This is a genomic window from Nocardioides ganghwensis (assembly GCF_014779655.1).
Taxonomy (GTDB): domain Bacteria; phylum Actinomycetota; class Actinomycetes; order Propionibacteriales; family Nocardioidaceae; genus Nocardioides; species Nocardioides ganghwensis.
Map to the genome: position 1 here is coordinate 56,113 of NZ_JACXYX010000004.1, position 57,281 is coordinate 113,393.

At 73.0% G+C, this 57,281-nt stretch carries 50 protein-coding genes (2 of these 50 only partly in view); 26 read left to right on the plus strand and 24 right to left on the minus strand.

Features of this window, described 5'->3' with window-relative positions:
• The 3 genes in view from IEZ24_RS05875 to IEZ24_RS05885 are tightly spaced (at most 16 nt apart) and all read right to left on the minus strand, a layout consistent with a single transcriptional unit that may run on beyond the window.
• A protein-coding gene (locus tag IEZ24_RS05875) for an error-prone DNA polymerase (protein ID WP_129456513.1) crosses the window boundary here: on the minus strand, window positions 1-29 show its start. 3,367 nt of this gene lie to the left of the window's left edge; the window shows 29 of its 3,396 coding nt (coding positions 1-29); its start codon is at window positions 27-29; its stop codon lies off the left edge, out of view.
• Window positions 29-1,612 (minus strand): DNA polymerase Y family protein, encoded by a 1,584-nt coding sequence (locus tag IEZ24_RS05880; protein ID WP_224744948.1) that lies wholly within the window; start codon window positions 1,610-1,612, stop codon window positions 29-31. The genes IEZ24_RS05875 and IEZ24_RS05880 overlap by 1 nt, the downstream gene beginning before the upstream one ends.
• A gap of 16 nt (window positions 1,613-1,628) precedes the next feature.
• Window positions 1,629-2,300, minus strand: coding sequence for a hypothetical protein (locus IEZ24_RS05885; protein ID WP_129456515.1), 672 nt, complete (start codon window positions 2,298-2,300; stop codon window positions 1,629-1,631).
• 134 nt (window positions 2,301-2,434) lie between these two features.
• On the opposite strand from IEZ24_RS05885, the gene IEZ24_RS05890 reads away from it, so the two are divergent.
• Complete coding sequence (locus IEZ24_RS05890; RefSeq protein WP_165356178.1) at window positions 2,435-3,877, plus strand: phospholipase D-like domain-containing protein; 1,443 nt, start codon at window positions 2,435-2,437, stop codon at window positions 3,875-3,877.
• Window positions 3,878-3,894: 17 nt separating this feature from the next.
• Here IEZ24_RS05890 and IEZ24_RS05895 read toward each other — a convergent pair whose 3' ends face one another.
• Together IEZ24_RS05895 and IEZ24_RS05900 are read right to left on the minus strand one after the other, a co-directional pair.
• Window positions 3,895-5,061 carry an endonuclease/exonuclease/phosphatase family protein gene (locus tag IEZ24_RS05895; protein WP_129456517.1) on the minus strand — a complete coding sequence of 389 codons (1,167 nt, stop codon included), beginning with the start codon at window positions 5,059-5,061 and terminating at the stop codon, window positions 3,895-3,897.
• A gap of 72 nt (window positions 5,062-5,133) precedes the next feature.
• Window positions 5,134-5,931, minus strand: coding sequence for a SigB/SigF/SigG family RNA polymerase sigma factor (locus tag IEZ24_RS05900; RefSeq protein WP_165356179.1), 798 nt, complete (start codon window positions 5,929-5,931; stop codon window positions 5,134-5,136).
• A gap of 235 nt (window positions 5,932-6,166) precedes the next feature.
• Between IEZ24_RS05900 and IEZ24_RS05905 the strand changes: the two genes are divergently transcribed.
• From IEZ24_RS05905 to IEZ24_RS05940, 8 genes are all read left to right on the plus strand, one after another.
• Window positions 6,167-6,367, plus strand: coding sequence for a hypothetical protein (locus IEZ24_RS05905; RefSeq protein WP_129456519.1), 201 nt, complete (start codon window positions 6,167-6,169; stop codon window positions 6,365-6,367).
• 90 nt (window positions 6,368-6,457) lie between these two features.
• Window positions 6,458-7,996 (plus strand): DUF3375 domain-containing protein, encoded by a 1,539-nt coding sequence (locus IEZ24_RS05910; RefSeq protein WP_129456520.1) that lies wholly within the window; start codon window positions 6,458-6,460, stop codon window positions 7,994-7,996.
• Entirely contained in the window at window positions 7,993-8,826 is an 834-nt protein-coding gene (locus tag IEZ24_RS05915; RefSeq protein ID WP_129456521.1) for a DUF4194 domain-containing protein, read from the plus strand. The genes IEZ24_RS05910 and IEZ24_RS05915 overlap by 4 nt, the downstream gene beginning before the upstream one ends.
• A 2-nt stretch (window positions 8,827-8,828) precedes the next feature.
• Complete coding sequence (locus IEZ24_RS05920; protein WP_129456522.1) at window positions 8,829-12,311, plus strand: ATP-binding protein; 3,483 nt, start codon at window positions 8,829-8,831, stop codon at window positions 12,309-12,311.
• Window positions 12,312-12,588: 277 nt separating this feature from the next.
• Entirely contained in the window at window positions 12,589-12,744 is a 156-nt protein-coding gene (locus IEZ24_RS05925; RefSeq protein ID WP_165356180.1) for a hypothetical protein, read from the plus strand.
• Between the two features lie 132 nt (window positions 12,745-12,876).
• Entirely contained in the window at window positions 12,877-18,432 is a 5,556-nt protein-coding gene (locus IEZ24_RS22255) for an ATP-binding protein (protein ID WP_129456523.1), read from the plus strand.
• Window positions 18,433-18,525: 93 nt separating this feature from the next.
• Complete coding sequence (locus tag IEZ24_RS05935) at window positions 18,526-18,906, plus strand: response regulator transcription factor (RefSeq protein WP_129456524.1); 381 nt, start codon at window positions 18,526-18,528, stop codon at window positions 18,904-18,906.
• Between the two features lie 76 nt (window positions 18,907-18,982).
• The gene (locus tag IEZ24_RS05940) at window positions 18,983-19,288 is read left to right on the plus strand and encodes a helix-turn-helix transcriptional regulator (RefSeq protein ID WP_129456525.1); all 306 of its coding nucleotides are present in this window, start codon (window positions 18,983-18,985) and stop codon (window positions 19,286-19,288) included.
• 301 nt (window positions 19,289-19,589) lie between these two features.
• Here IEZ24_RS05940 and IEZ24_RS05945 read toward each other — a convergent pair whose 3' ends face one another.
• A complete protein-coding gene (locus IEZ24_RS05945; protein WP_129456526.1) occupies window positions 19,590-21,233 on the minus strand; it encodes an ABC-F family ATP-binding cassette domain-containing protein in 1,644 nt (547 codons plus the stop codon).
• A gap of 57 nt (window positions 21,234-21,290) precedes the next feature.
• Window positions 21,291-22,595 carry a wax ester/triacylglycerol synthase family O-acyltransferase gene (locus tag IEZ24_RS05950; protein WP_129456527.1) on the minus strand — a complete coding sequence of 435 codons (1,305 nt, stop codon included), beginning with the start codon at window positions 22,593-22,595 and terminating at the stop codon, window positions 21,291-21,293.
• 124 nt (window positions 22,596-22,719) lie between these two features.
• Between IEZ24_RS05950 and IEZ24_RS05955 the strand changes: the two genes are divergently transcribed.
• From IEZ24_RS05955 to IEZ24_RS05965, 3 genes are read left to right on the plus strand one after another with little or no spacing between them, the layout of a single operon-like run.
• Entirely contained in the window at window positions 22,720-24,066 is a 1,347-nt protein-coding gene (locus IEZ24_RS05955; RefSeq protein ID WP_129456528.1) for a wax ester/triacylglycerol synthase family O-acyltransferase, read from the plus strand.
• Between the two features lie 52 nt (window positions 24,067-24,118).
• Window positions 24,119-24,820 (plus strand): hypothetical protein, encoded by a 702-nt coding sequence (locus tag IEZ24_RS05960; RefSeq protein ID WP_129456529.1) that lies wholly within the window; start codon window positions 24,119-24,121, stop codon window positions 24,818-24,820.
• Window positions 24,817-25,356 (plus strand): flavodoxin domain-containing protein, encoded by a 540-nt coding sequence (locus IEZ24_RS05965; RefSeq protein WP_129456530.1) that lies wholly within the window; start codon window positions 24,817-24,819, stop codon window positions 25,354-25,356. The genes IEZ24_RS05960 and IEZ24_RS05965 overlap by 4 nt, the downstream gene beginning before the upstream one ends.
• A gap of 52 nt (window positions 25,357-25,408) precedes the next feature.
• On the opposite strand, the gene IEZ24_RS05970 is transcribed toward IEZ24_RS05965, so the two are convergent.
• The 4 genes from IEZ24_RS05970 to IEZ24_RS05985 all read right to left on the minus strand — a co-directional run bounded on the left by IEZ24_RS05970 (window position 25,409) and on the right by IEZ24_RS05985 (window position 28,935).
• Window positions 25,409-26,512 (minus strand): alcohol dehydrogenase catalytic domain-containing protein, encoded by a 1,104-nt coding sequence (locus IEZ24_RS05970; protein WP_129456531.1) that lies wholly within the window; start codon window positions 26,510-26,512, stop codon window positions 25,409-25,411.
• 125 nt (window positions 26,513-26,637) lie between these two features.
• Window positions 26,638-27,231, minus strand: coding sequence for a hypothetical protein (locus tag IEZ24_RS05975; RefSeq protein WP_191192823.1), 594 nt, complete (start codon window positions 27,229-27,231; stop codon window positions 26,638-26,640).
• Between the two features lie 112 nt (window positions 27,232-27,343).
• Window positions 27,344-28,189, minus strand: a complete 846-nt coding sequence (locus tag IEZ24_RS05980) for an alpha/beta fold hydrolase (protein ID WP_165355974.1) — start codon at window positions 28,187-28,189, stop codon at window positions 27,344-27,346.
• 47 nt (window positions 28,190-28,236) lie between these two features.
• Window positions 28,237-28,935 (minus strand): DUF4386 family protein, encoded by a 699-nt coding sequence (locus IEZ24_RS05985; protein WP_129453695.1) that lies wholly within the window; start codon window positions 28,933-28,935, stop codon window positions 28,237-28,239.
• Window positions 28,936-29,075: 140 nt separating this feature from the next.
• Between IEZ24_RS05985 and IEZ24_RS22260 the strand changes: the two genes are divergently transcribed.
• The 4 genes from IEZ24_RS22260 to IEZ24_RS06005 all read left to right on the plus strand — a co-directional run bounded on the left by IEZ24_RS22260 (window position 29,076) and on the right by IEZ24_RS06005 (window position 33,334).
• Window positions 29,076-31,106: a sensor histidine kinase gene (locus IEZ24_RS22260; RefSeq protein ID WP_129453696.1), complete on the plus strand. Its 2,031-nt coding sequence runs from the start codon at window positions 29,076-29,078 to the stop codon at window positions 31,104-31,106.
• Entirely contained in the window at window positions 31,103-31,762 is a 660-nt protein-coding gene (locus IEZ24_RS05995) for a response regulator (protein ID WP_129453697.1), read from the plus strand. Before IEZ24_RS22260 ends, IEZ24_RS05995 begins: the two co-directional genes overlap by 4 nt.
• A gap of 142 nt (window positions 31,763-31,904) precedes the next feature.
• A complete protein-coding gene (locus IEZ24_RS06000) occupies window positions 31,905-32,387 on the plus strand; it encodes a hypothetical protein (RefSeq protein ID WP_129453698.1) in 483 nt (160 codons plus the stop codon).
• Window positions 32,384-33,334: an alpha/beta hydrolase family protein gene (locus tag IEZ24_RS06005; protein ID WP_129453699.1), complete on the plus strand. Its 951-nt coding sequence runs from the start codon at window positions 32,384-32,386 to the stop codon at window positions 33,332-33,334. The genes IEZ24_RS06000 and IEZ24_RS06005 overlap by 4 nt, the downstream gene beginning before the upstream one ends.
• 887 nt (window positions 33,335-34,221) lie before the next feature.
• Here the strand turns inward: IEZ24_RS06005 and glnA are convergent.
• Window positions 34,222-35,643, minus strand: coding sequence for a type I glutamate--ammonia ligase (gene glnA / locus IEZ24_RS06010; RefSeq protein WP_129453700.1), 1,422 nt, complete (start codon window positions 35,641-35,643; stop codon window positions 34,222-34,224).
• 182 nt (window positions 35,644-35,825) lie between these two features.
• Between glnA and IEZ24_RS06015 the strand changes: the two genes are divergently transcribed.
• Window positions 35,826-36,209, plus strand: a complete 384-nt coding sequence (locus IEZ24_RS06015) for an RDD family protein (RefSeq protein ID WP_129453701.1) — start codon at window positions 35,826-35,828, stop codon at window positions 36,207-36,209.
• Window positions 36,210-36,212: 3 nt separating this feature from the next.
• On the opposite strand, the gene IEZ24_RS06020 is transcribed toward IEZ24_RS06015, so the two are convergent.
• The 5 genes from IEZ24_RS06020 to lipB form a co-directional block, all read right to left on the minus strand.
• Window positions 36,213-36,920 (minus strand): DUF4191 domain-containing protein, encoded by a 708-nt coding sequence (locus IEZ24_RS06020; protein ID WP_129453702.1) that lies wholly within the window; start codon window positions 36,918-36,920, stop codon window positions 36,213-36,215.
• 62 nt (window positions 36,921-36,982) lie between these two features.
• On the minus strand, window positions 36,983-37,924 hold the full coding sequence (lipA, locus tag IEZ24_RS06025; RefSeq protein ID WP_129453703.1) for a lipoyl synthase: 942 nt from the start codon (window positions 37,922-37,924) through the stop codon (window positions 36,983-36,985).
• 57 nt (window positions 37,925-37,981) lie between these two features.
• Window positions 37,982-38,962 carry a hypothetical protein gene (locus tag IEZ24_RS06030; RefSeq protein ID WP_165355975.1) on the minus strand — a complete coding sequence of 327 codons (981 nt, stop codon included), beginning with the start codon at window positions 38,960-38,962 and terminating at the stop codon, window positions 37,982-37,984.
• Complete coding sequence (locus IEZ24_RS06035; RefSeq protein ID WP_129453704.1) at window positions 38,959-39,897, minus strand: ABC transporter ATP-binding protein; 939 nt, start codon at window positions 39,895-39,897, stop codon at window positions 38,959-38,961. The genes IEZ24_RS06030 and IEZ24_RS06035 overlap by 4 nt, the downstream gene beginning before the upstream one ends.
• Before the next feature lie 92 nt (window positions 39,898-39,989).
• Window positions 39,990-40,742, minus strand: a complete 753-nt coding sequence (gene lipB / locus IEZ24_RS06040; RefSeq protein ID WP_129453705.1) for a lipoyl(octanoyl) transferase LipB — start codon at window positions 40,740-40,742, stop codon at window positions 39,990-39,992.
• A 91-nt stretch (window positions 40,743-40,833) separates the two neighbouring features.
• Between lipB and IEZ24_RS06045 the strand changes: the two genes are divergently transcribed.
• A complete protein-coding gene (locus tag IEZ24_RS06045) occupies window positions 40,834-41,409 on the plus strand; it encodes a hypothetical protein (protein ID WP_129453706.1) in 576 nt (191 codons plus the stop codon).
• Here the strand turns inward: IEZ24_RS06045 and IEZ24_RS06050 are convergent.
• The 4 genes from IEZ24_RS06050 to lpdA form a co-directional block, all read right to left on the minus strand.
• The gene (locus IEZ24_RS06050) at window positions 41,355-42,245 is read right to left on the minus strand and encodes a TIGR01777 family oxidoreductase (protein ID WP_129453707.1); all 891 of its coding nucleotides are present in this window, start codon (window positions 42,243-42,245) and stop codon (window positions 41,355-41,357) included. The two genes, IEZ24_RS06045 and IEZ24_RS06050, sit on opposite strands and share 55 nt — an antisense overlap.
• A gap of 51 nt (window positions 42,246-42,296) precedes the next feature.
• Window positions 42,297-45,806, minus strand: a complete 3,510-nt coding sequence (locus IEZ24_RS06055) for an ATP-binding cassette domain-containing protein (RefSeq protein WP_242498389.1) — start codon at window positions 45,804-45,806, stop codon at window positions 42,297-42,299.
• Window positions 45,807-45,940: 134 nt separating this feature from the next.
• A complete protein-coding gene (sucB, locus tag IEZ24_RS06060; RefSeq protein WP_129453709.1) occupies window positions 45,941-47,824 on the minus strand; it encodes a 2-oxoglutarate dehydrogenase, E2 component, dihydrolipoamide succinyltransferase in 1,884 nt (627 codons plus the stop codon).
• A gap of 30 nt (window positions 47,825-47,854) precedes the next feature.
• Window positions 47,855-49,231, minus strand: a complete 1,377-nt coding sequence (gene lpdA, locus IEZ24_RS06065; RefSeq protein WP_129453710.1) for a dihydrolipoyl dehydrogenase — start codon at window positions 49,229-49,231, stop codon at window positions 47,855-47,857.
• A gap of 167 nt (window positions 49,232-49,398) precedes the next feature.
• Here lpdA and IEZ24_RS06070 point away from each other — a divergent pair, with 167 nt between their 5' ends.
• The gene (locus tag IEZ24_RS06070) at window positions 49,399-49,758 is read left to right on the plus strand and encodes a hypothetical protein (protein ID WP_129453711.1); all 360 of its coding nucleotides are present in this window, start codon (window positions 49,399-49,401) and stop codon (window positions 49,756-49,758) included.
• Here the strand turns inward: IEZ24_RS06070 and IEZ24_RS06075 are convergent.
• Window positions 49,755-51,269: a leucyl aminopeptidase gene (locus IEZ24_RS06075; protein ID WP_129453712.1), complete on the minus strand. Its 1,515-nt coding sequence runs from the start codon at window positions 51,267-51,269 to the stop codon at window positions 49,755-49,757. The two genes, IEZ24_RS06070 and IEZ24_RS06075, sit on opposite strands and share 4 nt — an antisense overlap.
• A gap of 64 nt (window positions 51,270-51,333) precedes the next feature.
• On the opposite strand from IEZ24_RS06075, the gene gcvT reads away from it, so the two are divergent.
• The 3 genes from gcvT (at window position 51,334) to IEZ24_RS06090 (ending at window position 53,640) form a co-directional block, all read left to right on the plus strand.
• Complete coding sequence (gene gcvT, locus IEZ24_RS06080; RefSeq protein WP_129453713.1) at window positions 51,334-52,449, plus strand: glycine cleavage system aminomethyltransferase GcvT; 1,116 nt, start codon at window positions 51,334-51,336, stop codon at window positions 52,447-52,449.
• A gap of 1 nt (window position 52,450) precedes the next feature.
• A complete protein-coding gene (locus tag IEZ24_RS06085; protein WP_129453714.1) occupies window positions 52,451-52,702 on the plus strand; it encodes a hypothetical protein in 252 nt (83 codons plus the stop codon).
• Between the two features lie 77 nt (window positions 52,703-52,779).
• On the plus strand, window positions 52,780-53,640 hold the full coding sequence (locus tag IEZ24_RS06090; RefSeq protein WP_129453715.1) for a hypothetical protein: 861 nt from the start codon (window positions 52,780-52,782) through the stop codon (window positions 53,638-53,640).
• 14 nt (window positions 53,641-53,654) lie between these two features.
• Here IEZ24_RS06090 and IEZ24_RS06095 read toward each other — a convergent pair whose 3' ends face one another.
• Window positions 53,655-54,638 (minus strand): glycosyltransferase family 2 protein, encoded by a 984-nt coding sequence (locus IEZ24_RS06095; RefSeq protein ID WP_129453716.1) that lies wholly within the window; start codon window positions 54,636-54,638, stop codon window positions 53,655-53,657.
• Window positions 54,639-54,824: 186 nt separating this feature from the next.
• Here IEZ24_RS06095 and IEZ24_RS06100 point away from each other — a divergent pair, with 186 nt between their 5' ends.
• Window positions 54,825-55,592, plus strand: coding sequence for a class I SAM-dependent methyltransferase (locus IEZ24_RS06100; RefSeq protein WP_165355976.1), 768 nt, complete (start codon window positions 54,825-54,827; stop codon window positions 55,590-55,592).
• 19 nt (window positions 55,593-55,611) lie between these two features.
• On the plus strand, window positions 55,612-56,406 hold the full coding sequence (locus IEZ24_RS06105) for a thymidylate synthase (RefSeq protein WP_129453718.1): 795 nt from the start codon (window positions 55,612-55,614) through the stop codon (window positions 56,404-56,406).
• Here IEZ24_RS06105 and IEZ24_RS06110 read toward each other — a convergent pair.
• Window positions 56,403-56,549 (minus strand): hypothetical protein, encoded by a 147-nt coding sequence (locus IEZ24_RS06110; RefSeq protein ID WP_165355977.1) that lies wholly within the window; start codon window positions 56,547-56,549, stop codon window positions 56,403-56,405. The genes IEZ24_RS06105 and IEZ24_RS06110 overlap by 4 nt on opposite strands.
• 94 nt (window positions 56,550-56,643) lie before the next feature.
• On the opposite strand from IEZ24_RS06110, the gene IEZ24_RS06115 reads away from it, so the two are divergent.
• Window positions 56,644-57,138: a dihydrofolate reductase gene (locus IEZ24_RS06115; RefSeq protein ID WP_129453719.1), complete on the plus strand. Its 495-nt coding sequence runs from the start codon at window positions 56,644-56,646 to the stop codon at window positions 57,136-57,138.
• Window positions 57,135-57,281: the 5' end (the start) of a GntR family transcriptional regulator gene (locus IEZ24_RS06120; RefSeq protein WP_129453720.1), read on the plus strand. It continues 201 nt past the right edge of the window; the window shows 147 of its 348 coding nt (coding positions 1-147); the start codon lies at window positions 57,135-57,137; its stop codon lies beyond the right edge, outside the window. Before IEZ24_RS06115 ends, IEZ24_RS06120 begins: the two co-directional genes overlap by 4 nt.

Genomic DNA, 57,281 nt, shown 5'->3' on the forward strand with positions numbered 1-57,281 from the left:
CAGTGCATGGCGGGGTTGTTCCAGCCCATCAGTCGTACCCCGCTTCGAGCGTCCAGCCGCCGGGTGCGCGCACCAGCAGCCAGGCGCGTCCGTCAGCGCCGACGACCTGGAAGCGGGCCGTGGGGCCGGTCCCGCCCGACCACCACCCCTCGTCGACCGGCCACGGCCCGGCCCACGCGGTGACCGGCTGCCAGGGCAGGCCCTGTCCGTCGCCGGCGTCGCCGACGCGGAAGCGGCGGGGCTCGCCGGTCACGACGCCGCGCTCGGTGACCCGCACCTCGCGGCCCGCGTCGTCCACGACCTCGGCCACGGGCGGCACCGCGAAGACGCGCACCGGCGCCGGCCCCGGGACCCGGCCCGGCCACGGCCGGTCGACCGGCCGCAGGTCGACGGCGCGCTCGCCCCACGGCACCAGCGCCTGCCTCGCCGCGGGGCTGCGGCCACCCTGCAGCACCGGTCGCTGCACGGCGTCGAAGCCCACCATCCCCTGGACGCGGGCGACGCCGCGCTCGACGAGGTCGTCGGACGCCGACCCCCAGAGGGCCTCGCCGTGCGCGGCGGCGGGCTCGACCACCTCGGGCACGAACCGGACCCGGTCGATCGGGGCGCGCACCCGGCCGGTGTCCTTGCGGCCGCGCAGGGAGCCGCCGGCCCCGCTCGTGGAGCCGGCCGACTGCAGCTGCCAGTGCACCCGGTCGACCAGGTCGCGGGCACCGAAGTGGCGCGGGTGCAGCCAGGTGCGCGACGAGCACACCACGCCCTCGGACTCGGCCTCGACGCGCACACCGGTGGCGACCAGCTGGTGGTGGGCCAGCTGGGTGACGAACCGCTCGGCCGTGGTGCGCACGCTGAACGTGATCGCCTCCACCGAGTCGAGGGCGGGCTCGAAGGACACGTCGGCGTCGAGCTCGGGGGGAGGCGTACGCGCGGCGAAGAGGTCGCGGTCGGCACCCCGCGCCCGTCGGTGCACGGCAGCGCCGTGGGCGCCGAGACGTTGCTCGACGGCCTCGGCGGGCAGGTCGGCGAGGTCTCCGAGCGTGCGGAGGCCGAGGCGCTGCAGCAGCCCGACCAGCTCGCGACCGCGCGGGCCGTCATCGGCGAGCGCGTGGACCGGCAGGCCGCGCAGGAAGACGGCCGAGCCGCCCTCGGGCACCACGACCCACTGCTGCACCTCGGCGGTGCGTGCGGCCTGCTCGGCGGTGAAGAGGTCGTCGGCGATGCCGATCCGGACGTCCCAGACCTCGCCCTCGACCAGCGCCTGGCTCACCGTCGCGGCGGCGTCGGCCTCGGTGCCGTACCAGCTGCCCGGGGCGCGGACGGCGAGCAGGCCCGGGCGCAGGGCGGCCACTCCCGGGCGGAGGTCCTCGACCGTCGCGAGGACCGGCTCGAAGGCGCGGGCGTCGCGGTCGGGGTTGGCGGGCAGCAGCAGCAGCTCGGGGCACCGGGCCTGGGCGTCACGGCGGCGCTGGCCGCGGCGTACGCCCTCGGTCCGCGCCGGGCCGTTGCACACCTCGACGACATTGGCGGCGAGCACGGCGGCGGGGGAGCGCGACGACCTCCCGGCCTCCTCGAGCGCGGCGACCACCGACCAGTCGGGGCACCACACGACCATCACCCTCACGGCCGGCTCACCCGGACGCCCGCCGGACCTCGCGCACCTCGGTCGCGCACACCTCGGGCCAGGTCAGGTCAGCGCGCGCCGGCGGGCGTGCGCCTCGACGCACGACCACCCGGGCCCGACGCTGCAGCAGCTGGCCGGTGCCGGACGCCGGACCGCTCCAGCGCGACTCCTCGACGCTGAGCCGGGCATCGGCGCGCGGCCAGGCGCCGTGGACGACCAGCACCGCGGACCGCGTGCGCAGGCGCGAGTCGAGGATGCCCGCCGTCCGCTCGTCGACGGAGGCAGGGGGGCGCAGGACCACCACGCGGAGCACGTCGACCAGCGCGGCCGTCACCTCCAGCCAGTGCTCCCCGGGGTCGGGCACCAGCACCGTGCGCGAGAGCTCGATCCCCAGCTCCGCGGCGGCCTCGGCGCCGAAGTCGGTGCAGCCGGCGAAGCCGACCCACTCGCCGGCCTGCGACGCCCCGGCCGCCAGCGCGAGCGCCAGCGAGGCCGAGTCGACGGCGTAGGTGGAGCCGGCGTGCATCGGGACCAGGCCGGCGATGCCGGGCAGGGTCGGGACCGGCTGGAGTGCCGGCCTGCGCTCCATCGCCGCGACCCGCTCGCGCAGCTGCTCGACGACGGACCGCCCCGGGTCGAGGCCCGGTGCTCGGGCGGCGACGGAGCGGGCGGAGGACATGTCCCCATGATCGAACACGTGTTCGAACGAGTCAAGCGGGACGAGTCCCGTCAGGTCCGTCCGGGCGCGGCGCCGGTCGAGCCGCGCGGAGCATGCCTATGCTGTCACGGCTCACCGTGGATGGGGGACTGGTCGTGACGAAGCTGTCGATGCTCGTGGGGAGCATCTGCCTGGTGCTGGCGACGACGCTGGGAGGTGCCGTCCCCGGCGCGGCCGCGGAGCAGCCCGGGCCCGTGGCGGAGAAGGCCGGGGCGACGAAGAAGTGGAAGGCACCCAGCGGGCCGTTCTTCAACGACCCGCACCGCGCGAAGGGACACTTCCGGATCGAGCGCAAGGTCATCGACACGATCAACCGCACGCGCAAGGGCGCCACGATCCGGATCGCGATCTACTCCCTGGACCGCATGAACGTGGCGCACGCCCTGGTGGCCGCCCACCGGCGAGGCGTCAAGGTGCAGATGCTGCTCAACGACCACTGGGAGACCTCGGCGATGAAGGTGATCCGCGCCGAGATCGGCAAGGACCGCAGCAAGAACAGCTTCATCTACAAGTGCCGGCAGAGCTGCCGCGGGGCGGCCAACGAGTTCAACAACCTGCACTCGAAGATCTACCTCTTCAGCCAGGTCGGCCGCTCGAAGGACGTCGTGGCCGTGGGCTCGGCCAACATGACCCGCAACGCCGCGATCCACCAGTGGAACGACCTCTACTTCACCGACGGCGACCACGAGCTGTTCCGCCAGTTCGTCGGACTGTTCAACGACATGCGCAAGGACCACGACACCCGCCAGGAGCCGATCGCCTTCTGCGGCACCCCGGCCAACGGCGTGGCGTGCGACGACTCGGTCGACAAGCACACCGCGGTTGCGTTCCCGCGGGTCTCGAGGCCGAAGGACGACCTGGTGGTCCACCTGCTCGACCGAGTCCGGTGCCTGACCCCTGACCCTGTGACCGGCAAGGTGAAGCGCACCCGCCTGGCCCTGTCGATGCACACCATGCGCGGCGCCCGCGGCGACTACCTGGCCGAGGCCATCCGGCAGAAGTGGGTGCAGGGCTGCGACGTGCGGGTCACCTACGGCCTCATCGGCTACCACACGAAGGGCGTCATCGCCGCCCCGACCAAGCGCGGTCGCATCCCGCTCCGCTCGACGGGCATGGACTACGACCTCGACGACAACTTCGACCTCAACAACGACGGCATCGACGACCTCATCCTCGACTACTACAGCCACCAGAAGTACCTGGTCGTCCAGGGCACCTACAACGGCGTTCCGGACTCGTCGATGGTGCTGACCGGCTCGGTCAACTGGTCGAGCCTGAGCACCGCCAACGACGAGGTCTGGTTCACCGTGCGGGGTGCCGTGGTGGCGAAGAAGTACCTCAGGAACTTCGACTACCAGTGGAACAACGCCCGCAACACCCGCAACGCCTACACCACGACGTACGCCAACTTCCGCGTGCGACGCACGGTGACCGACCCGGACGGGACGACCCGCACGGTCTGGCGGACCGTGCGGCGCCCCGTCACCACCGTCGAGCGTGACCCCTACCTGAAGGGCCCCTACTGGGAGGACGACTGAGGTCCACCCAGGTCGACTCAGCGGCGCGCGGGGAACACCAGGCGGGCCACCACCCCTGCGTGGTCGGAGGGCCACAGGCCGGACGCGGTCCGGTCGTCGGGGTCGCTGCCGACGATGCGGGCCCGGGCGGCCTTGACGTCCGTGCCGTGCAGCACGAGGTCGATCCGCGAGGTCAGCGGGTCGGTCGGGTCCGTGAGCGTCGCGTCGAAGCAGCACGTGTAGCCCGGGTCGCCGGGGTGGGTCCGCGGCCACGCGTCGGCGCCCACGCCGGCGAGCAGGAGCGAGTACGCCGGGGCGTCGGGGGCACGTGAGTTGTAGTCACCGACGTAGACCATCGGCAGCTCGCCGATCCGTGACGCCAGGTCCGCCTGCGCGGCGAGGAGCTCGCGCGCCTGGGCGACCCGGAGCTGCTCGGCATCGAGACCGGGGAGGCCGAAGGCCTCGAGGTGGGAGTTGACGAACCGGAACGACGCCTTGCCGACGCCCACGTCGGCCGAGCCCCAGCCACGGGCGACGGGCAGCAGCGACCCGCCGACGGGGAAGCGGATGATCGCCTGGAACGTCCCCGTGCGAGCGTTGCTCGTCCGCACGTCGTCGCGGGCGATGATCACGTCACGGTCGGCCAGGCGCACCGCACGGGTCGGGAACGTGGCCGTGGGGCTCGCCAGGACCGGGATGGGTGGCGAGGCGAAGTTGTGCGCGGTGGCGCCGGCGACCTCGCGGTAGTCGGCGCCGCGGTCGGCCAGCGCGTCGAGCAGCAGGTCGAGGAAGTCGTACGTGACGGTGGGGTCGCTCGCGACACGGGTCGCCGGGTTGTAGGCGAACGTCGTCCAGGTGGTCACCTCCTGGAGGCCGACGACCGCCGGGTCGGCTGCCACGATCTCGTCCGCCATGGCGGCCATCCGCTCGGCCGGGCGGGTCGCCTGGACCGCGGCCCAGGTCTGGGTGGCCGCGCCCACGATCGCGGCGTCGTTGCCGGTGCCGAGCGCTGCGAGGACCGGCCCGAGCTCGGCGCCGAGGTAGAGGTTGCGCGTCATCACCGTGGCCGTACGCGCCGGGGTGCCGGCCGCCTCCGCCCCGGGTGGACCCGCATGGACGCTCGCGCCCGGCGCCAGGGCGCTGCCCAGGGCGAGCGCGGAGGCGAGGAGGCCGATGAGGACGTGGTGGCGGCGCGGTCCGGTCATCCTCGGACCGTGGCACCCCGGCTCGCGGCGGGCAAGCCCCAAATCGGGGGTGATCGCCGCGCGGGCGAACGCCTACGCGGCGGGGACCGGCTCGTCCAGTCCGGCGCGGAGGCGGGCGAGGACGCGCGTCAGGATCCGGGAGACCTGTGCCTGCGTCAGCCCGACCAGGTCGGCGATCTCCTGCTGCGTGCGCTCGTCGACGAAGCGCCACTGGAGGATGCGCCGCTCGCGCTCGGTCAGCTCGCTGACGGCGGTGCCCAGCACGAGCCGGGCCTCGACCGAGGCCAGCCCGGTGTCGTCCCACCCCAGCAGGTCGGCGATGGTGTCGGTCCCGTTGCCCGTGGGGCTGTCGAGGGAGCTCGGCCGGAAGCAGCCCGCGGCCGAGAGCGCCTCGATGACGTCGTCGAGGTCGGCCTCGAGGTGGGCGGCGATCTCGGTGGGACGGGGGGAGCGACCGAGCCGGGCCTCGAGGCCGGGCTGGGCGCGTCGGATGCGCGCCTGCAGGTCCTGCACGCGGCGCGGCACGCGGATCATCCAGCCGGCGTCGCGGAAGTGGCGGCGCAGCTCCCCGCGGATGGTCGGGACGGCGTACGAGAGGAAGTCGTGCCCGGCCGAGGCGTCGAAGCGCTGTGCGGCCTTGGTGAGTCCGACGAGGGCGACCTGCTGGAGGTCCTCGAGGTCGATGCCGCGGTTGCGGTAGCGGGCCGCCATCGACCGTGCCATGGAGATGTTGGCCTCGATCAGCTCGTCGACGAGTGCTTGTCGCTCGGCCGCGGAGATGGTGTCGCGCAGCCCGGCGACGACGTGGGTCGTACGCGTCGCGCGCGCCTGGCTGCGGATGGGGGTCGGGGGCATCGCGAGGGTGGTCACGAGGTCTCCTTCGGGCTCTTGGGTCGCTGGTCGCCGCGCCCGCTGGTGGCGCAGGACGATCCTGTCCGGAGCGGATGCCGCCCCGACAGCCGAAAAGCGAAAACCTTGGACAAACAGTGGACAGACGTGCGTCAGGCAAAACTTGACGCAACTTTCCGTGTGGTCGTCCGGCGCTCGTGCATCCTTGTTCGCAGCGAGTGGCGTGGGGCCCCTCGCGGCAGCAGGGGAGGGCACCATGAGGGACGAGGTACGAGACCACCTGACGGCGGCAGGTCAGCGCATCGTGTTCGCGGACATGCTCCGGCAGGACGCGCTCAGCGATGTACGTGCGCTGCTGAACGGGCGTGGCGAGGACGTGTCGATCGCCGACGCCGTCCGGTTCACGGCGCTCCCGGAGCCAGAGGTGCGGCGGCTGCTCGACGAGACGTCGGGCTGACCGGCCGGGCCACCCGCTCCCGGCGCTGTCCGCGCCCTTTGTCATGCTTGCGCACCGAACACAGGCAGGCAGGGAGCGGGGGACCGGGCGTTGAGCGAGATCGCTGGCGAGCTGGCGCGCGTCAAGGGCGCGTTCGCCCAGCCCACGCTCACCCTGCTCCACCAGCGCCAGGCGCCCGTGGTGATCACCATCTTCCGCACGGCCTTCGGTCGCAACAACAACCCGATCCCGACGGCCCGCCTGCACACGCAGGTCGAGGAGCACCTCGCCGCGATCCGGCTGGCCGGCGAGCAGGACGTCCCGACCGGCAGCGGTCGTGAGATCTGCCAGCGCTGGATGCGCGGCCAGTGGCTGGTGCGCTCGCTCGACGAGGCGGGGCACGAGGTCTACGCGCTGACCTCGCACGCGCAGCAGGCGCTGGAGCTGGTGAAGAACCTCGCCCGCGACCGCGCCACGCTGAGCGAGCACCGGGTCGCCACCATCCTCGGCACGGTCCGGCGCTTCAACTCCGAGGCCAACCCGGACCGCACCGCGCGGGTCACGATCCTCAACGAGGAGATCGCGCGGCTGCGGGCCGAGCGCGACCGCCTGGTCGACGGCGGAGACCTGGCCGGGGCGACCGAGGACTACATGCTCGAGGGGTTCACCGAGCTGCTCTCGCTGATCTCCGCGCTGCCGAGCGACTTCGCGCGTGTCGAGGAGCGGTTCGCGACCATCCGCGCGGAGATCCTGGCGGCCTTCCGCGCGGAGGACCGCCCGGCCGGGGAGGTGATCGACGACTACCTCGCTCGCGCCGACGCGTTGATGACGGCGACCCACGAGGGGCGCGCGTTCGAGGGCGCGTTCGCGCTGCTGCGCGACGACGCCCTGGTGACACAGCTGCGCGAGGACCTGACCGCCCTGCTCGAGCACCCGCTCTCGGACGGCATCCTCAGCGACGCCGACCGCGCCGAGCTGCGCGGCACCGTACGCCTCGTGCGCGACGGCCTCGACCGCGTCCTCGCCCAGCGCTCCCGGGTGACGGCCACCCTCAAGGAGTACATCGTCTCCCACGACGCGGCCCGTGACCGCGAGCTCGAGCAGACGTTGCGCCAGGTGGAGGCCGAGCTGATGACGTGGATGGCGACCACCGGCCCGCGGGCCACCCACGACGTGGCGCTCCTGCCCGCGCGAGCGGGCGTCGAGCACCTCCGGGAGCGGTTCCACGACCCCGCCGACGACGTCCTCCCCGACCGCATCAGCACCCCGGACCCGGCCCTCGCGCCGCCGGTCTCGCTCCAGGAGCTCGTCGCGCAGGGCGGACCCAGGCTCGCGACCCTGCGCGAGCGCCTCGACGCCGCGACCACCTCCCTCCTCCCGGTCGCCTCCCTCGGCGCCCTGTTCGACGAGCTGGAGCCGTCCCTTCGCCGCCCCGTCGAGATCTTCGGCCTGCTGCACCTCGCCGCCGACCGTGAGTGGCGGGCCGAGCAGTCGGTCGAGCCGTTCGAGGCCGTACGCCCTGACGGCAGCAGGCGGACCTTCGCCGTGCCACGCACACCCCTGCCCGACCCCGACCTCGACCCGACCCAGCACCCGACCCAGCACCCGACCCAGCACCCGACCCAGCACCCGACGGAGAAGCACGCATGAGCGTCGACACCCACCCGGAGATCGACGGCCAGATCGAGGCCGAGATCGAGGCCGAGATCGAGGCCGAGGCCGAGGTCGACGTCGACGTCGACGTCGACGACGAGCTGCTGCTCGACGACTCGGTGTCCCTCTTCGAGGGGGACGAGGGCGGTCTGGAGTACGCGCAGCGGCGCGCCCTGGTGACGCTGCTCAAGCAGCGCTTCATCAGCGCGCGCACCCACCCGCGGGACTGGACGGTGCTGGTCGAGCACGAGCGACTGATCCGCTCACGGCTCAACGACCTCTTCCTCGACCTCCAGGTCGACCGCGCCCGTGAGGTCGCGTGGAAGAGGCAGGCGACGTCCGAGACCGGCAGCCGCTTCCCGACGATGCTCTACGACGCCGCCTGGTCGCGCGAGGAGACGCTCGTGCTGGTGCACCTGCGCGACCGGCTCCGCGCCGGGCTCGCGAGCGGCGACGCCCGGGTCTTCGTGGACCGCGAGGACATCGTCGGCTACGTCGCCAGCTTCCGTCCTGCCCACGCGACGGACGTGGCCGGCGACGACAGGCGGGCGCGCAACGCGGTCGCGAGCGTGGTCAAGGCCGGGTTGCTGATCCCGACCGGCACCGACGAGCGCTTCGAGATCAGCGAGGCTGTGGAGCCGCTGATCCCGCTGGAGCTCCTCCAGGAGCTCCTCGAGGCGCTGGTGGCGGCCAACAACAGCGAGGTCACCGGGCCCGAGGAGCCGGCCGACCTCTTCGACGACGACACGGACCCGGACGGCCCGGTCGACGCCACGGCGGGCAGCACGGCTGGCAGCACGGCTGGCAGCACGGCAGGGGAGCGGTGAGCATGTCCATCGACGAGATCGAGCAGACAGTGGTCGACGGGCTCTTCGAGCGCAAGGACGTCGCGACGCCCGCCGACGACACGATGCAGTGGCGCGCAGCGCTGCTGCAGATGGTCAACTGGGGCGGGTTCGGCGGGCTCACGGTCGTCCCGCTGCGCGGCGACGCCACGATGATCTCCGGCGCCTCCGGCGTCGGCAAGAGCACCATCCTCGACGCCTACACCGCGCTGATGATGCCGTCCGACACCAAGTTCAACGGCGCGTCCAACGACGCCGTCGCCGGTCGCGCCCGGGGCGCCGGCCAGCGCAACCTGCTCTCCTACCTGCGTGGTGCCGTCGACGTGGTGGACGACCCGCGCACCGGTCGGCCGGTGGAGAAGCTCCTCCGCGGCAAGGGTGGCGACACCTGGGGAGCGATCGCGATGACGTTCGTCAACGACCAGGGTGGCCGGTTCACGGCGCTGCGCACCTACTACGTGCCGCGGCGCGCGACCCGGTCCGGCGACGTCCAGATGCAGCTGGCCACCCAGGACGGCGCGCTGCCGCTCGACACGCTCGAGGTGGCCGTGCCCGAGCGCTTCCACGCCAACACGCTGAAGAAGCTCTTCCCCGGCATCCGCGTCTACCGCACGTACGCCGAGTTCGCCGCCGTCCTGCACGCGCGGCTCGGCATCGGCGCCAACGGCGACGGGGCGAAGGCCCTGCGGCTGCTCGCCCGGATCCAGGCGGGCAACCAGGTCCGCAGCGTCGACGAGCTCTACAAGGACATGGTGCTCGAGCGGCCCTCGACCTTCGCCGCCGCGGACCGGGCGATCGAGCACTTCGACGACCTCGACACCGCGCACTCCGCCATGCGCACCGAGGAGCAGAAGCTCGAGCTGCTCGCGCCGATCGTCGACCTCCACGACCGCAAGGTGGAGGCCTCGCGGCGGCTCGCGGAGCTCGACTCCTATGGCGTGACCGCGACCGGCGACACCCCGCTCCGGCTGTGGCTGCTGCGCACTCACCTGCGGCTGATCGAGGCCGCGGTGGTCGACAACCGTGCCGCGCGCGCGTCCGCCGCCGACGAGCTCGGCGCGACGACCTCGGCCGAGCGGACCCTGCTGTCCGACCTCGAGTCGGCCAAGGAGTCGCACCGCGCGGCCGGAGGGTCCACACTCCAGTCGCTGGCGCTCTCGCTCGAGCAGGAGCACGTCGTGCGCGAGGACCGGCTCGCGCGGCGGTCGGTCCTGCAGGAGCGCCTGCTCCCGCTCATCGACGCCACCGACGCCCAGGCGCCCGACGTCGAGGCGGCGCTGCTCTCGTCCGAGGCGTACGCAGTGCTCCAGCTGCACGCCCGGCAGTGGCTGGCGGGCTGGCAGCGCGAGCAGGAGCGGATCCGCCGAGAGCGCGACGCGGTGCTGCGCAGCCAGTTCCCGCTCAGCGAGCGGCAGGCCGAGCTGCGGCGCGAGCGCGCGTCGCTGGAGAACCGCGCCGGTCGCATGCCGGCGCGCATGCACGAGCTGCGGGCCGAGGTCGCCCGGGCGAGCGGGATCGGGGAGGACGAGCTGCCCTTCGTCGCCGAGCTCGTCGACGTCGCGCCCGAGGAGGCGCGGTGGCGCACGGCGATCGAGACCGTCCTCGGTGCCAGCGCCCGGATGATGCTCGTGCCCCTCGACCGGCTGGACGCCTTCTCCTCGGCGATCGACGGCCTGCGGCTGCGCGGCCGCCTCACCTTCGAGGGCGTGGAGCTCGACCTGCCCGACCTCGGTCCCGCCGACCCCGAGCGGGTCGCCGGCAAGCTGGTCTTCCAGGACTCGCCGTTCTCCGGCTGGGTGCAGGCCCACGTCGGGGAGGCGTCCCGCAACGCCCTGTGCGTCGAGGACGCGGACGGCCTCGCCGGCCCGGGCTTCCGGGTCACCCTCGCCGGGCAGACGCGCAACGGCCGTCGCGGCACCCACGGGCGCAACGACGCCCGCAGCATCATCGGCTTCTCCAGCACGGACGCGATCGCCGACGTCGACGCCGAGCTCGCCGACCTCGAGGAGCGGCTGGACCGGGTCGGCGCCGACCTCGCGCAGCTCGACCAGCGGTCGCGGATGCTGGAGCAGCAGCGTGCGTCATACGACGCCGTCGCCACGGCGCGGTTCGACGACTTCGACGTCGACGGCAGCGACCGCCGCATCGCCGACCTGGAGCGCCGCCGGGCCGACATCCTCGGCTCCGACGACGGGTTGCAGGCGCTGGAGGCCCAGATCGCCGAGCTCGCCGCCCGGCTGGAGGAGGCACGACGCAACCGCTACACCCTCGAGCAGCGGCAGCGCGAGCTCAACGTCGAGCACGCCGAGCTCGTCGACGCCGAGGACGACGTCAAGGACCGGCTCCAGGCGATCGAGGAGACCGGCACGGTCGTGCTCGACCCCGAGCAGGACGCCGCACTCGCCGCGGACTTCGCAGCCGCGGCGGCGCCCGCGGACCCCGACGACCTCGAACGCTTCGCCGAGACGTCCCACCGGCTCGCCCAGCGGCTCCGGGACGCCGTCACCGACGCCGAGGCGGAGGTCCGGCGCGTCGACGAGGACCTGGTGCAGGTCTTCCGGGTCTACAAGCTCCAGTGGGACTCCCCGAACCTCGGCACCACTGCGGAGTCCTACCCCGACTACGCGCGCATCCTGGACGACATCCGGGGCGAGGGACTGGCCGCCCGGAGGGCGGAGTGGCGACGCCGGCTCACCGAGTGGAGCGGCCAGGACCTGGTTCCCCTCGTCGGTGCGATGGCGGCGTCCGTCGAGGAGATCGAGGACCGGCTCGAGCCGATCAACGCCATCCTGCGTCGCCTCGAGTTCGGCGCGTCGGGGGACCGGCTCCGGATCCGGCTCCGCAGGCTGGCGCCGGCACAGGTCCAGGCGTTCATGAAGGACCTGCGCGTCCTCTCGTCGGGCTCCACGACCGACCTGGGGGAGGAGGCCCTCGAGCAGAGGTTCGCCGACCTCAGCAGGTTCATGCAGCAGCTGCGCAAGCCCAGCCAGGTCGGCGAGGCCGCCGCGTCGCTGACCGACCGCGACCGGCTGCTCGACGTACGCCGCCACGTCGAGATCAGTGCCGAGCGCTACGACCACACCACGGGCGAGCTGCGCGCGACCTACCGCACGCTGGGCGAGAAGAGCGGCGGTGAGAGCCAGGAGCTCGTGGCGTTCATCGTCGGCTCCGCACTCCGGTTCCGCCTCGGCGACGAGATGCGGTCCCGGCCCCGGTTCGCCCCGGTCTTCCTCGACGAGGGGTTCGTGAAGGCCGACTCCGAGTTCGCCGGCCGCGCCGTGCAGGCCTGGCGCGGCCTCGGCTTCCAGCTGATCGTCGGCGTCCCGCTCGACAAGGTCACCGGCCTCGAGCCGCACATGGACGAGCTGCTCGCCATCACCAAGAACAGCACCACGCACCAGTCGTGGATCACGCCGATCACCGACGCCGTCAGGGGGGTGGCGGACCCCGTCGACGTGGCGAGGTGAGAGTGAGGCCCTCCTCGACGTCGCAACCAGGGGCGCTGGCAGGACCTTCGCCTCTGCCCGTCTGGGTCGGGACGTGATGACGTGGGGGCATGAGCACTCCGACGACGGTCGAGGTACACCTCGAGGAGCTCGGCGAGCACTCCTGGGTCAAGGCCTTGGGCAACACGTTGAGCGGCTCGAACGGAAGTGCCCAGTTCCGCTTCGTGGCACGTCCGCCCGGGGAGGAGCACCGCTCGAGCGACCACGTGGTCACGGGGGCGACGTTCCCCGTCATGCGGTGCAGGACCTCGACGACCTCCACCGACCGAATGCCTGGATCGAGACGGCGCAGGAGCGCCTCGACGAGCTCGACGACCAGCTCCGCGCGAGCGGATGGCGGCGACGCCCGGTCGCCGGTCGGCACTGGTGGTCGCGGACGTACGTCGCCGGGTGACACGCGTCTGCGGGATGTGACTTCACGGTAGGGGTGTCGGCCTGACAGTCTCGGCGGGTGCCCCCTGAGTCGCGCCCCACCAGTCGTGTCCGGTTCTCCCGCATCGCGGTCGTCAACCGTGGGGAGGCAGCCATGCGTCTCATCCATGCGGTCCGCGACCACAACGCCGAGCAGACAGGCCACCCGATCGAGGTGGTGGCGCTCCACACCGACGCCGAGCACGCCGCGATGTTCGTTCGCGAGGCCGACGTGGCGTACTCGCTGGGCCCTGCCGCGGCGCGGCCCTACCTCGACCTCGCCGTGCTCGAGCGCGCGCTGGTGGAGACCGGGGCCGACGCGGCGTGGGTGGGCTGGGGCTTCGTGGCGGAGGACCCCGCCTTCGTCGACCTCTGCGACCGTCTCGGGGTCACGTTCATCGGTCCGAGCTCGGAGGCCATGCGCACGCTGGGCGACAAGATCGGCTCCAAGCTGATCGCCGAGGAGGTCGGCGTCCCCGTCGCGCCGTGGAGCCGGGGTGGCGTCGACACTCTCGAGGAGGCGCTGGCCGCGGCCGAGCGGATCGGCTACCCGCTGATGCTCAAGGCGACGGCGGGCGGTGGCGGTCGCGGCATCCGCATGGTGGCCGGAGCAGCCGACCTCGAGGACGCCTACCAGCGCACCCGCGACGAGGCCGAGCGCGCCTTCGGCAGCGGGGTGGTCTTCCTGGAGAAGCTGGTGACCGGGGCCCGTCACGTCGAGGTGCAGGTGATCGCCGACAGCCACGGCCACGCCTGGGCGCTCGGGGTGCGCGACTGCTCGGTCCAGCGACGCAACCAGAAGGTCATCGAGGAGTCGGCGTCCCCGCTCCTGGCGCCGGAGCAGACCGAGGAGCTGAAGGCCTCCGCCGAGCGGCTCGCGCTGGCCGTCGGCTACGTCGGCGCGGCCACCGTCGAGTTCCTCTACCACCCCGGTGAGCGGACCTTCGCCTTCCTCGAGGTGAACACCCGCCTCCAGGTCGAGCACCCCATCACCGAGGCCACCACGGGCACCGACCTGGTCCGGGCGCAGCTGCACGTCGCGTCCGGGGGAGTCCTCGAGGGAGAGAAGCCCGCCGAGATCGGTCACGCGGTGGAGGCCCGGCTCAACGCAGAGGACCCGGACCGCGACTTCGCGCCGTCGCCCGGCCGGATCGCGCTGCTCGACCTGCCCGCGGGCCCTGGGGTGCGGGTGGACACGGGCGTCGGCACCGGCGACTCCATCCCCGCCGACTTCGACTCCATGATCGCCAAGATCATCGCCGTCGGCTCGACCCGGCAGGAGGCGCTGGCCCGACTGCGCCGGGCGGTCTCGGAGACGACGGTCGTGATCGAGGGCGGTGCCACCAACAAGAGCTTCATCCTCGACCTGCTCGCCCAGCCCGAGGTGACCGACGGAGGGGGCACCGGCTGGGCGGACACGGGCTGGATCGACCGGGTCCGTGGCGAGGGCCGCCTCCACTCCCACCGGCACTCCGGGGTGGCCCTGGTGGCCGCCGCCATCCACGCCTACGAGGACGAGGAGCGCCTCGAGATCGACCACCTGCTCGAGACGTCCCGCGGAGGCCGACCCAACGTCCAGCACGAGGTCGGCCGCGGCGTCGACCTCAAGCTCCGCGGGACGACCTACAAGGTGACGGCGCTGCGCACCGGGCCGCACCGCTTCCGCGTGGCGGTCGCCGCGGGCGAGGGCGCCGGCGCGACGGTGGTCGACGCCCAGGTCGTGCGGATCGACGAGTTCCACAGCACGCTCACCGTGAACGGCCAGCGGTTCCGGCTGGTCACGGCCACGCACGGACCCGTGCAGCTCGTCGAGGTCGACGGCGTCACCCACCGGGTCACCCGCGACGAGGGCGGCATGCTCCGCTCGCCGGCGCCGGCGCTCGTGGTCGCGACGCCGGTGGCCGAGGGCGACCTGGTCGAGGCGGGCACCTCCGTCCTCGTCCTGGAGAGCATGAAGATGGAGACGGTGGTCCACGCGCCGTTCGCCGGCCGGGTGCGCGAGATCCTGGTCAAGACCGGCAGCCAGGTGGAGAACGGCGCGCCGCTGCTGCGCATCGAGCCCGTCGAGGAGGCCCCTGAGACGGGTACGGCCGGGGCCGAGGCGTCGGCAGGCGGTCCTGACCTGGAGCTTCCGCAGGCGGCGCCCGAGGGGGCCGCGGACGCCGAGGTGGCCCAGGGGCTGGCCGACCTGCGGGCGGCGATGCTCGGCTACGACACCGACCCGGCCACCGAGCGCCGTGTCCTCGCCGACTACCTCGACGCCCGTGAGGAGGCCCGTACGGCCGGCCACGACGTGCTGGCCGGGGAGATCGAGCTGCTGCGGATGTTCGCCGAGCTGGCCGAGCTGAGCCGCAACCGGCCGGGTGGCGAGGAGGAGCACACCGAGCTGCGGGTGCACAGCTCGCGCGAGCACTTCCACACCTACCTGCAGAGCCTCGACCTCGAGCGCCACGGCCTCGGCGAGCAGTTCGGCCGCCGTCTGAAGGCGGTGCTCGCGCGCTACGGCGTGACCGAGCTGGACCGCACCCCCGAGCTGGAGGAGTCGGTCTTCCGCATCTACCTGGCCCAGCGGCGCTCTGCCGCCGACGTCCAGCTCGTCACCAGCCTGCTGCAGGCCTGGATCGCCGGGCCACCCCCGGCCGAGGCCGACGGCGACGTCGTCCGCTCGCTCCTCGAGCGACTGGTGCGCGCCACCCAGCTGCGGTTCCCGATCGTCGGCGACCTCGCTCGCAGCCTCCGGTTCCGCTGGTTCGACCAGCCGGCCGTCGACGAGGAGCGCTCGAGCGTCCTGGCCGGCGTGCGGGGTGAGCTCGTCGAGCTGTCCGTCGACGACGCCCCCGACCGGGCCCGGCGGATCGAGGCGCTGGCGGCGATCCCCGAGCAGATCGTGCGGTTCCTCGCCGAGCGCCTGGCCGAGGGGATCCCGCCGCGGGAGCCGATGCTCGAGGTGCTCGTACGGCGCCACTACCGCGAGCACGAGCTGCACGACCTCCGGGTCCTCGACATCGAGGGCCGCCCGTTCGCGGTCGCCGACTACGTCCTCGACGTCGACCGGCCGACCCGGCTGGTGACGACCGTCGGGACGATCGACGAGCTCGGCGAGCCCGACGGCGCACTGGTCCGGGCGATCGGCGAGCAGGTCGCGGCTCGTCCGACCGGATCCCAGGCCGTGGTCGACCTCTACCTGTCGTGGCCGGGGGAGGAGCTCCCCGCGCAGGAGACCAGCGACCGGCTGGGCGCCCTCCTCGGCGACGTCGCCTTCGCCTCCGACATCCGGCGCATCGTGGTCGCGGTGACCCGCGGCGGTGACCGCCCGGTCGACTACGTCACCTTCCGCCCCGCCGCCGACCAGGTCCCCACGGCGATGGAGGAGGACCGTCTGGTCCGGGGGATCCACCCGATGGTGGGTCGCCGCCTCAACCTGTGGCGGCTGCGGCAGTTCGACGTCGTACGCCTCGAGGCACCCGAGGACGTGCTGCTCTACCACTGCACGGCCCCCGGCAACCCGGCCGACCAGCGCCTCGTCGCGCTCGCCCAGGTGCGCCAGGTGGCCGTCGTGCGCGACGAGTCCGGCGCGGTCGTGGCGCTCCCGCACGCGGAGCGCGCGGTCGAGCACTGCCTCGAGGCGATCCGCCGGGCCCGCACCGAGCGGCCCGACGGCGCGAAGCTCGACCTCAACCAGGTGTGGGTCCACGTGTGGCCCGTCGTCGACGCCGACCTCGACCAGCTCGCCGCGCTGCGGGACAAGATCACCCCGCTCACGGAGGGCGCCAGCATCGAGGAGGTCCAGGCCCACGGTCGGGTCCCCGGCCCGGACGGCACCCCGCAGCCCGTCGTCGTGCGCTTCCACGCGCAGGTCGGGGGCGGCGTCGCCACCACGATCGACGCCCCGCCCACCGAGCCGCTCCAGCCCCTCGACGACTACGCCGTCAAGGTGCTGCGTGCCAAGCGGCGCGGCCTGGTCTACCCCTACGAGCTGGAGAGCCTGCTCGTCGGGACCGGGGGCAGCGTGGTGGAGCACGACCTCGACGACACCGGCGCGCTGGTGCCGGTCGAGCGCCCGCGCGGTCTCAACAAGGCGGCGCTGCTGGTCGCCGTGGTCACGACGCCGACCGCCCTGCACCCCGAGGGCGTCACCCGCGTGGTGCTGTGCGGCGACCCCACCAAGGCCCTGGGAGCAGTCTCCGAGCCCGAGTGCTCCCGCATCATCGCGGCCATCGACCTCGCCGAGCGGATGCAGGTCCCGGTGGAGTGGTTCGCGCTGTCGGCCGGTGCCCGGATCTCGATGGACTCCGGCACCGAGAACATGGACTGGGTGGCTGCCGCGCTCAAGCGGATCGTGGAGTTCACCCAGGACGGCGGCGAGATCAACGTCGTGGTGGCCGGGATCAACGTCGGTGCCCAGCCCTACTGGAACGCCGAGGCCACGATGCTCATGCACACGCGCGGCATCCTGGTGATGACGCCCGACAGCGCGATGGTGCTGACCGGCAAGCAGTCGCTCGACTTCTCCGGCGGCGTGTCCGCCGAGGATAACTTCGGGATCGGCGGCTACGACCGGGTGATGGGCCCCAACGGCCAGGCCCAGTACTGGGCACCGAACCTGCCCGCGGCCGTCGACGTGCTCATGCAGCACTACGCCCACACCTACGTCGTGCCCGGCGAGGCCGGTCCACGACGGGCGCGGACCACGGACCCCGCGGACCGCGACGTCACGACGTACCCGCACAGCACGCCCGACAGCGACTTCACCACGGTGGGGGAGATCTTCTCGAGCACCCGCAACCCCGAGCGCAAGAAGGCCTTCGACATCCGCACCGTGATGCGCGCGGTGTCCGACGCCGACCACGCGACGCTCGAGCGGTGGGCGGGCATGGCCGACGCCGAGACCGCGGTGGTGATGGACGCGCACCTCGGCGGCTGGCCGGTCTGCCTGCTCGGGATCGAGTCGCGGCCGGTGCCGCGCCGCGGCTTCCCGCCCACCGACGGCCCGGACACCTACACCGCCGGCACGCTCTTCCCGCGGTCGTCGAAGAAGGCGGCCCGGGCGATCAACGCCGCCAGCGGCAACCGCCCGCTCGTGGTGCTCGCCAACCTGTCGGGCTTCGACGGGTCGCCCGACTCGATGCGCAGCCTCCAGCTGGAGTACGGCGCGGAGATCGGTCGCGCGATCGTCAACTTCGACGGGCCGATCGTCTTCTGCGTGATCTCGCGCTACCACGGCGGCGCGTTCGTGGTGTTCTCCAAGGCGCTCAACCCGAGGATGACCGTGCTCGCGGTCGAGGGGTCCTTCGCCTCGGTGATCGGCGGGGCTCCGGCCGCGGCCGTGGTCTTCTCCGCGGAGGTCGACAAGCGGGCGGCGGCCGACCCGCGCCACCAGGCCCTGGAGTCGCAGGTCGCGAGCGCCGAGGGCCCCGCGCGCGCCAGGCTGCTGCTCGAGCTGGCCGACCTCCGGACAACGCTGCGCGCCGAGAAGATCAGCGAGGTGGCGGCGGAGTTCGACGGCGTCCACAACATCCACCGGGCGGTCGAGGTCGGGTCGGTCGACGCCGTCATCCACCCCACCGAGCTGCGGCCGCGGATCATCGCGGAGCTGGAGCGCGGGCTGGAGCGCGGGCTGGAGCGCGGGCTGGAGCGGGGGCTGGAGCGGGGGTCGGCGGCAAGGAGCTGATCCGACCCGCGCCGTCCGCCCGCGCCTCGAGACGCGCACGCGATTGTCACCGTTTCGTGGGCAGGACGTTGAGGTTCGTTGTACCTTCAACGAGTGGCCACAGTGCTGATCGTCGAGGACGAACCCGACCTCGTGCACGTCATGGGCCTCGTGCTCACGCGGGCCGGGTTCGAGGTCCACAGCGAGGGCGCCGGGGAAGCCGCCCGCGCCCACGCCCGGCAGGTCCAGCTCGACGCCGTGGTCATGGATCGCGGGCTCCCGGACATGGACGGCCTGGAGGCCGTGCGCCTGCTGCGGTCCGACGGCTACCGGGGGGCGATCCTCGTCGTCAGTGGCTGCGCCGGCCCCGAGCACGTGTCGACGTCCCTCGCCGCCGGAGCCGACGCGGTGCTCGCCAAGCCGTTCTCGCTGGTCGACCTCGTCGAGCAGGTGCGCCTCGCGCTCGAGAAGGACGTGGTCGCCGAGGCGGGTTGAGGCGCCCGCACGGCGCCGAGCGGCCCAGCGGAGGCGTCCGGACTCGCGAAGGCGAGATCGCGTAAAGTGGTTCGCTGTGAGTCGGGACGCGTGGACCTTCCTGTCCAACCACGGTCACGTCCTGGTGGCGCTGGCCCGGGATCCGGACGCCCGCACCCGCGACCTGGCCGACGCGGTGGGCATCACCGAGCGCGCGGTGCAGCAGATCATCGCGGACCTCGTGGGTCACGGGTACGTGCAGAAGGACAAGGTGGGGCGCCGCAACCGCTACCAGGTCACCCGCGGCGCCCACTTCCGGCACGACCTCGAGGCGGGCGTGACGCTCGGGTCCTTCGTGGACCTCGTCGGTCGCAGCGACACTGGTACGAAACGCAATTCGTGATAATGTGTCCGCAAGTCAGGCTTGGGGAGTAACCCACCTCCGGTCGACCGTCACCACGGCCCCACGGGCCCGGCGGCCGGGTTCCGCACCGAACGGGAGAGACCACCCCTGACCGCCCTCGAGCGCCTGCGGTGCTCGGTCCAGCGACAACGGTGGTGGTCATCATGAGCGATCTCGTCATCCTCGGAGCCCTGCTCCTCTGGCTCGTCTCCTGGGCGGCACGCGACGCGCGTCGCCTCGGTGCGCGGCGCGGGGCGTACGTCGCGCGGCTGCATCGGCCGCGCGGGCCGGCCTCGCCACGTCAGACGTGGCGGACCACGACCCGTCCGGCGTCGACCTCCCAGCGCTGGTCGAGCCGTACGTTCTCCAGCAGCCGGCGGTCGTGGGAGACCAGCAGCAGCGCGCCGTCGTAGGAGTCCAGGGCCTGCTCCAGCTGCTCGATGGCGGGGAGGTCGAGGTGGTTGGTGGGCTCGTCGAGGACCAGCAGGTTGACCCCACGGGCCTGCAGCAGCGCCATGGCGGCGCGGGTGCGCTCGCCGGGGGAGAGGCGGCCGACCTCGCTGGCGACCTGGTCGGCCTTCAGCCCGAACTTCGCCAGGAGCGTACGGACCTCGGCCTGCGTGAGCTCCGGGACGACGGCCTCGAACGCGTCCCCGAGGCCCAGGGCGTCGTCGAGACCCGTTCTCGCCTGGTCGATGACCCCTACCGCGACGGAGGCTCCTAATGACGCGGATCCGGTGTCGGGGGCGGCGTCGCCGAGGAGGAGCCGCAGCAGCGTGGTCTTGCCGGCTCCGTTGGGGCCGGTGATGCCGATCCGGTCGCCGGCCTCGACCTGCGCGGAGACCGGACCGAGCGCGAAGTCGCCCAGCCTGACGCTCGCCTCGTTGAGGGTGGCGACGACGGTGCTCGAGCGGGGCGCGGCCGCGATGTCGAACTGGAGGACCCACTCCTTGCGCGGTTCCTCGACCTCGTCGAGGCGCGCGATCCGCGACTCCATCTGGCGGACCTTCTGGGCCTGCTTCTCCGAGGACTCGGTGGCCGCCTTGCGGCGGATCTTGTCGTTGTCCGGGTTCTTCCTCATCGCGTTGCGCACGCCCTGCGAGCTCCACTCGCGCTGGGTGCGCGCACGGGCGACGAGGTCGGCGCGTGTGGAGGCGTTCTGCTCGAAGGCCTCGCGCGCGTGCCGCCGGGCGATGGCGCGCTCCTCGAGGAAGGCGTCGTAGCCACCGTCGTGGACCGTGACCTGGCCCTGCGCCAGGTCGAGCTCGACGATGCGGGTCACGCAGCGCGCGAGGAACTCGCGGTCGTGGGAGACGAGGACGACCCCGCCGCGCAGGCCCTGGACGAACGCCTCCAGCCGCGCGAGCCCGTCGAGGTCGAGGTCGTTGGTCGGCTCGTCGAGCAGCACCACGTCGAAGCGGCTCAGCAGCAGCGCCGCCAGCGCCACGCGGGCGGCCTGTCCGCCGGACAGCGAGGTCATCAGTGCGTCGGGGCCGACGTCGAGGCCCAGGTCGTCCAGCACCGGCGCGATCCGGTCCTCGAGGTCGGCGGCCCCGCTGGCCATCCAGCGGTCGAACGCCACGGCGTACGCGTCGTCGACCCCGGCCTCGCCCGAGCCCAGAGCTGCCGCCGCGGACTCCATCGCTGCCGTCGCCTCGGTGGCGCCGGTGCGCCGGGCGACGTAGGCCGCCACGGTCTCGCCCGGCACCCGCTCGTGCTCCTGGGGGAGAAGCCCCACGAACGCGTCGCGCGGCGCGCAGGACACGGACCCCGCCATGGGCGTCGCCGCCCCGCCCAGGAGTGACAGCAGCGTCGACTTCCCCGCGCCGTTGGCGCCGACCACGCCGATCACGTCGCCCGGGGAGACGGTCAGGTCCAGTCCCTCGAACAGGACCCGGTGACCGTGTCCGCCGGACAGGTCCTTCGCGACGAGCGTGGCAGACACGGGCCAGACCCTATCGCCCGCCACGGCCCGTCCGGACACACCGAGGCGGGTCCCACCTCATCCGGGCGGCGCGAGCGCGACGAGCTCGGCGAGCTCCGCCTGCAGTCCGGCGACCAGCGCCTGCGGGTCCGGCACGGCGGAGCTGTCGACCTTGAAGCCGATGTGGATCTTGCCGGCGTAGCCCACGATCGAGGTCGACAGGCTCTGGTCGGCCGACATCGGTGCCCACGCCCACATCCGCGTGACGGGCAGGCCGGCCAGGTGCAGCGGCTGGTCCGGGCCACGGACGCTCGTGGTCACACCCGTCGCCTTCCGGGCGAAGAAGTCGGTGGCGTGGACGCGCAGCCGTGGGTGCATCAGCCCCATCCCCTCCAGCAGGCCGTACGTCAGCCAGGCCTCCGGAGATTCCTTGATGGCGCGCATCCGCGCCGCGGTCTCCTCGAGTCGGCCGAGCGGGCTCTCGAGCCCCACCGGCAGGTCCAGCAGCACCAGCGCGAACTGGTTGCCCAGGTCGTCGGCCCGCAGCGCGGCAGATCCGCGCAGGTCGACCGGGACCATCGTCGGCAGGTCGTCGACCATGGGGTCGCTGCCGTGGGCGAGCAGCCACCGGCGCAGCGCACCTGCCACTGCGGCCATGACGATGTCGGTGACCGTCGTCCCGGTCGCGCGGCGCAGCCCGCGCAGGTCGGCCACGTCGATCGACGGGGTCCACACGGCGCGCTTGCGGTGGTGCGGCGGCACCGAGAGCGGCGACACGGGCCGGCGCGCGAGGAGGAGGTGCTCGGCGACCATCGGGGTCTTCAGCAGCCGTCCGGTCCCCGGGAGGGCGCGGACCGCCGCCCGCGCGACCTGCAGCAGACCGGCACGGCCGGCGTCCTGCTCGGTCGTGAGCTCCTCGTCGGCCAGCGCCAGGACGACCCGGAAGAGGGCGGTGCCGTCGGCCAGTGCGTGGTGCAGACGGGTGTAGATCGCCGTGCCGCCTTCGTACCCCTGGACCAGGTGCACCTCCCACGGCGGGTGCTGCCGGTCGAGGGCCCGGGACAGGCAGGACGCCACGTGGTCCTCCAGCGCGGCGTCGTCGCCCGGTGCCGGCAGCCGGACCTCCCGGACGTGGCGGTCGAGGTCGAAGGACGGGTCGTCCTCCCACCACTGCCCCGGCCACGGCAACCAGGCGTGCCGCGCGCGTTGGCGGAACCGCGGGAAGCGGTCGAGCACGCGATCGTGCAGGAGCCGGACGTACGTCGCGCGGTCGAGCTCGCCGTCGACGACCATCAGCCCCTCGACGACCATCAGGTTGTCCGGCTGGTCCATCGCCAGCCAGACGTCGTCGACGGGTCGCACGACATGACGGGCACCGGCCATGTCGTGATGCTGCCGGGTGCCGGGGCAGGAGTCACAGGGCCGGAGGTCACCACGATCCGGGACTGTCGCCCCCGGCTCCCGGTCGGCCTGACCACCAGACTGGTGAGCAGGAGGGGAGGTCACGATGGAACGCCTGACGCCGTTGTCCTACGCCTTCCTGGCCGCCGAGGACGTCGACCCGACGGCCTGCCTCGTGATCGGTTCGCTGGCGGTGCTCGACGGACCGGCCCCGCACGTCGACGAGCTGCGTACGGTCGTCGCCGCACGGCTGCCGACAGTGCCGCGCTACCAGCAGCGGGTCGTGCCCGACCGGTTCGGGCTACGGGCGCCATCCTGGCAGGACGACCCCGACGTCGACCTCCGGCGGCACGTCACGCGGCGCCGGGTCCCGGCCCCGGGTGGGCGGGCGGAGGTCGCGTCACTGATCGCCGAGGCCATGGCGGAGCGGATGGACCGTGACCGACCGCTCTGGGACGTCACGGTGTGCGTCGGGCTCGCCGACGGTCGCTGGGGGCTGCTCTCGCGCGTGCACCACGCCCTCGCCGACGGCGTGTCCGGCACGGGCCTGTACCGCGTGGTCTTCGACTCGGAGGCTGCCCCGGACCAGCCGCCGCCCACACCGCCCGGGACCGCGCCCGGCGTCACCGGGGGGAGCCTGCGGGCCGCGGCCCGAGGTGTCCTCGCGCTCGGCACGGCACTGCTGCCGGTGACTCGCGCCGGCCTGCTCGGCCCGCTCGACGGGACCCGGCGCTACGCGTGGACGGAGGTCGGCATCGCCGAGACCGAGGGCGTACGGCGCGAGCTCGGCGTCACGGTCAACGACCTCGTGCTGGCGGCGATCAGCGGCGGCCTGCGCGAGCTGCTGCTCGAGCGCGGACGTCAGCCGGACGCGCACGCCCTCCGCACCCTGCTGCCGGTGTCGGCACGAGCACCCGGCACCGCCGGCCTCCCGGGCAACGAGGTGACCCTGATGCTGTCGATGCTGCCGGTCGAGCTCGACGACCCGGTCGAGCGCGTGCTGCAGGTCCACGAGCGCGTGGCCGGGCTGCGCCGGGCGCACGAACCCGAGGCGGGCGTGGTGCTGCAGGCCCTGGCGGGGCTGCTGCCGTTCCCCGTGCTCGACCGCGGCCTGCGGTGGGGGCTGCGCCTGCCCCAGCAGCAGGTCTCGACGGTGACGACCAACGTGCCCGGGCCACGGACACCGCTGACCTGCCTCGGCCGCCCGGTCCGGCAGCTCCTCCCGGTCGTGCCGATCGCGGACCGGGTGCGGCTCGGGTTCGCGGTCCTCAGCTATGGCGACCGCCTGGCGTTCGGCATCACCGCGGACGGGAGCAGCACCCCCGACGTCGACGTCCTCGCGTCGAAGGTCGCCGAAGCCTGGCGGTCGCTCCTCGCGCGGCCGGAGCAGCCCCCGCCCGCCGGGCTGGAGCGCCGTTCCCGAAGCTCCCGTCCCGGCCGGCCCGGGACCTAAGCCCCTGCACTCCGACTCCCGGCCGTGGTGCGCTGGGGGTGGAGGCCCATCCATGCTCTGGGAAGACGTCAACACCCGCTCCGAGCGCACGGCGGCGGTAGTCGAGCCGTCCGGCGGCGCCGTGCGGGACCGCGCGACGGTCACCACCGTGCGAGTCCTCGGCGTCCTCGCCGCGTCGACCGGTGTCGAGCACGGTCTCGGTGAGATCACCCAGGGTCGGGGCGCCCCGGCCTCGGTCGTGTTCGAGTCGTGGCCGCACGTGTCCGCGTTCGACCCGCTCGACGGCGAGCCCGCGATGAGCCTGGTCCCCGACCTGCTGGTCTCCGGGGTCGCCTCGGTACTCGTGGCGCTCGTGCTCGGGGTGGTGGCCTGCTGCTGTCCCCGCCGCCCCCGCAGCGGCCGGCTCCTGGTCGGCCTGTCGCTGCTCCTGCTGGTGGTCGGCGGCGGGTTCGGCCCACCACTGCTCGGCGTCCTCACCGGCCTGCTCGCGAGCCGGATCGGCGCTCCACCGTCACCTCAGCCGGGACCGGCGGCCCGGCTCGGGGCCTCGGTGTGGCCGTGGACGCTCGTCGCCGCGGCGGGGTCCTTCCTCGGCCTGGTCCCGGGCATGCCGCTGCTGTACGCGGCCACCGACCGGGACATCTCCGTCGTGGTCGCCTCGCTGACGCTCGCGGCGTTCACGGCCACAGGGCTGGCCATGTGGACGGCGCGGGCCCGGGACCGTACGGACCCCTCGGCAAGGAGCTCCCGATGACAGTCCTCGTCGCCTACGCCACGCGCCACGGCGCCACGGCCGGCATCGCCGAACGCGTCGCGGCCACGCTGCGCGCCGCGGGCCTGGCCGCCGAGGCCAGACCGGTCACGGAGGTCCGCGACGTCACGCCGTACGACGCCGTGATCATCGGGGGCGCGGCGTACATGTTCCACTGGCTCAAGGACGCCACCGCGTTCGCCCGACGCCACCGTGCCGAGCTCCAGCAGCGGCCGGTGTGGCTGTTCAGCAGCGGCCCGCTCGGCACCGACCGGGTGGACGAGGAGGGGCACGACGTCCTGGTGACCAGCCGCCCGAAGGAGTTCGACGAGCTCACCGCGCTCCTCCGGCCGCGTGGGGAGATGGTCTTCTTCGGCGCATGGGACCCCGACGCGCCGCCGATCGGCCTGGGCGAGCGGATGCTCCGCCACGCGCCCGCGTCCAGGGACGCCCTACCGGCCGGCGACTTCCGCGACTGGCCCGCGATCGACGCGTGGGCCGACGAGATCGTCCAGGAGCTGGGCCCGGACGTGCCCTGACCGTCGGCGGTCGGGGGAACGCGGGGTGCCGCACCGGCGGCGGCCGGTGCGGTCACAGCTCGATGATCTGCCGAAGGGCCGAGGCGGCGGCGAGCTCGTCCATGGCCCGGTTGACGTCGTCGAGCGCGATGCGGGAGGAGACCAGTGCCTCGACCGGGAGCCGGCCCTCACGCCACCACTGGGCGAAGACCGGGATGTCCCTGGCAGGGACGGCCGACCCGAGGTAGCTGCCGATCACCGTGCGGGCCTCGGCCACCAGGAGCAACGGGGAGACCTCCGCGACGGCGTCGGGTGGTGGCAGGCCCACCGTGACCGTACGGCCTCCCGGGGCCGTGGCGGCGACCGCCGACTCGAACGCCCGGGCGTTGCCGGCCGCCTCGACGACGACGTCGCACCTCAGTCCGCTCGAGGCGAGGTCGCCCGGATCGAGCACGGCGGTGGCTCCCAGCTCCATGGCGTGGTCGCGCTTGGCGGCGACCCCGTCCACGGCGACGACGTCGCCGCGGCCGAGCGCGAGGGCGGTGAGCAGCGCCGCCATGCCCACGCCGCCGAGCCCGACGACCATGACGCTCTGCCCGGGCTCGGGTGGTGCGGCGTTGAGCAGGGCGCCGCCTCCGGTGAGCACGGCGCACCCGAGGACGGCAGCGACGTCGGGCGGCAAGTCGTCTTCGACGGCGACGACCGAGCGGGTGTCCACGACTGCGTGGGTGGCGAAGGCCGACACGCCGAGATGGTGGTGGACGGGGGCGCCGTCCCGGCTCAGTCGGCGCCCTCCGCCGAGCAGCTCGCCGGCCGTGTTGCTGGCCGAGCCGGGGACGCAGGGCAGGCGGCCCCCGGTCGCGCATCCCGCGCAGTCTCCGCAGCGGGGGAGGAAGGTCATGACGACCTGCTGGCCCACCGCGAGGTCGGACACGCCGGGGCCGCGGGCGACGACCCGGCCGCTGGCCTCGTGCCCCAGCAGCATCGGGACGGGACGTACCCGGTCGCCGTTGACCACCGACAGGTCGGAGTGGCACACCCCGGCAGCGGTGATCCGCACGAGGACCTCACCCGGACCCGGGTCGTCGAGGTCGAGCTCGCCCACCGTCAACGGACGGGTCTCCGCCCACGGTCCGGGTCGGCCGACCTCCTCGAGAACTGCACCGGTGATCTTCATGGTCACCCACCTCCTGGGCGAGATGCTCCGCGATCACGAGCCGTACGTCGAGTCCGACCCGGACCGCTGCACGCCAGAGGACCCGGCGCCGGGGGGACGGCGCCGGGTCCGGTGAGGGACTGGTGTCACCTCAGGACGGGGTACTTCTGCACCACGTCCGTGCGGTTCCACCAGCGACCCAGCCCCCACGTGGTGCCGGCCGCGCCGAGGGCGAGGACGGCCATCACGATCACGCCGACGAGGTGGTCGTCGACGACCGGGTTGTTCTCCAGCGGGAGCACGGCGGCGTACATGAAGGCGTACATGAGCGCGCCTGCCGCGGTGCCGATCCGCATCCCGACCCCGAGCAGCAGGGTCACGCCGATGCCGAGCAGGCCGATCATGAACAGCCAGTCGACCCAGGCCTGACCGGCGAGGCCGGTGAAGAAGCCGTGGAAGGGGTTGTCGGCGGGGACACCGAAGGTCAGGAAGCCCTCGGTGGGGCTGCCGCCGTTGATCCACGCCGCGTCCCCGAACCGGTCCAGGTTGCCTTCCTGGTCGTAGCCGGTGTGGAAGCCGAGGGCGAAGGTCTTGTCGAGGAAGGCCCACAGGAAGGTGATTCCGAAGGCGATCCGCAGGACGGCGAGGGCGCGTGCGAAGCCGGTGCTGTGGGCTTCCCGGGTCTCGACGGTGGTGACGCCCTCGGTGCTGATGTGGTGCTGGCGGTGGATGACGCTCATCGTCATCTCCTCCTCGGATGGTGGGTTTCTGGGTTGCCTCCAGACTCCCGCGACCGCACCGTCGACGGCAGGGTCGCCGGTCACCGGCCGGGCGGGACGAAGGTCCCTCCGGTCACCGGCGCTCGACACCTCCCGCTCGGTCGCCGGCGTCGTCGACCCAGGCGAGCACGGCGGAGGCGAACTCCTCTGGTCGCTCCATCGGAGGAAGGTGCGCCACGTCCGGCCAGAGAACCGCCCGGGCGTGGGCGATGCCGCTGGCGACGTGGTCGGCAGCCGACCTGATCGCGTCGATGTCGCGCGCCCCGACGATCACCAGGGTCGGTGCCGTGACCTCCCCGAGGCGCTCGGTGAGCGGCGGGTCGAGCTCGGTCTCGGCCTCCCAGGTCGAGTCCGGCCAGTCCGCCGTCAGCTCGAACGCGCGGCGCTGCATCACCCCCACCGCCGCCCGCAGGTCGGCCCGGACCTCGGTCGGCCCGCGCTGCGGCCCGTCGACCCAGGCTCGGAGGTTCGCCTCGACGGCCGCATCGAGGTCGCCGGCCTCCAGCGCCGTCCCTTCGGCCCGGAAGAAGGCCCGCAGCTCGTCGGTGGCCTCGGTGATCAGGGCGCCGCCCGGCGCCGCGAGGACCAGGGAGGCCACCAGGTCGGGCCGGGTCACCGCCACCTCCGCGCACACGCCGGCGCCGAGCGAGCAGCCCACGAAGTGCGCCCGATCGATGCCGAGCGCGTCAAGGGTGGCCGTGACGTCGGCCCGCGGGGACCAGGGTCCGTCGGGCCGTGCGGTCGACTCGCCGTACCCGCGCAGGTCGAGACGGACGACCTCTCGCGAGGCTGACAGGGGTGTCAGCACGTCGTCCCACATCCTCCGGTCTGCGATGCCGGCGTGCAGGAGCACGATCGGGAGGCCATCACCTCGGCCGGTGCGGCTGTAGGCGATCCGGGTGTCGTGACAGAGGGGCATGTGGTTCCTCGTCGTGCGGTGGGTGGGGGAGTGACGGTCCGGGCTCATCAGCGGTTCAGCTGCCTGGCGATGACCACGACGGCAGGCACCTGGACCAGGGCCCCGAGGAAGGTGACCAGGTCCGGGAACTCGCCGGAGCTCATCACGAACCCGACGAGGTAGAGCGCGGCGGGCCACCACGAGATGTCCCGCCGTGCCCGCACCAGCACGATGGTGACGACCACGGTGCCGAGGATGGCCATCAGCAGAGGGATCGACATGACGTCGAAGAGCGGGCCGCTCTGCACCGCGGTCCAGGCCTCCTCCGCTCCGCGTCGGGGCTCGGCGTCGGCGACCAGGTCGGCCGCGACGAGCTTCGCTCCGACGAAGCCGGTGCCGCCGAGACAGCCGATGGCCATCAGGGCTCCGGCGACGGCGGACAGCCGGCGGCTCGACGACCGGAACGCGAGCCCGACGGCCACCGCCACTGCCAGGCCGGTCACCATCGCGGCGAGCTGCACGGTCGTGGCCAGGACGTACTGCCCGGGCGCCGCGGCGATGGCCCCCAGGAACTCCGAGGCCGGCTCGCGCGGGAGCGGACCCGGGTCGAGTGCGACGAAGGTCGCGAAGAGGACGGGTGAGGACACGGCGATCGCGCCGAGGAGCCGTCGCAGGCCCCGGCGTACGTCGTGGTCGGGAGCCGGGACGTCCACCGCGTGCTGCGGGGGGAGGAGACCGGCACCCATCGAGATCTGACGCTGAGTCATTGGCGTGTTCCTTTCGGGAACGTAGTTGGTGCCATGAGCCTCACGTCCGGGGCGTCCCTCCGTCAGCGGTCGGGTGTCCCGACTTCTGTCGGGACATCCAACCCTCTGCCACGGGACGTCGGCACTGCGATCATGTCCCGGTGCCGACCTCCTCCCCGCCGAGCCCGCCGATCCCGCGGGGGTCGGTCGCAGCGTCCCGGGCCGGGGCGGCGCTCGGCCTGCTGTGCGTGGGGCTGGTGCTCGTGGTCGTGGTGGCCGCGGTGGCCGGACACACGCCGCTGGTCGCTGGCGACCTGGCCCGCGGCGTCGTCGCCGGCCTTGCCTTCGGTGGTCTCGGCGGCATCGTGGCGTTGCGGCGGCCGGACCTGTCGCTGGGTTGGCTGATGCTGGTTGTGGGGCTCAGCAACGCGGTGGCCACGGCCGCCGACGTCTGGGCGACCGCCGCCCTGGTCAGCGACCCGGGCAGCCTGCCGGGCGGCACCTGGGCCTACTGGATCGCAGGATGGTCCTGGGCTCCGGGATACCTGCTGGTCCCCACCCTCCTGCTCCTCCTGTTCCCCACCGGGCGGGTGCCGTCGCCCCGCTGGCGACCCGCCGCCTGGCTGAGCGGCGTGACCGTCGTCGTCGCCACCGCTGGCTGGGCCCTCACGCCGTACGACGCCCAGGACTTCCCGCCCGACCCGGCGTACGGGGCCATCACCAGCCCGGTCGAGGTCGCGGGTGCCGAGGTGCTGCTCGCCGCGAGCCTCCCGGCCTTCCTGCTGAGTGCGCTGGTCTGCCTGGCCTCGCTGGTGGTCCGGTGGCGCCGCGCCCGCGGCGCCGAGCGTGCCCAGCTGGTCTGGGTGCTGGTGGCGGCGGCCACCGTGCTGGTGCTGCTCGGCGTCGGCCTCTCCCTCCCGACCTACGTCCCCGGGCTGGTCGCGGCGGCCATGCTGCCGCTCCCGGCGGCGATGGCCGTGGCGGTGCTGCGGCGCGGCCTGTGGCAGCTCGACCTCCTGCTCAGCCGGACGTTGGTCTACGCGGGGCTGACGATGGCGATCCTGGCGGGCTATGCCGCACTGGTCGCCGCGGCGGGGGTGGCGTTGGGCGACCTCGACGAAGGCCAGCGCCTGGTGGCACTGGTGGCCGCCGCGGTCGCCGCCCAGCCGCTCCACGGCCGCCTGCAACGCGGGGTGAACCGGATGATGTTCGCCGACCGTGACGAGCCCTGGGCCGCGGTCGACCGGTTGGCCGAGACGCTCGAGGCCGCGACGCACGACGTCCTGCCGACCGTGGTCGAGACCGTGACCCGAGCGCTGCGGCTGCCCTGGGCGGCGATCGACGCGCCCGGGCGGGCCCGGGTCCAGCACGGCAGTCCCGGCGGTCGTCAGATCGCGGTGCCGCTGGTGCACCAGGGGCGCGAGGTCGGCACGCTGCGGGTCTCGCCCCGCGCGGGGGAGACCGGGCTGGGTGCGCGCGAGCGAGAGCTCCTCGACCGGCTCGCCCGGCAGGCCGCGACGGCCACCCATGCCGTCGCGCTGCAGGAGGACCTCCAGCACTCCCGCGAGCGGCTGGTCCTCGCCCGGGAGGAGGAGCGTCGCCGGTTGCGGCACGACCTGCACGACGACCTGGGACCGGCACTCTCGGCCGCGGCGATGAAGCTGGAGGCAGCGGGGGACCTGGTCGACACCGACCCCGTCCGGGCGCGAGCGATGCTGTCGCGCGCCGGGGAGGCGCTGCGCGTCTCGGTGTCCGACGTACGCCGCATCGTCGACGACCTGCGGCCGCCCTCGCTGGACGGGCTGGGCCTGACCGGGGCGCTGCGACAGCTGCTCGACCAGTTCGAGGACGGCACCGTCGTCCTCGGGCTGCGGGTCGACCCGCAGGTCGACGGCCTGGCCGGGTTGCCCGCGGCGGTCGACGTCGCGGCCTACCGGATCGCCGCCGAGGCGGTCACCAACGCCGTGCGCCACGGCCGCCCGTCCGCGGTCACGGTCGGGCTCTCCATGGAGGAGCGACACCTCGTCGTCGAGGTCTGTGACGACGGGACCGGTCTGGCAGACGGCCTGGACGTCGGGGTCGGTCTGGAGTCGATGCACGAACGTGCAGCCGAGCTCGGCGGCACGTGCACCCTGGCCAGCGGGGCACGAGGCACCCGCGTCACGGCCCGACTGCCGATGGAGGGTTCATGAGCGAGACCGTGCTGCGGGTCCTGGTCGTCGACGACCACCCGCTCTTCCGCGAGGGGCTGGGCGACATCATCGCGACCATGCCGGGCGTCGAGGTCGCGGCCGAGGCCGCCGACGGCGAGCAGGCGGTCGCCGCGGCCCGCGAGGTGAACCCCGACCTGGTGATCATGGACCTGCACATGCCCGGCGTGAACGGGGTCGAGGCGACGCGCCGGATCGTGGCCGAGCGGCCCGAGACGGCGGTGCTGGTGCTGACGATGCTGGAGAACGACGAGTCCGTGGTGTCGGCGCTGAGGGCGGGGGCCCGTGGCTACATCGTCAAGGGCTCCTCGCGCGCCGAGATCGCCCGGGCCATCGACGCGGTCGCCGGTGGCGACGTGCTCCTGGGCCCGACGGTCGGTCCGAAGGTGCTGGGCCTGTTCAACCGGGGCGCTGATCGCGGTGGACGGATCGTGCCCTTCCCCGAGCTGACCGACCGGGAGCTGGAGGTGCTCGAGCTGGTCGCCCAGGGCCTGTCCAACGGGGCCATCGCCACGCGCCTCCACCTGAGCGAGAAGACGATCCGCAACTCCGTCTCGACCATCTTCACCAAGCTCGGCGTCGGCAGCCGCGCCGAGCTGATCGCCCGTGCCCGTGACGCCGGAGTCGGCCAGGCCTGAGCCTCGAGGCCGTCCGCGCACGCGTGTCCCGTCCTCGGCCTCGCCGAAGTCGGGACGCCTGTCCCTGTCGGGCGGGACGGCCGCCGACCGAGGGTTGGACCGCCCGGGAGACGCTCGGGCGAGAAGACCACTGGAGAACACCGTGAACTGCATCTCGAAGAACACCGCCGCCTGGATGGCCGGTCTGGTGGCCAGCGCCGTGCTGGTCGGCTGCGGCGCCGAGGACCCGTCCGAGCCCGGCGCGCAGGACGTCGGCACCGACGACCTGCAGCGCTCCCAGGTGGAGTCCGGGGTCCCCGAGACGTGCCTGGAGGCGTTTCCGGTCGCGATGACGGCGCCGGAGCCCGCCGACATCACGCTGATGCCGGCCGACTGGCCGGAGGCACCGGCCGGAGCCACCCTCTGCCAGACCTCCAGCACCATGGACGGCGGCGTCGAGATCGCCGACTACGCCACCGACGCCCCCGGCGCCGACGTCCTCGACGACTACGAGGCTGCGCTGTCGGCGTACGACGTGGTCCGCGCCGACGAGGGCCTGGGCGACCAGCTGTCGGGCACCGCCGGGTCGATCAGCTTCGAGGTCACCACCCGCGACGGCGCCTACAGCATCACCTTCGCGGAATGAGCTCCGACCCCCAGGGCGCGGCCCTGTACCGATCGGTGAACGAGTCGGTCTTCTCGCTCTACGCCGAGGGGCAGCATGCCCCGGCTCTCGCCGTCATCGACCGGAACCGGGAGCGGCTCGCTGCCTGGGACGCGGAGCTGGCCCTGCTGGCTGCGTGCCTGAAGGGCGCCCTGGGCTCGACCGAAGAGGCCCTGGGGGAGCTGGTCGCCGCGGCGGGACGCGGCGGCTGGTGGGACCCTCGGGTCCTGGCCGAGGACGACGACCTTGCCGGCCTGCGCGGATCTGCGGAGTTCCAGCAGCTCCTCGAGGGCTGCGGTGAGCGGTGGCGAGCCGAGAACGCGACCTCGTGCCGCTCGGGCGACGTCGTGGTCGCCGCGGGCTCTCCGAGCATGGTGCTCATGGCCCTGCACGGAGCCGAGGAGGACGCGGTCGAAGCCGCGGCCGCATGGGGTCCGGCGGCCGGCGAGGCGGGCGCGGCACTCCTCGCGGTGCGTTCCTCGCAGCGGACCTCCCCGCGCTACCGCAGCTGGCCAGACCACGACCGGGCGAAGCAGGAGGTCGTCGACGCCTGGTCACAGCTGCCCGACGCGCTGCGGGATCTTCCGGTCGTCGTGGCCGGGTTCTCCGCAGGTGCCCGGGTCGCCCTGCGCCTGGCCCTCGAGCCCTCCGCGCTCCCGGTCTCGGCCGTGCTCGCCGCGGCGCCCGCCATCTCCGTGGCCGACCTCTCGCAGGTACCCGAGGCAGCGACGTCGAGTGGGCGTACGTGGATCGGCGCGGACGATGACCTCCTCCACCAGGTGGAGGGGACCCGGTCCCGGTTGGCAGGCGCTGGTCTGGAGATCGAGGTGCTCCCGCACCTGGGCCACGCCCTGCCCCCGGACCACACCAGCCGGGTGGTCTCCGCCCTTCGCCAGCTCGCGCCACTCATGCGCACCCACCTCCCCTGAAGGGGAGGAGCGGCGGGATCGTCGATGCCGGCGAGTCACGTGGGGCGGTACGCGTCGAGGACGTCTGATACCGGTCCGCCGCGCTGAAGCCGTGACACGGAGCTCCGCGGCTGTTGCCCGGGGGCCGGGGCACCACTGGGACCAGCTGTGCGGGAGCACGCCAACCCTGCGCAGGCGCAGCTGGTTGCTGCGAGGCGGCTGCAGGTGACTGGTCGCAACCACGTGACCCGTGGTCCTCGACACGTGGGCGGCCTCCTGATCTCCAGCATCGCGATGCTGGTGATCATGGGGGCTGCACTCTCGTCGTGCACGGACGATGCCGGGCCACGGGCGGGCCCCAGCACGGGGTCAGGGCCGTTGTCGTTCACCACAGGCCACGTCGAGGTGGTGATGGCAGCCTCGCGACGGCCCGTGTTCGGCGCCCTGGCTGGCTGTCTCACCGACGGCTCGCCTGCGGCGGTCCGGTCAGCAAGCTGCCTTCCTCTTTCGAGGCGGCTCCTACCGGCGGTGAACCGGAGTCGGCGAGCCGCGGTGAGGTGGCGGAGTGCACGGCACGCAACACCGGACTGGCGCTCGCTGTGCTGTTGCCGGTTCCGTCCGACTCCGCGGTGGTCGTAGACGGTGTCGCCGTGAGCTACGAGGTGGATGGTCGCGCCTACGACACCGTCATCGACGCCACCATCGGAGTGTGTGCAGCCGACCCGGCCTCGTCCTCCGAGCAACCCGAGAGCTGTCAGGGCGGTGTTCTCGGTGATGACCCGGAACGTCCGTCCCAGGGGGGTCCGGGAACGGTCCAGCCCCCGGCCTCCGCCGCCCCGAGGAACTCGGGGGAACGGTGACCGGGGGCTGGAGAACCCGCAGGTCGGACGTCCGTGAGGGCGTGCGAATCAGATGTCGTAGTAGAGCTCGAACTCGTGCGGGTGCGGCCGCAGCTGGACCGGAGCGATCTCCTGGGTCCGCTTGAAGTGGATCCACGTCTCGATCAGGTCGTCGGTGAAGACACCGCCGGCGGTCAGGTACTCGTGGTCGGCCTCGAGCGCGTCGAGCACGGCGTTGAGGCTGGTCGGCACCTGGTCGATCTCGGCCATCTCGTCCGGCGGCAGCTCGTAGATGTCCTTGTCGATCGGAGCCGCGGGCTCCGTCTTGTTCTGGACGCCGTCGAGGCCGGCGAGCATGAGCGCGGCGAAGGCGAGGTAGGGGTTCGCCGACGGGTCGGGGAAGCGGGTCTCGACGCGCTTGGCCTTGGGGTTGGCGCCCGTGATCGGGATGCGGACCGAGGCGGAGCGGTTGCGCGAGGAGTAGACCAGCGAGATCGGCGCCTCGAAGCCCGGCACCAGGCGGTGGTAGGAGTTCACCGTCGGGTTGGTGAAGGCCAGCAGCGACGGGGCGTGCTCGAGGATGCCGCCGATGTACCAGCGGGCGGTGTCGGACAGCCCGGCGTACCCGGTCTCGTCGAAGAACAGCGGCTCGCCGTCCTTCCACAGCGACTGGTGCACGTGCATGCCCGAGCCGTTGTCACCGAAGATCGGCTTCGGCATGAAGGTGACGGACTTGCCCTGCTCCCAGGCGGTGTTCTTGATGAGGTACTTGAACTTCATCACGTCGTCCGCGGCCTTGAGCAGCGTGTCGAAGCGGTAGTTGATCTCCGCCTGGCCGGCGGTGCCGACCTCGTGGTGCGCGCGCTCGACGTGGAGGCCGCAGGCCTCGAGGTTCTTGACCATGTCGGCGCGCAGGTCGCTGTAGTGGTCGTAGGGCTCGACGGGGAAGTAGCCGCCCTTGAGGCGGGTCTTGTAGCCCTTGTTCTCCTCGCCCTCCTTGCCGGAGTTCCACCAGCCCTCGACGGAGTCGATGTGGTAGTAGCCCTCGTTGACGCCCGTGCTGTAGCGGACGTTGTCGAAGATGTAGAACTCGGCCTCGGGCGCGAAGTAGGCGGTGTCCGCGATGCCGGTCGAGTCGAGGTAGGCCAGCGCCTTGCGGGCGATGTTGCGCGGGTCGCGGCTGTAGGCCTCACCGGTGATCGGGTCGTGGATGAAGAAGTTGACGTTGAGCGTCTTGGACTTGCGGAACGGGTCGAGGTACGCCGTCGTGGGGTCCGGGAAGAGCGACATGTCCGACTCGTTGATCGCCTGGAAGCCGCGGATCGAGGAGCCGTCGAAGCCGAGGCCGTCGTCGAAGACGCTCTGGTCGAAGGAGGACGCGGGGACCGTGAAGTGCTGCATCACGCCCGGCAGGTCGCAGAAGCGGACGTCGATCATCTCAACGCCCTCGTCCTTGATGAACTTCAGGAGCTCATCGGAGTTGTTGAACATTCGGTTCTTCCTCCTTGACGGCGGCGCGCGCACGTCGAGTTGCAGCGTTCGGGAGCGGAGCCTCGTTGCACCGTGGCCTCACGCTAGGCGGGAGCAGTTTCTAGACCGTATCCCGATTGTTTCGGGCGTGTTACAGGTGACCGGACGATGGGCCGGATCCACCCGCCTCCTAGGCTGCTGGCGTGACGAGTGCTGTAACACCGGTGTCCGACACCGCTCCGTGGGGGCGCCGCATCCTGGCCCTGTTCGTCGACTGGGTGGCCTGCCTCGCCGTCGTCGAGGGGCTCGTCGCGGCCGGTGTGCTCGCCGCCAACCCCAACGGGCTCGGCACGCTGGCGCTCTTCGTCGTCGAGTCGGCGCTGTTCACCGCGGTGGCCGGAGGCTCGTTCGGCAAGCTCGCCACGCGGCTCCGCGTCGTACGCCGGGACGACGCCGGCCAGCCGGTGTCGCTGCTGCGGGCGCTCGTACGCTCCGTGCTCGTCGCGCTGCTCGTCCCGCCGCTGCTGACCTTCGACGGTCGCGGGCTGCACGACGTCGCCGCGGGCACCCGGACCGTGACGCTGTAGGGGTCAGCGACCGCGCTGCTGCGAGCGCATGCCCTTCATCGAGGTCGGGATCGGGCCCTTGGGCAGCGGCAGCTTGCCGCGCTGGGCGTCGAGCGCCTTGAGCCGCATGAGGATGTCGGTCATCTCGGCCGGCTTCACGTTGCGCCCGAGCTTCTGGACGTGGCGCACCAGCTTGGGCAGCGGCACCTCGCCGTCGCCGCGACCGCACACGACCTCGTGGATCGGGACCTCGTGGGCGACGCGCTCGTGCTTCTTGCGCTCGGTGGTGAGCAGCTGCTTGACGCGGGTGGGGCTGGAGCCCTCGCCGACCAGGACGATGCCGGGCGGGCCGACGACGCGGTGGACGACGTCCTGCTGCTTGGTGAAGCCGACGACCGGGTCGACCTTCCAGCCGCGGCGCAGCATCTGCAGCGCACCCGCGGCGGCCGCGGGCTGGCCCTCCATCTGGGTGTACGCCGCGCGCTGGGCGCGGCGGCCGAAGACGAGCAGCGCACACAGCAGGCCGATCATCAGCGCACCGACGACCGAGATGATCCAGCCGATCAGGCCGTCGCCGGGCAGCACCCACATCAGGGCGAAACCGAGCGCCGCGCCGAGCACGAAGACGCCCATCACGATGAGGCCGATGCGCGGGTCGCTGCGCTTGGCCATCCGGTAGGTCTGCATGATCTGCCCGCGGCGCGAGCTGGGCGTGGAGGCGGGGGTCGACATGAGGTGGCCTTGTCCGGTCAGGGGTTCAACGGGTGCTTCGACAGATGGGGGAGTGGTGCGGGTCAGGCGGTCGCGGCGGCGCGCGCGTCCATGGCCTGACCGTACAGCCGGCCGGCGCGGTAGGACGAGCGGACCAGTGGGCCGGACAGGGCGCCGGCGAAGCCGATCTCGTCGGCCTCGGCCTTGAGCTCGACGAACTCCTCGGGCTTGACCCACCGCTCGACGGGGTGGTGGCGCGGGGAGGGGCGCAGGTACTGGGTGATGGTGATCAGCTCACAGCCGGCCTCGTGCAGGTCGCGCAGCGCCTGGGAGACCTCCTCGCGGGTCTCGCCCATGCCGAGGATCAGGTTGGACTTCGTCACCAGCCCGAAGTCGCGGGCCTGGGTGATCACGTCGAGGGAGCGGTCGTAGCGGAACGCCGGACGGATCCGCTTGAAGATCCGCGGCACCGTCTCCACGTTGTGCGCGAGCACCTCGGGACGCGACTCGAAGACCTCGGCGAGGAGGTCGGGCTTGCCGTTGAAGTCGGGGATCAGGTTCTCGACACCGGTGCCGGGGTTGAGGTCGTGGATCGCGCGGACCGTCTCGGCGTAGAGCCAGGCGCCGCCGTCGGGCAGGTCGTCGCGGGCGACGCCGGTGATGGTGGCGTACTTCAGCTCCATGCGCTGCACCGACTCCGCCACGCGACGCGGCTCGTCGCGGTCGAGCGGCTGGGGCTTGCCGGTGTCGATCTGGCAGAAGTCGCAGCGGCGGGTGCACTGGTCGCCGCCGATGAGAAAGGTCGCCTCGCGGTCCTCCCAGCACTCGAAGATGTTGGGGCAGCCGGCGGACTGGCAGACGGTGTGCAGGCCCTCGGACTTCACCAGGTTCTGCAGCGCGGTGTACTCAGGACCCATCTTGGCCTTGGTCTTGATCCACTCCGGCTTGCGTTCGATCGGGGTCTCCGCGTTGCGGATCTCCAGTCGGAGGAGCTTGCGTCCTTCGGGTGCGGGAGCGGTCGTCACGCCCGCCACTCTACGACGGCGTGTCGGCGCGCCCAATTCACGTCCCGGAGCACGGGCTCAGGGCACGTCGCGCCGTTGGGTCGACCACAGCGACAACCCCACCGCGACCACGACGAGCACCCCGAGGACGATCCCGCCGTCGACGGCGGGCAGCACCCGCTCACAGCTCCCGGTCACCGACCCGTCGGACGACTGGGTGCACGCGGTCGGGTCGTAATAGGAGAACCCACCGAGCACGAAGGCCAGGAAGTTGGTGGGCAGCAACCAGCGCGCTGCGCTGTCGCCGAGGACGGCGACGACCACCAGGGACCCCGCGATGGCGACGCCGAACATCAGCGACAGCGTCGCCACCGTGCTGCGGAAGAGCATCGTGAGCGCGTAGCCGAGCAGGCCGCCCACGCCGACGGCGAGAACCCCCCGCGCCTGGGTCTCCCAGACCTCGCGCCAGACCCCCGGGGCGGCCGCGATGTCGCGGCTGGAGGCGAGGAGCGCCGCACCGCCCCAGAACAGGGCCAGCACGACCGCGCCGACCAGGGCGCCGGTGAGCAGCACGGCGACGCCCTTGGCCACCCAGAGGCGGAGCCGCCGTGGCTCGAACAGCAGCTGGTTGCTCATCGAGCCGGTGTTCCAGTCGTGGCCGGCGTACGTCGTGCCGATGAGCATCAACAGCCCGGTCATGATGGTGATGGCGGCGGCACCCACGTCGGTGCGCAGCGAGCCTAGGTCGAGCTCGCTCCGGTAGAGGTAGTTCTCGTAGCGGGGCGTGATCGCCTCCGCACAGTCGGTCGCCACCCCGTCCGGTCCGAGGTAGATCTCCGGGTCCGCCTCGCAGGCAGCGACCTCCTGGGCGACCCAGGGCTGGCCGGCGTCCTGGGCGGCCTGCTCCTTCGCCTGCGCGATGTCCGCGTCGCTGATGGGACGCGTCTCCCAGGCGTAGCCGGCGAGCAGGACCAGGGGCAGGGCGACGCAGGCGACCAGCAGCACGACGACCGCGCGTCGCCAGCGCAGCCGCGTCAGCTCGACATTCAGCAACCTCATCGGACCTCCTCCAGCGACGGCGTGACGCCCATCCGGTCGCCGTCGGTGAGCTCGAGGAAGATCGTCTCGAGGTCGGCGCGGACCGGCGTGAGCTCGGACAGGTAGAGGCCCGCCTCGGCGAGGACGCGCGTGATCCGGTCTCCGGGCTCGTCGGTGACGACGTCCAGCGACCGTGCGTCCTGCCGGACGGTCATCCCGGCCGCCTCGAGGGCGGTGCGCGCCGCGGCCGGGTCGCCGACGCGCAGCCTGTACGACGTACGACCGAGCAGGTCCTCGACCCTGCCCGACGTCAGCATCCGGCCGTTGCCGATGATCGTCGCGCTGGTGCACACCTGCTGCACCTCGGCCAGGATGTGCGAGCTCAGCAGCACCGTCACACCGGCCTCGCCGAGGCCGCGGATCAGCTCGCGGATCTCCCGGATGCCGGCGGGGTCGAGGCCGTTGGTCGGCTCGTCCAGGATCAGCAGGTCGGGCGACTTGAGCAGGGTCGCCGCGATCGCGAGGCGCTGCTTCATCCCGAGGGAGTAGGACTTGTAGCGGTCCTCGGCCCGCTCACCCAGCCCGACCCGGACCAGTGCCTCGTCGACGACGTCCCTGCCGACCCCGACGGAACCGGCGAGCAGGAGCAGGTTCTGCCGGGCGGAGAACGTGGGGGAGAACTTGGGCGACTCCACGACCGCACCGACGCGGCCGATGACCTCGGTCAGTCGCTGCGGCACCGGGGTGCCGAACAGGGACATCGTCCCCGAGGTGGGCGTGGCCAGCCCGAGCAGCATCCGGATGGTCGTCGTCTTCCCCGACCCGTTGGGTCCGAGGAACCCGTGCACGCCGCCCCGCGGCACCGCGAGGTCCAGGTCGGCCACCGCGACGCGGGTGCCGCGCCGCCCTGTGAACTCCTTGCGCAGCGCGCGCGTCTCGATGACCATCTCGGCCATGCATCCCCCCAGGTGTGCGTGTGTGGGGGAACACTGGCAGGCAACGGCCCGCAGTGGGCCCGGACTCGCCGGGCTGCGCCGAAGTCGGCGGGTCAGGCTCCGGGTCGGACGAGCTCGATGCGCGGACCGCGGCCGGGCTCGGGGCGCGGCTCGTAGTCCGGGGTGGCGTCGTAGGGCTGCCAGGCGAGGTACGCGGCGAGGTGGCGCCGCACGCTCGGCAGCACGTCCTCGACGGTGACGTCGCGACCGAGCTCCTGGCTCAGCGACGTGACGCCGGCGTCGGCGATGCCGCACGGCACGAACCGGTCGTACCAGCCGAGGTCGACGTCGCAGTTGAGCGCGAACCCGTGCATGGTCACGCCACGGCTGACACGGATCCCGATGGCGGCGACCTTGCGCTCCGGTCCACGCTCGTCCTCGCGCAGCCACACGCCGCTGCGGCCGGGGATGCGCGCCGTGGTCACGCCGAGGTCGGCGCACACCGCGATCAGTGCCTCCTCGACCCGGCGTACGTAGTCGACGACCTTGACGTGGTCGGGAAGCCGCACGATCGGGTAGCCGACGAGCTGGCCGGGGCCGTGGAAGGTGATCTTGCCGCCGCGGTCGACGTCGATGACGTCCGCGCCCCCCGGGTCGAGCGGTCGCTCGTGCGGGTCGGTGCGCTTGCCGGCGGTGAAGACGGGCGGGTGCTCGAGCAGCAGCACCGTGTCGGGCCGGTCGCCCGCGACGACCTCCGCGTGCACGCGTCGCTGGACGTCCCACGCCGCCAGGTAGTCGACGGCCTCGGCGCCGAGCCCGGCGACCTCGAAGTCCAGCGGGTGCGTGACGTCCTGGTCAACAGACATGCTCCGAGCGTACGCCGCCGCCTCGGTCGGTGTCCGGACTGCCCTGTGGATGACGCCTGCAGCGATCGCGCGGATCGAGCACGCTGGGGCGATGGACCCGCGACGCCTGCTCCCCGCCCTCACCGCGGTCGCCTGCGCCCTCGTCGTGGCGACTCTCGTCGTCGGCCACGGCAGGCCGGACGGCACGGCTGGGGCGGACGTACGTCCCCCCGAGGCAGCTGCCGGCGCGTCCGCTCGCCCTGCCCACGGACCGGCCGCCGTCCTCGAGGCGTGGGACGAGCGCCGCGCGGCCGCTTGGGCGCGGGGAGACGCGACCGCCCTGGCGGACCTCTACGCGCCGGGCTCGCGCAGCGGTGCGGCCGACGTCAGGTTGCTGCAGGCGTACGCCGGGCGCGGGCTGCGGGTCGAGGGCCTGACGACGCAGGTGCTCGGCCTCCGCGTCGTCGAGCAGTCGCCACGACGGCTGGTGCTGGTCGTCACCGACCGCGTCGTCGGCGGATCTGCGGTGGGCGGCGGCGCGGCGCCGGTCGCGCTGCCCGCCGACCGCGCCTCGACGCGGCGCGTGGTGCTGGTGCGCCGGCGGGCGACATGGGTGGTGGCCGAGGCGCGCGATCAGGAGAGCGCGGCGGCCAGCACCTCGCGCACGTCCTCGTCCTCGAAGTCGTAGCCGGCGCGCTCCAGCGCGGCGGGCCGGGCGTTGACCGAGCCGAGCAGCTCGGGCGCCAGGTCGCCCGCCGCGACCTTCATCAGCGCGGCAGGCACGGCGAGGAAGGCCTTGCGGTGCAGGGCCGAGGCGAGGGCGTCGGTGAACTCCGCGTTGGTCGGCGTGCGCGGGCAGCACAGGTTGAACGCGCCCGACACGTCGCGCGACTCGATGAGGTAGCTCACCGCACCGACCCAGTCGCGCAGCGAGATCATCGGCATGAACTGGCGACCGGAGCCGAGCCTGGCGCCCCCGCCGGCCTGGAACAGCAGCCGCAGCTGCTTGAGCGGCGGGGAGGTGCGGTCCATGACCGGGGCCGTGCGGAGCTCGCAGACGCGGGCGCCGGCCTCGCGGGCCGGGTCGGCCGCCGCGGACCACGCGTGGGACACCCGGGTGAGGAAGGCGTCACCGACCGACGGGGTGTCCTCGGTGACGGTGGCGTTGCCGTGGTCGCCGTACCAGGCGATGCCGTTGCCGGCGAGGAACGCGGCCGGACGCTCGGTGGCGGCGATCGTCGCGGCCAGCAGGCGCGTCGTCGACACGCGCGACTCCAGGACCTCCGCGGACCACCTCCGTGAGTGCGGGTTGCCGGCGATGCTGGCCCCGGCGAGGTTGACCACGGCGTCGGCGCGCTGGACGACCTCGGTGTCGATCTGGCCCGCCGCCGGGTCCCACCGGGACTCACGGGCCGACGCCGGCGCGCGGCGCACGAGCGCGGTCACCTCGTGCCCGTGCACCCGGAGGTGGTCGGCCAGGTGGGTGCCGAGGAAGCCCGAGGCACCTGCGATGACGACGCGCATGCCACCACCCAACCATGCGGCCAAAGCCGACCGCGGCGGTTCGGGGCCGGGTCAGCCCGCCAGGTGGGCCCAGCGGGCCGACAGCTCGTGCCACGGCCCCTCGTCGACCACGCGGCCGGAGTCGAGCACCACGACGCGGTCGGCCTGGGCGAGCGCCGCGGCCTTGCTGGTCGCGCCCACCACGGCGGTGCCGCGCGACCGCAGGGCCTGCCAGAGCTCGATCTCGGTGGCCGCGTCGAGCGCCGAGGACACGTCGTCGGCGAGCAGCACGTCGGCCTCCGTCGCCAGCGCCCGGGCGAGCGCGAGGCGCTGCACCTGCCCGCCGGAGAGGCGTACGCCGCGGTGGCCGACGAGCGCGTCGGGGCCACCCGCCTCCGACACGTCCCGACCCATGCGTGCGGCCTCGAGTGCCGGCATGACGGACCGGTCGCCGTGGTCGAGCGCAACGTTGCCGGTGAAGGTGCCCGACAGCACCCGCGGCACCTGGGCGACGTGCGCCACCCGGCCGGGGCGGAGCGTGGTCTGCGGGTCGTCGACGCGACGGTCGTTCCAGCGGATCTCGCCGGTGCTGCCCACGAGGCCCGCCAGCGCGCCGAGCAGGCTGGACTTGCCGGAGCCGACCTGGCCGAGCAGGAGGACGAGCTCGCCCGCCTGCACGTCGAGGTCGACGCCCTGGACGCCGAGGGTGCCGTCGTCGTGCACGGCGTCGAGCCCGCGGACCGAGAGCGTGCGCAGCGGGTCGCGGTGCGGCGCGGGCGGCTCGGGACCGGTGCCCTCGACGAGGTCCATGCCGGGCGGCAGGTCCATCAGGTCGCCACCGCCGGCGAGCTCGCTGGTGGCGTTCATCCAGGCGCGGGTGCCGGGGGCCTCGGTCACCACGGAGCCGGCGACGCGGCCGAACCAGTCGAACCCGCTCACCGCGTTGGCGACGAGCAGCGCGGTGGCGAGCTCCCACTGGCCGACGAGGAGGCCTCCCCAGGCGGCGACGACGCCGCACTGGACCATCACGACCGGCACGCCGTCGAGCAGGGCCTGCACGCGGTGCTCGCGCACCGCGGCGTCCACCCGGCCGCCGTCGACCTCGCGCAGGTGCCGGTGGACCTGCGGGGTGGCGGCGGCGAGCTTGACCGTGCGGACCGACTCGAGGGCCGAGACCAGCGACTGCCCGAACGTCGCGCGCGCCGTCGAGGCGGCTGCCGCGGACCGGCCCGCCACGCGCCGTCCGAGCGTCGAGGCGAGCGCCGAGGCCACCATGACGGTCAGCAGCACGGCGCCGGCCACCCAGGTCTGGGCGATGAGCGCGGTCATCAGCGCGACGAGGAGGCCGTTGACGAAGTCGACCCAGCGGTCGGTGTAGCGCGCGAGCCGGTCGGCGTCCATCGTGCGCGCGACCACCTCGCCCGGCGGGGTGCGCAGCAGCCGCCGCTGGGAGGTCTGCCCGTGCAGCACGGCGGCACGCACGCGCAGGCGTACCTCGACCCACCAGTGGGGATAGGTGCGGAACGCCTGCGCCAGCAGGAACGGGCCGACGACCAGCGACCCCACCAGGGCCACGAGGAGCAGGCCGGGCTGCTCGCCGGCCTGGAGGTCGGTGACGATGAGCCCCCAGACCCAGCCGGTGACGGCGCCGAACGCGCCGGTGAGCGAGGCCAGGAGGAACAGCGCCGCGCCCAGCAGGCCCCACTGGGGCTGGATGCTGATGGTGTGGAGCACCTGGCGCGCCAGGCTCGGCGTCGGCGCGAGCTCGGGCGGCGCCGGGGGAGTGGTGCTGCGGCGCACGGACCCGATCGAGGAGTCGACGTGGTGGTGCTCCTCGACGACAGCCTCGTGGGCCGCTGCCTCGAGCAGCTCGCGGAACCGACCGTCCTCCGCGGCGAGGCGGCTGCGCGGGCCCTGCTGGACCACGCGCCCCGACTCGAGCACCGCGACCTGCTCGGCACGCTCGGTGGTGGAGAGACGGTGCGCGACGAGGATGCCGGTGCGTCCGGAGATCAGCCGGTCGGCGGCTCGCACCACGCGGGCCTCGGTCACGGGGTCCATGCGCGCGGTGGCCTCGTCGAGCACCACGACGCTCACGTCGCGCACGAGCAGGCGCGCGAAGGCGACCAGCTGCTCCTCGCCCGCCGACAGGCTGGTGCCGCCGGGGCCCAGGACGGTGTCGAGGCCGTCGGGCAGGCCGGCGACCCAGTCGGTCAGGCCGAGCTCGGCCACGGCTGCCTCGACGATGCTGCGCGGGACGTCGTCGAAGAGGGTGATGTTGTCGGCGAGGGTGCCGGCGAGGACCTCGGTGCGCTGGGTGACCACGCCCACGGCGGAGCGCAGCGCCTGCAGGTCGAGGTCGAGCACGTCGACCCCGCCCAGGAAGACCGTGCCGCGCGGCGGCTCGACCGCGCGCGAGAGCAGCGAGGCCAGCGTGGACTTGCCGGAGCCGGTGCGGCCGACCAGGGCGCAGGTGTGGCCGGCGGTGAGCAGGAGGTCGACGTCGCGCAGGGCGAAGGTGCCGGTGCCGTAGCTGAAGTCGAGGTGGCGGAACTCCACGTCGAGCGGCCCGTCGGGCACCGGCAGGCCCCCGGTCGGCTCGGCGGGCGAGGCGAGCATGCCGCGCAGTCGCAGGACCGCGCCGAAGCCCTCCTGGAGGTCGGGCAGGTGGCGGGCCAGCATGTCGACGCCGCCGACGAACATCGTCGTGACGAGGAAGAGGGTCACGAGGCGCGCGGTCGTCAGGTCGCCCGCGAGCACCAGCGCGACACCGACGACGCCGACCGCTGCGAGCGCACCGTGGAGCAGCCCGCCGCTGCGCCGGGTGATGCGGACCTCCACCGCGAGCACCGCGTCGAGGGTCCGGTGGACGACCGAGGCGAGGTGGGCGTTGCGGCGCAGCACGTGGGCCTGGCCCAGCGAGGTGCGCAGGTCGTCACGCGCGGCGACGCCCTCCTCGGTGGAGGCGGCGTGGTCGGTCCAGGCGGCCTCCTCGAGGACCTTCTTCTGCGCGACCTGCGGCAGCAGGCGGCGTACGACGAGGTAGGTCACCGCCGCGGTCAGCGGGAAGAGGAACGCGGCCGGCCACCACGTGAGCGAGGCGACCACCCACAGCGGGCCGGAGGCGAGGAAGGTGCGTGCGGCCTGCCACACGCCCCACCGCATGAGCTGACCGACCTCCCAGGTGTCGTCGTCGATGCGGTCGAGGACCTCGCCGACGGCCTGCTCGGAGAGCTCGGCGAGGGGCTGCGCCATCGCGGCGTCGAGCAGGTCGGAGCGCAGCTGGCCCTCGGCCCGGTCGCAGATCGTGGCCCAGACCGTCTTGGCGACCGTGTCGATGACCGCGCCGCCCACCACGCACAGCGCGAGGAGGACCAGCAGGGCCTGCGTGGGGTCCTCGGCGAGGCGGCCGGCGACCATCGAGCCGAGGGACGCCGCGACGGCGCCGAGCAGCGACATCGAGAAGCAGACGTAGGTCAGCGGGCGGCGTACGCGGCGCCAGTCGACGGGCACCCGACCGGCCGGCAACCCGTCGGTCGCGGACGTGGTCGCCGGTGCCGTCGGGGTCTGGATCTCGGTCACCGTCACAAGCACCAGACGTTACGTGTCGGGACCGACATCGCGCCCCCGATTTATGTGTGACCCGCGCCGCGGCCCGGACGTACGACGACGCCCCGCCCGCGGGTGCGGACGGGGCGTCGACAGGACGGTCGTCGTCAGACCTCGAACTGGCCCGCCTCGAGGCGCTTCTTGACCTCCTGGAGGAACCGGCCGGCGTCGGCGCCGTCGACCAGGCGGTGGTCGTAGGTCAGCGCCAGGTGGACCATGTGGCGCACCGCGATCGTCTCGCCCAGGTTGGGGTCGTCGATCACGACGGGCCGCTTGACGACGGCACCGGGACCGAGGATCGCCACCTGCGGCTTGTTGATGATCGGGGTGTCGAACAGCGCCCCGAAGCTGCCGAGGTTGGTGATCGTGAAGGTGCCGCCGGACAGCTCGTCCGGGGTGATCTTGTTGGTGCGGGTGCGCTCGGCCACGTCCGCGATCTTCTTGGCCAGGCCGGCGATCGAGAGGTCGCCCGCCTCCTTGACGACCGGGGTCAGCAGGCCCTTCTCGGTGTCCACGGCGAACGCGATGTTCTCGCGGTCGAAGTAGGTCACCTCGCCCTTGTCGGTGTCGATCGCCGCGTTGAGCTTGGGGTGCAGCTTGAGCGAGTCGATGGCGGCCTTGGCGAAGAAGGGCAGGTAGGTGAGCTTCACGCCCTCCCGCGCCTGGAAGTCGGCCTTCGACGCCTCGCGCAGGCGGGCGATCGCGGTGACGTCGACCTCCATGACCTGCGTCAGCTGCGCGGACTCCTGCAGCGACTCGACCATGCGCGAGGCGATGACCTTGCGCAGGCGCGAGAGCGGCTCGGTGGTGCCCCGCAACGGCGACGGCGACGCCGACGTCGGCGCGGCAGCGGCCGGGGGCGCGCCCGCAGCGGCAGGAGCGGCGGCCGGAGCAGCGGGAGCGGAGGCGGCCTCCTGGGCGGCGGCAGCCGCATCGAGGACGTCCTGCTTGCGGATGCGGCCACCGACTCCGGTGCCCTGCACCGAGCCGAGGTCCACACCGTGCTGGTCGGCCATCTTGCGCACCAGCGGCGTGACGTACGCCGTCTGGTCCCGGCCGCCCTCGGAGGTGCTGGCGGCCGCGGGAGCCTGGGGCGAGGGAGCCGGCTCCTCCTGCTTCGGCTCCTCCTGCTTCGGGGCCTCCTGCTTCGGGGCCTCCTGCTTCGGCTCCTCCTTGGCCTCGGGCTCCGGCTCCGGCTCGGGCTCCGGCTCGGGCTCCGGCTCGGGCTCCGGCTCGGACTTCTCCTCCGCCTGCGCCGGGGCGGCGTCGCCGGAGCCGATGATCGCCAGCTCGGCCCCGACCTCGACGGTCTCGTCCTCCTCGGCCTTGATCTCCAGCAGGGTCCCGGCGACGGGAGAGGGGATCTCGGTGTCGACCTTGTCGGTCGAGACCTCCAGCAGCGGCTCGTCGACGGCGACCTCGTCGCCGACCTGCTTGAGCCAGCGGGTGACGGTGCCCTCGGTGACCGACTCGCCCAGTGCGGGCAGCGTGACCGGCGTGCCGGACCCGCCACCGGAGCCGCCGGAGCCGGACGAGCTGTCCGAGGAGCCGCCGGACGCGGCCTGCTCGGCGGCCGGCTCGGACTGCGCGGGGGCGTCGTCCTTCTCGGACTCGGGGGTCTCGTCCCCGGGCGGGAGCTCGCCGGTCTCCTCGGCGACCTGCTCCTCCTGCTCGGCCTTCTTCTCCGACTCCTGCTCGTCCTTGGGCTGGGCCTCGGGCTCGGCGGCCTCGGAGGCGTCGCCCGTGGACTCGCCCTCCTCGCCGACCACGGCCAGGACCGCGCCCACCTCGACGGTGTCGTCCTCGTTGGCCTTGATCTCGAGCAGCGTCCCGGCGACCGGGGAGGGGATCTCGGTGTCGACCTTGTCGGTGGAGACCTCCAGCAGCGGCTCGTCGACGGCAACCGTGTCACCGACCTGCTTCAGCCAGCGGGTGACGGTGCCCTCGGTGACGGACTCGCCGAGTGCGGGGAGGGTGACTTCGGAGGCCAATGTGGTTCCTTCGCTCGCGTTGGTTGGGTGTCAGGAGTGTGCGTGGAGAGGCTTCCCGGCGAGGGCCAGGTGGGCCTCCCCGAGCGCTTCGTTCTGGGTGGGGTGGGCGTGCACGAGCGGCGCGACGTCGTCGGCGTGTGCCTCCCAGTTGTAGATCAGCTGCGCCTCACCGATGAGCTCACCGACCCGATCGCCCACCATGTGGACGCCGAGGACCGGCCCGTCGACCAGGCCGACGAGCTTGACGAAGCCCTGGGTCTGGAGGATCTGGCTCTTGCCGTTGCCGCCGAGGTCGTAGGTGATCGTGGTGACCGCGTCGCCGTGCAGCTCACGCGCCTTCGCCTCGTCGAGGCCGACGGAGGCGATCTCGGGGTGGGAGTAGGTCACCCGCGGGATGCCCGACTCGTCGATCGGGCGCGGGTCGAGGCCCGCGATCTCCTCGGCCACGAAGATGCCCTGCTGGAAGCCGCGGTGGGCGAGCTGGAGGCCGGGCACGATGTCGCCCACGGCGTACACGCCCTCGACGTTGGTGCGGCACCGGTCGTCGGTGAGGACGAAGCCGCGGTCCATCTCGACACCCTGCTCCGCATAGCCGAGGCCGTCGGTGGACGGGCCGCGGCCGACGGCGACGAGGAGCACCTCGGCCTCGACCACGTCGCCGCCCTCGACGGTGACGGCGACGCCGGTGTCGGTGGTCTTCACGCTCTGGAAGGGCGTGCCGGTGAGGAACGAGATCTTGCGCTTGCGGAAGGCCCGCTCGAGCGCCTTGGACGACGCCTCGTCCTCGGCGGCGACGAGTCGCGGCAGGGCCTCGATGATCGTCACGTCGGAGCCGAAGGACTTCCACACGCTGGCGAACTCGCAGCCGATGACGCCGCCGCCCAGCACGATGGCCGACGCAGGCACGCGGTCGAGGCGCAGGGCGTGCTCGGAGGTGATGACCTTCTCGCCGTCGACCTCGAGGCCGGGCAGCGACTTGCTGTAGGAGCCGGAGGCGAGCACGACGGCCTTGCCGGTGTACGCCGTGCCGTCGACCGTGACCTCGCGCGGGCCGGTGAGGACGCCGGCGCCCTCGATGACGGTGATGCCGCGCGACTTGATGAGACCGGTGAGGCCCTTGAAGAGCCGGTCGACGACCTTGTCCTTGTAGGCGTTGACGCCCGCCATGTCGATGCCGTCGAGCGAGGCTGTCACGCCGAACTGCGCGGCGTCTCGCGCCGAGTCGGCGACCTCCGCGGCGTGGAGCAGGGCCTTGGTCGGGATGCAGCCCACGTGGAGGCAGGTGCCGCCGAGGTTGCCCTTCTCGACCAGGCCGACGCTCAGGCCCAGCTGGGCCGCGCGCAGGGCGCAGGCGTAGCCGCCTGAACCAGCCCCGAGTACGAGGACGTCGAACTCACCGTCCGCCACTGATTCCCTCCAGATGCTCGACTCGCCCGTCGATCACGGGCGCGTCCATCTTTGCACCAAACGCGCGCCTGTCCACACCGGGTCGGGTGGGCCGAACCCTGGCCGGTCCGGTCGGGTACGGCGAGCGTGATGGGCGTGATGAGGATCGTCTGGGCAGAATGTCCGTCATGGGCATGTTCGACCGATTCCGCCGCAAGGGGCGCACCAGCGCTCCGGCGCGGGACGCCACCCGCACCGGCTCGACGCGCGTACGCGCCTCCGACGGTGAGGACGTGCGCCACCTGGAGAACTTCGTGAGGACGCGACAGGGGGTGGAGGGGTTCGTCGAGCCCCGCACCGCGGTCAGCGACGTGACGATCCTCCTCGTCGCGCACGACGGCGAGTGGACGCGCCGCCGGGTGCCGAGCGTGAAGTGGGCGCACGAGTTCGCCAACCGCCACCGCGTGCCGTCGTACGACGCGGCGGTCGTCGGCGTGCCGCAGCGGATGCGCGACTACAACCGGCGCAAGAAGGCCGAGGGGATCTAGCCAACCCCGCGCTCGGCCAGCGAGCGGGCATACTCCACGAGCGTGGTGACGCCGAACCCGGTGGCGCCGGAGGGGACGTGGCCGTACGGGCTGCCGAGGTTCATCTCCTTGCCGGCGATGTCGAGGTGGGCCCACGGCAGCCCGCCGGTGAACTCGCGCAGGAAGGCGGCGGCGTAGAGGCCGCCGCCCCAGCGGACCCAGTCGTGCTGGAGCAGGTCGGCGACCTTGGAGCTGGTGATGCGCTCCTTCATCTCCTCGGGGATCGGCATCCGCCAGTGCTGCTCGCCGGCGGCCGCACCCGCCGCGAGGACGGCGGGCACCTGGTCGTCCGTGCCCATCACCGCGCCGACCTTGTCGCCGAGGGCGAGCTGCATGTGGCCGGTGAGGGTGGCGATGTCGACGACGACGTCGGGCTCCTCGAGCACGGCCAGCGAGAGCGCGTCGCCGAGCAGCATCCGGCCCTCGGCGTCGGTGTTGGCGATCTCGACGGTGGTGCCGTTGTGCATGGTGATCACGTCGCCGGGTCGGGTCGAGGTGGCGGAGACCATGTTCTCGGCCATCGGCGCGAAGGCGGTGACCCGGACCGGCAGGCCGAGCCGGGCGATCGCGAGGGTCGCGGCGACGACGCTGGCGGCGCCCGCCATGTCGCCCTTCATGTTGGTCATGCTGGAGGACGGCTTGATGGTCAGGCCGCCGGAGTCGAAGGTGACTCCCTTGCCGACCAGCGCGAGGTGGGTGACGGCGTCCTCGGGCGCCCAGGTGAGCTTGACCAGGCGCGAGGGGGCCGCCGAGGAGTCGCCGACGCTGAGGATGCCGCCGCAGCCCATCTCGGCGAGCTGCTCGTGGTCGAAGACCTCCAGCGTCACCTTCGGGGCGCCCCTGCCCTTGGTGACCTCCTTGTGCGCGGCCGTCACCAGGTCGGCCAGCAGCGGGGGCGTGCAGTCCCGGGGCGGGGTGTTGACCCAGTCACGGGTCAGCTCGACGGCGTCGGCGAGGACCTCCGCGCGCTCGAGGGCGGCGACCGCCTCCGCCTTGCGCGCGACGGGGCTGAGCACGACCACGTCGGTCGGCTCGGTGGTCTCGGCCTTCGTCGACTTGTAGGCGGTGAAGGTGTAGCCGCCGAGGCGGTGGCCCTCGACGACGGCGGCGACCAGCTCGGGGGTCCCGGCCGGCAGCGCGAGGGCGACCGAGGCGGCGTTGGGGACGCTGCGGGCCGCGACGCCGGCGGCGCGGCGTACGGCGATCGGGTCGGTCGGGTCCTCGCCGAGGCCGACGAAGACCAGTAGGGGCGCGTTGACCTCGTCGCGCGTCGTCGCCTTGACCGCCTCACCGGCCTTGCCGGTGACGCCCAGGGTGGACAGGAACGGGCGCAGGCGGCGGCCGTAGGCGGCGCTGACGTCCTCGGCCGCCTCGCAGAGCTGCGGCCCCTTCGGGCCGGCGACGACTCCCACGACGACGGCGTCGGCTCGGGTCTTGGCGGGGCTGGCGCTGCGCAACGAGTAGGAGGTCACCCGGGCATGCTAGGGGAGTCCTGGCACGGCCTCGTGCGAGGGACGCTGCGGTAGGTTGCGCGTCATGGCCGGATCGCTGAAGCAGTCGCCCCTCCACGACCGTCACGAGGCCCTCGGTGCGAAGTTCGCCGAGTTCGGCGGTTGGTCGATGCCGCTGGAGTACGCGACCGGTGTCGTCAAGGAGCACACGGCCGTGCGCGAGTCGGTCGGCGTCTTCGACGTCAGCCACCTGGGCAAGGCGATGGTGTCGGGCCCCGGTGCCGTCGACTTCGTCAACGCGACGCTGTCCAACGACCTCGCCAAGATCCGTCCCGGCAAGGCCCAGTACACCCTCTGCCTCGACGAGTCGGGCGGCATCGTCGACGACCTCATCGCCTACTGGCACGACGACGAGCACGTGCTGCTCATCCCCAACGCCGCCAACACAGCCGAGGTCGTACGCCGCCTGCAGGCCGAGGCACCCGAGGGCGTGAAGGTGGTCGACCACCACGACGACTACGCCGTGCTGGCGCTGCAGGGCACCCGCTCCGACGACGTCCTCGACAAGGTGGGGCTGCCGAGCGGCCACGAGTACATGTCGTTCGTCGAGGCCGATTTCGCGGTGGGCGCAGACACCGTGGGCGTCGTGGTGTGCCGCACCGGCTACACCGGCGAGCGCGGCTACGAGCTGGTCGTGGCCAACGAGGCGGCCGGTGAGCTCTGGGACCGGCTGATGGCAGCGGGGGAGGAGTGGGGCATCACCGCCTGCGGCCTGGGCGCGCGCGACACCCTCCGTACCGAGATGGGCTATCCGCTCCACGGGCAGGACATCAGCCTCGACACCAACCCGGTCGAGGCCGGGCTCTCGTGGGCGGTGGGCTGGAAGAAGGACGCCTTCTGGGGGCGCGACGCCGTGCTGCGGGCCAAGGAGGAGGGCCCCCGCCGCCGGCTGCGCGGGCTCGTCGCCGTCGGGCGCGGCATCCCGCGCCCCGGCATGGGCGTCACGCTCACCCACGACGTACCCCTCGCCGACATCACCTCCGGCACCTTCTCGCCGACCCTCAAGAAGGGCATCGGGCTCGCGCTCATCCCCACCATGGTCGCCGAGGACGCGCAGGTCGGCGTCGACGTGCGTGGACGGCGCGAGATCTTCCAGCTGGTCAAGCCACCCTTCGTCGACCCCTCGGTCAGGGAGGCCTGACGTGCTCCCCGGACAGCCCCCGACCTTCCGCCAGCCCTCGGCCGCCGAGCGGCCCTGGTGGTGGCGCCTCGAGGACGCCGCCGGCGAGCCGGTCGAGGTCGCCGGTCACTCCGACCAGCGCTTCTCCTCGCAGGGCGACGCCGAGTCGTGGGTGGGGGAGATCTGGGCCGAGCTGGCCGAGCAAGGCGTCGCCGCGGTGACGCTCTTCGAGCACGACCGCCGGGTCTACGGGCCGATGTCGCTCAGCGCCTGAGGCCATCCGGCACCCGCGACGGCTCCGAAGGACGGGTCGACGGACGGGTGTCGAGGGCGGTCGAAGGAGGGGTTCAGGTGGCGGACCGGTCCGACTTCGCGCGCTACGTCGACGCGCGGTGGCCCGACCTCGTGGGCGGTCTCGAGGACGAGGGCGTCGCGACCGACGACGCGCGCCTCGCGGTGGCCGAGGCGCTGCTGGCCGCCCGGCGCGGCTGGGACCGCCGCGTCCGCGACGAGCAGGTCGACGTCGTGCTCTGGGCGGACGTGCGGGAGCGGGCAGGACTCCCCGCGCGACCGGGGGAGCCGGTGCCGCACGCCGTACGCCCCCGCGACCCGCGCGACGGGCCGGAGGCCTGGCTCGTCCGCGCCGAGAGTCTGCGCGCGGGCCGACGCCGCCGGGGCGTGAGGCGCGGGGTCGTGGCTGCCGCGGTCGTCGCGGTGCTGACGGCCGGCTGGGCGTGGTGGGCCGCGCAGCCGACGCCGCCCGAGGTGCGCGAGGAGGCCAACCCGCTCCCGGTGGCCTGGTACGCCGAGGGCGAGCTGCACCTCGAGGACGTGGTCGTCGAGCTGCTCCGCGTGGACGCCTTCGTCGTCGACGGATCCGGCGCCGTGGTGCGGCTGCGCTCCGGCGAGGTCCTCAGGGTGGACGCCGACGGCGACGTCGAGCCGACCGACGAGGCGCCAGCCGGCCTCGACACCACGCCCAGCCCGCCGCCGGTGTCCGGGCTGGGGAGGTACGACGTGCTGGTGCAGAGCGTGCCGCTCGCCGACGGCGGCTGGGCCCACCTCATCGACTCCTCGCGCCGCGACGGCGCCCAGGACGCGGTCCGGCAGTCCGAGTCGGGTCGCCGTGCCGTGCTGGTCTGTCGCACAGTGTCGTCGTGCGACGCGCCGGTGACGGTCGTCGGCGGCGCGGGCACCATCCGTCTGCGCTGATCGGCCACTGGACCTCAGTCGCTCGGCCACTTCCTCTGTAGTCGCGGAGCCATCCACCGGTAGCCGTACGCCAGCATCGCGCTCCGCACCATGGTGCGCCAGTCCCCGGTCAGGCTGATCGCCTCCCTCGCCAGTCGCCGGCCGAGTGCATGGTCGCCCGCGGCATGAGCGACTTCCGAACGGCGGCTGAGGAAGTAGGCGATCCTCTTTCGCACGATGCGGATCGACGCGGCGGTCTCGTCCGGAGGGAGGGCCTGTCCGCTGACGTGCCCGAGCGCTTTGGTCTGAACCCGGATGGCACAGTCCAGTCGTGCGGCGGCCGCAGCGGCGTTCTGGTGGTCGCTCAGACCAGCGACGACCCGCTCGCGGGTGATGTCGACCAGCGGGATGTTGAGCAGCACTATGTCCTGTTGGCACGTGAGGTCGTAGAACAACGCGGTGTCCTCGGCAGCAACCATGTCCTCGTCGAAGCCCCCGGCGTCCTTCAATGCCTTCCTGCTGATCATGAGTGAGACCACGAGCGGGTGGAGGAGGGAGCGCGCGATGAACTCGACTGGGCGCGGATAGCTGCGCCACTCGTCGGCCGGCAGGTGGGGGTCGAGCTCAGCGATGCCGTCCTGCCGCTCGCCGTCCTCGGACACGGCGCCGGTGAAGCAGACGGCACTTCCGGTGGCGGCCAGACAGCGCAGCTGGAGCTCGAGCTTCGTCGGGCGCCACGTGTCGTCCGAGTCCAAGAAGGCGATCCAGTGGCCCGTGGCCATCTCGATGCCCAGGTTGCGAGCCGAGCTGACGCCGGCGTTTGGCTTCCTGACATATCGGACCAGCGGACTGCCGATGGCTTCCACGATTGACTCAGTGTCGTCCGTCGACCCGTCGTCAATCACCAAGATCTCGTGCGGGGGAGCGCTCTGGTGCAGCGCGCTCTCGATCGCGTCACGAATGCAGTGTGCGCGGTTGTAGGTCGGGATCACCACCGAGACCGTGTCGGCCCGGCTCACTCCGGGATCCCGAGGGGCCGTGTGCTTCGCCCTTCACGGGCGCTGTCAGGAGCGTGGACACGACGGCGCGTCTCCCACCGCTGGTGACTTCTCACGCGCTCTACTATGCCCGGAACGGCCGTGGGGGTGGCGGGAAGTGGAGAAGTGGGCGAACCTCGCCTGACGTCCTCGAGTAGGTTCCGGACCGTGGCTGAGTCGTTGTGGACGGGTGTCGCTGGGGCGTACGCGCGGAGCTTCGCCGGGTTGTGCGCGGGCGCGATCCCGACCGTGGTCGCCGGCCTGCCGCGCGGCGGTCGGGTGCTCGACGTGGGGTGCGGCACGGGGGAGCTGACCGAGGTCGTCCGCGCGGAGGCCCACGAGGTCGTCGCCGTGGACCCCGACCCGGAGATGGCGGACCTCGCGGGTTCGCGCCTCGGCCAGGAGGTCGTCGTCGCGGGGCTCCCCGACCTTCCCTTCGCCGACGACGGCTTCGACGCAGTGGTCGCCAGCTTCGTGCTCAACCACGTCGACGACCCGCGGGCCGGTGCGCGCGAGCTCGGGCGGGTGGCCGCGCCCGGGGGGTTCGTGCGCGCCTCGATCTGGGGCAGCACCCCGCCACCGCAGGCGACGATGTGGAACGACCTCCTCGACGCGGCGGGCGCCGTACGTCCTCCGGCGCCGCGACTGCCGGCCGATCGCGACTTCGACCGCTCGCCCCACGGCCTCGCGGGCATCCTCGGCGAGGCCGGCCTGGCCGTGACGCACGCGGGCACCGCGTCGTGGACGTGGCGGGTCGCTCCCGCGGACCTGTGGGCCGGGCTCACCTCGGTCGGGAACTTCGGCGTCCTGTGGCGCGCGCAGTCCGCGGACGTGCAGGCCCGTCTGCGGGCGGCCTACGACGCCCTCCGGGCCGGGGACGACTTCACCTTCGACGTCGAGTGTGTCGTCGCCGAGGCGCGCGTCCCCCGGAGCTAGGAGGTCGTAGAGTCGTCCCGTGCGCGCCTACCTCGACCTGCTCCAGCGGATCCTCGACGAGGGCGTGGAGAAGACCGACCGCACCGGCACCGGGACGCTGAGCGTCTTCGGCCACCAGATGCGGTTCGACCTCTCGGAGGGCTTCCCCCTCGTGACGACGAAGAAGGTCCACACGCGCTCGGTCTTCGGCGAGCTGCTGTGGTTCCTGCGCGGCGACACCAACGTGAAGTGGCTCCAGGACCGCGGGATCACGATCTGGGACGAGTGGGCCGACGACAACGGCGACCTCGGCCCCGTCTACGGCTACCAGTGGCGCTCCTGGCCCACCCCGGACGGGCGCCACGTCGACCAGGTCGCCCGCCTGGTCGAGGGCATCCGCACCAACCCCGACTCGCGCCGCCACATCGTCTCGGCGTGGAACGTCGCCGACGTCGACGACATGGCGCTGCCGCCGTGCCACACGCTGTTCCAGTTCTACGTCGCCGAGGGGAGGCTGAGCTGCCAGCTCTACCAGCGCTCGGCCGACACCTTCCTCGGCGTGCCGTTCAACATCGCGTCCTACGCGCTGCTGACGCACATGGTCGCCCAGGTGACGGGCCTCGAGGTGGGGGACTTCGTGCACACGATGGGCGACGCGCACCTCTACCTCAACCACGTCGACCAGGCCCGGCTCCAGCTGTCCCGCGACCCGCGGCCGCTCCCGCGACTGGTGCTCAACCCCGACGTCACCGAGATCGACGGCTTCGACCTCGAGGACATCGCGGTCGAGGGCTACGACCCCCACCCGGGCATCAAGGCGCCCATCGCGGTCTAACGCCGCTCGAGGGCCTGGCTGACCGCCTTCGCGACGTCGGCCACCAGGCGGGTGTGCCAGCGCTCGTGGGCGGTGAGGTCGGCCACCACGGCGTGGCAGTCGGGGCAGGTCGTGCTGTCGGTGCTGCTGTCGGTGGTGCTCATCGGAGCCTCCAGGGTCGGGTTCTGTCTCCCACCGTGGCACGGCCCGAGCGGCTGGAACAGGGCCGAAGGACCGTCCGTCAGTAGGGTCGGCGCTGTGACCCGACCCGATCAGCGCGTGGTCCTCGTCGCCGCGCACGCCCGCAACCGCGTCATCGGCAACGGCCCGGACATCCCGTGGCGGCTCCCCGGCGAGCAGGCACAGTTCAAGGAGCTGACCTGGGGACACACGCTGCTCATGGGACGCACCACGTTCGAGTCGATCGGCCGCCCCCTGCCCGGGCGTACGACCATCGTCCTCACCCGCCACGCCGGCTGGGCCCACGAGGGCGTGCTGGTCGCGCACACCGTCGAGGACGCGCTCGAGCTCGCCGCGTCCCAGCCGGGTGACCTGATGGTCGCGGGCGGCGGTGAGGTCTACGCCGCGCTCCTGCCCTGGGCCACCCACCAGGTGCTGACCGAGGTCGACCTCGAGCCGGAGGGCGACGTGCACTACCCGCAGTTCCCCGCCGGGGAGTGGGTCGAGACCGCACGAGAGAGCTACGACGGCTACGAGCGCGTGTGGCTCGAGCGGATGGACCCCGCGGCGTGAGGCTCTCGGTCGATCCGGCCTCGGGTGTGCCGCCCTTCGAGCAGGTGCGCGACGGGATCCGCTCGCAGGTCGACAGCGGCATGCTCGAGCCGGGCTTCCGGCTGCCGCCCGTCCGGGCGCTCGCCGCCGACCTCGGCCTCGCG

Excerpts from the sequence above, each read along its gene's own strand:
- IEZ24_RS05880 (WP_224744948.1), bottom strand. The coding sequence starts at position 1,612 with ATGGTCGTGTGGTGCCCCGACTGGTCGGTGGTCGCCGCGCTCGAGGAG.
- IEZ24_RS05885 (WP_129456515.1), bottom strand. The coding sequence starts at position 2,300 with ATGTCCTCCGCCCGCTCCGTCGCCGCCCGAGCACCGGGCCTCGACCCG.
- IEZ24_RS05895 (WP_129456517.1), bottom strand. The coding sequence starts at position 5,061 with ATGACCGGACCGCGCCGCCACCACGTCCTCATCGGCCTCCTCGCCTCC.
- IEZ24_RS05905 (WP_129456519.1), top strand. The coding sequence starts at position 6,167 with ATGAGGGACGAGGTACGAGACCACCTGACGGCGGCAGGTCAGCGCATC.
- IEZ24_RS05915 (WP_129456521.1), top strand. The coding sequence starts at position 7,993 with ATGAGCGTCGACACCCACCCGGAGATCGACGGCCAGATCGAGGCCGAG.
- IEZ24_RS05920 (WP_129456522.1), top strand. The coding sequence starts at position 8,829 with ATGTCCATCGACGAGATCGAGCAGACAGTGGTCGACGGGCTCTTCGAG.
- IEZ24_RS22255 (WP_129456523.1), top strand. The coding sequence starts at position 12,877 with ATGCGTCTCATCCATGCGGTCCGCGACCACAACGCCGAGCAGACAGGC.
- IEZ24_RS05950 (WP_129456527.1), bottom strand. The coding sequence starts at position 22,595 with ATGGCCGGTGCCCGTCATGTCGTGCGACCCGTCGACGACGTCTGGCTG.
- IEZ24_RS05955 (WP_129456528.1), top strand. The coding sequence starts at position 22,720 with ATGGAACGCCTGACGCCGTTGTCCTACGCCTTCCTGGCCGCCGAGGAC.
- IEZ24_RS05960 (WP_129456529.1), top strand. The coding sequence starts at position 24,119 with ATGCTCTGGGAAGACGTCAACACCCGCTCCGAGCGCACGGCGGCGGTA.
- IEZ24_RS05965 (WP_129456530.1), top strand. The coding sequence starts at position 24,817 with ATGACAGTCCTCGTCGCCTACGCCACGCGCCACGGCGCCACGGCCGGC.
- IEZ24_RS05970 (WP_129456531.1), bottom strand. The coding sequence starts at position 26,512 with ATGAAGATCACCGGTGCAGTTCTCGAGGAGGTCGGCCGACCCGGACCG.
- IEZ24_RS05975 (WP_191192823.1), bottom strand. The coding sequence starts at position 27,231 with ATGAGCGTCATCCACCGCCAGCACCACATCAGCACCGAGGGCGTCACC.
- IEZ24_RS05980 (WP_165355974.1), bottom strand. The coding sequence starts at position 28,189 with ATGCCCCTCTGTCACGACACCCGGATCGCCTACAGCCGCACCGGCCGA.
- IEZ24_RS05985 (WP_129453695.1), bottom strand. The coding sequence starts at position 28,935 with ATGACTCAGCGTCAGATCTCGATGGGTGCCGGTCTCCTCCCCCCGCAG.
- IEZ24_RS05995 (WP_129453697.1), top strand. The coding sequence starts at position 31,103 with ATGAGCGAGACCGTGCTGCGGGTCCTGGTCGTCGACGACCACCCGCTC.
- IEZ24_RS06005 (WP_129453699.1), top strand. The coding sequence starts at position 32,384 with ATGAGCTCCGACCCCCAGGGCGCGGCCCTGTACCGATCGGTGAACGAG.
- glnA (WP_129453700.1), bottom strand. The coding sequence starts at position 35,643 with ATGTTCAACAACTCCGATGAGCTCCTGAAGTTCATCAAGGACGAGGGC.
- IEZ24_RS06020 (WP_129453702.1), bottom strand. The coding sequence starts at position 36,920 with ATGTCGACCCCCGCCTCCACGCCCAGCTCGCGCCGCGGGCAGATCATG.
- IEZ24_RS06030 (WP_165355975.1), bottom strand. The coding sequence starts at position 38,962 with ATGAGGTTGCTGAATGTCGAGCTGACGCGGCTGCGCTGGCGACGCGCG.
- IEZ24_RS06035 (WP_129453704.1), bottom strand. The coding sequence starts at position 39,897 with ATGGCCGAGATGGTCATCGAGACGCGCGCGCTGCGCAAGGAGTTCACA.
- lipB (WP_129453705.1), bottom strand. The coding sequence starts at position 40,742 with ATGTCTGTTGACCAGGACGTCACGCACCCGCTGGACTTCGAGGTCGCC.
- IEZ24_RS06045 (WP_129453706.1), top strand. The coding sequence starts at position 40,834 with ATGGACCCGCGACGCCTGCTCCCCGCCCTCACCGCGGTCGCCTGCGCC.
- IEZ24_RS06050 (WP_129453707.1), bottom strand. The coding sequence starts at position 42,245 with ATGCGCGTCGTCATCGCAGGTGCCTCGGGCTTCCTCGGCACCCACCTG.
- IEZ24_RS06070 (WP_129453711.1), top strand. The coding sequence starts at position 49,399 with ATGGGCATGTTCGACCGATTCCGCCGCAAGGGGCGCACCAGCGCTCCG.
- gcvT (WP_129453713.1), top strand. The coding sequence starts at position 51,334 with ATGGCCGGATCGCTGAAGCAGTCGCCCCTCCACGACCGTCACGAGGCC.
- IEZ24_RS06110 (WP_165355977.1), bottom strand. The coding sequence starts at position 56,549 with ATGAGCACCACCGACAGCAGCACCGACAGCACGACCTGCCCCGACTGC.